General features: G+C 37.6%; 55 protein-coding genes (2 of these 55 only partly in view). 31 read left to right on the forward strand and 24 right to left on the reverse strand.

Annotation, left to right across the window (positions count from 1 at the left end; genetic code table 11):
- The 9 genes from AC04QZ_RS03135 to AC04QZ_RS03175 all read left to right on the forward strand — a co-directional run.
- Positions 1-388 carry the 3' end of a SusD/RagB family nutrient-binding outer membrane lipoprotein gene (locus AC04QZ_RS03135; protein ID WP_478356545.1) on the forward strand. It extends 1,169 nt beyond the left edge of the window, so only the last 388 of its 1,557 coding nucleotides appear in the window; its start codon lies off the left edge, out of view; it ends in the stop codon at positions 386-388.
- Positions 389-535: 147 nt separating this feature from the next.
- Complete coding sequence (locus AC04QZ_RS03140) at positions 536-1,630, forward strand: MBL fold metallo-hydrolase (protein WP_478356546.1); 1,095 nt, start codon at positions 536-538, stop codon at positions 1,628-1,630.
- Positions 1,631-1,681: 51 nt separating this feature from the next.
- Positions 1,682-2,044, forward strand: a complete 363-nt coding sequence (locus AC04QZ_RS03145; RefSeq protein ID WP_478356547.1) for a hypothetical protein — start codon at positions 1,682-1,684, stop codon at positions 2,042-2,044.
- Positions 2,045-2,097: 53 nt separating this feature from the next.
- On the forward strand, positions 2,098-2,880 hold the full coding sequence (locus tag AC04QZ_RS03150) for a hypothetical protein (RefSeq protein WP_478356548.1): 783 nt from the start codon (positions 2,098-2,100) through the stop codon (positions 2,878-2,880).
- Positions 2,880-3,809: a tRNA (adenosine(37)-N6)-dimethylallyltransferase MiaA gene (miaA, locus tag AC04QZ_RS03155; protein WP_478356549.1), complete on the forward strand. Its 930-nt coding sequence runs from the start codon at positions 2,880-2,882 to the stop codon at positions 3,807-3,809. Before AC04QZ_RS03150 ends, miaA begins: the two co-directional genes overlap by 1 nt.
- A gap of 119 nt (positions 3,810-3,928) precedes the next feature.
- Entirely contained in the window at positions 3,929-4,453 is a 525-nt protein-coding gene (locus AC04QZ_RS03160) for a hypothetical protein (RefSeq protein WP_478356550.1), read from the forward strand.
- Between the two features lie 152 nt (positions 4,454-4,605).
- Positions 4,606-5,157: a hypothetical protein gene (locus AC04QZ_RS03165; RefSeq protein WP_086546242.1), complete on the forward strand. Its 552-nt coding sequence runs from the start codon at positions 4,606-4,608 to the stop codon at positions 5,155-5,157.
- A 95-nt stretch (positions 5,158-5,252) separates the two neighbouring features.
- The gene (locus tag AC04QZ_RS03170) at positions 5,253-5,783 is read left to right on the forward strand and encodes a DUF3347 domain-containing protein (RefSeq protein WP_478356551.1); all 531 of its coding nucleotides are present in this window, start codon (positions 5,253-5,255) and stop codon (positions 5,781-5,783) included.
- 133 nt (positions 5,784-5,916) lie between these two features.
- Positions 5,917-7,206: a citrate synthase gene (locus tag AC04QZ_RS03175; RefSeq protein WP_086546246.1), complete on the forward strand. Its 1,290-nt coding sequence runs from the start codon at positions 5,917-5,919 to the stop codon at positions 7,204-7,206.
- A gap of 170 nt (positions 7,207-7,376) precedes the next feature.
- Here the strand turns inward: AC04QZ_RS03175 and AC04QZ_RS03180 are convergent, their stop codons facing one another.
- From AC04QZ_RS03180 to AC04QZ_RS03200, 5 genes are all read right to left on the reverse strand, one after another.
- Positions 7,377-8,498 carry a DUF3667 domain-containing protein gene (locus AC04QZ_RS03180; RefSeq protein ID WP_478356552.1) on the reverse strand — a complete coding sequence of 374 codons (1,122 nt, stop codon included), beginning with the start codon at positions 8,496-8,498 and terminating at the stop codon, positions 7,377-7,379.
- Positions 8,499-8,506: 8 nt separating this feature from the next.
- Positions 8,507-9,886, reverse strand: a complete 1,380-nt coding sequence (locus AC04QZ_RS03185; RefSeq protein WP_478356553.1) for a nucleoside permease — start codon at positions 9,884-9,886, stop codon at positions 8,507-8,509.
- Between the two features lie 187 nt (positions 9,887-10,073).
- The gene (locus AC04QZ_RS03190) at positions 10,074-10,688 is read right to left on the reverse strand and encodes a bifunctional nuclease family protein (RefSeq protein WP_086546252.1); all 615 of its coding nucleotides are present in this window, start codon (positions 10,686-10,688) and stop codon (positions 10,074-10,076) included.
- 70 nt (positions 10,689-10,758) lie between these two features.
- The gene (locus AC04QZ_RS03195) at positions 10,759-11,727 is read right to left on the reverse strand and encodes an electron transfer flavoprotein subunit alpha/FixB family protein (protein WP_478356554.1); all 969 of its coding nucleotides are present in this window, start codon (positions 11,725-11,727) and stop codon (positions 10,759-10,761) included.
- 109 nt (positions 11,728-11,836) lie between these two features.
- A complete protein-coding gene (locus tag AC04QZ_RS03200; protein WP_478356555.1) occupies positions 11,837-12,574 on the reverse strand; it encodes an electron transfer flavoprotein subunit beta/FixA family protein in 738 nt (245 codons plus the stop codon).
- 129 nt (positions 12,575-12,703) lie between these two features.
- On the opposite strand from AC04QZ_RS03200, the gene AC04QZ_RS03205 reads away from it, so the two are divergent.
- Entirely contained in the window at positions 12,704-13,039 is a 336-nt protein-coding gene (locus tag AC04QZ_RS03205) for a tetratricopeptide repeat protein (RefSeq protein ID WP_086546258.1), read from the forward strand.
- 40 nt (positions 13,040-13,079) lie between these two features.
- A complete protein-coding gene (gene chrA, locus AC04QZ_RS03210) occupies positions 13,080-14,297 on the forward strand; it encodes a chromate efflux transporter (protein WP_478356556.1) in 1,218 nt (405 codons plus the stop codon).
- Between the two features lie 325 nt (positions 14,298-14,622).
- Here the strand turns inward: chrA and dnaB are convergent, their stop codons facing one another.
- Positions 14,623-16,185, reverse strand: a complete 1,563-nt coding sequence (dnaB, locus tag AC04QZ_RS03215) for a replicative DNA helicase (protein ID WP_086546262.1) — start codon at positions 16,183-16,185, stop codon at positions 14,623-14,625.
- A gap of 200 nt (positions 16,186-16,385) precedes the next feature.
- Between dnaB and rlmB the strand changes: the two genes are divergently transcribed.
- Positions 16,386-17,153 carry a 23S rRNA (guanosine(2251)-2'-O)-methyltransferase RlmB gene (rlmB, locus tag AC04QZ_RS03220; RefSeq protein WP_086546264.1) on the forward strand — a complete coding sequence of 256 codons (768 nt, stop codon included), beginning with the start codon at positions 16,386-16,388 and terminating at the stop codon, positions 17,151-17,153.
- A gap of 644 nt (positions 17,154-17,797) precedes the next feature.
- Here the strand turns inward: rlmB and AC04QZ_RS03225 are convergent.
- Both AC04QZ_RS03225 and AC04QZ_RS03230 read right to left on the reverse strand, forming a co-directional pair.
- Entirely contained in the window at positions 17,798-18,889 is a 1,092-nt protein-coding gene (locus tag AC04QZ_RS03225; RefSeq protein WP_478356557.1) for a mannose-1-phosphate guanylyltransferase, read from the reverse strand.
- 14 nt (positions 18,890-18,903) lie between these two features.
- Entirely contained in the window at positions 18,904-19,872 is a 969-nt protein-coding gene (locus tag AC04QZ_RS03230; protein WP_086546268.1) for a KpsF/GutQ family sugar-phosphate isomerase, read from the reverse strand.
- A gap of 91 nt (positions 19,873-19,963) precedes the next feature.
- Between AC04QZ_RS03230 and recQ the strand changes: the two genes are divergently transcribed.
- From recQ to AC04QZ_RS03245, 3 genes are all read left to right on the forward strand, one after another.
- Positions 19,964-22,153, forward strand: coding sequence for a DNA helicase RecQ (gene recQ / locus AC04QZ_RS03235; RefSeq protein ID WP_086546270.1), 2,190 nt, complete (start codon positions 19,964-19,966; stop codon positions 22,151-22,153).
- Positions 22,154-22,238: 85 nt separating this feature from the next.
- Positions 22,239-23,051 carry a 3-deoxy-8-phosphooctulonate synthase gene (gene kdsA / locus AC04QZ_RS03240; RefSeq protein WP_029275158.1) on the forward strand — a complete coding sequence of 271 codons (813 nt, stop codon included), beginning with the start codon at positions 22,239-22,241 and terminating at the stop codon, positions 23,049-23,051.
- 2 nt (positions 23,052-23,053) lie between these two features.
- Complete coding sequence (locus AC04QZ_RS03245; RefSeq protein ID WP_478356558.1) at positions 23,054-23,770, forward strand: YqjF family protein; 717 nt, start codon at positions 23,054-23,056, stop codon at positions 23,768-23,770.
- A 17-nt stretch (positions 23,771-23,787) separates the two neighbouring features.
- Here the strand turns inward: AC04QZ_RS03245 and AC04QZ_RS03250 are convergent, their stop codons facing one another.
- From AC04QZ_RS03250 to AC04QZ_RS03260, 3 genes are all read right to left on the reverse strand, one after another.
- On the reverse strand, positions 23,788-24,204 hold the full coding sequence (locus AC04QZ_RS03250) for a DUF6526 family protein (RefSeq protein ID WP_086546272.1): 417 nt from the start codon (positions 24,202-24,204) through the stop codon (positions 23,788-23,790).
- 85 nt (positions 24,205-24,289) lie between these two features.
- The gene (locus AC04QZ_RS03255; protein WP_478356559.1) at positions 24,290-26,176 is read right to left on the reverse strand and encodes an OmpA family protein; all 1,887 of its coding nucleotides are present in this window, start codon (positions 26,174-26,176) and stop codon (positions 24,290-24,292) included.
- A 38-nt stretch (positions 26,177-26,214) separates the two neighbouring features.
- Positions 26,215-26,838, reverse strand: a complete 624-nt coding sequence (locus AC04QZ_RS03260) for a 7-carboxy-7-deazaguanine synthase QueE (RefSeq protein WP_478356560.1) — start codon at positions 26,836-26,838, stop codon at positions 26,215-26,217.
- A gap of 107 nt (positions 26,839-26,945) precedes the next feature.
- On the opposite strand from AC04QZ_RS03260, the gene AC04QZ_RS03265 reads away from it, so the two are divergent.
- Positions 26,946-27,281 (forward strand): Rieske (2Fe-2S) protein, encoded by a 336-nt coding sequence (locus tag AC04QZ_RS03265; RefSeq protein ID WP_086546276.1) that lies wholly within the window; start codon positions 26,946-26,948, stop codon positions 27,279-27,281.
- Between the two features lie 61 nt (positions 27,282-27,342).
- On the opposite strand, the gene AC04QZ_RS03270 is transcribed toward AC04QZ_RS03265, so the two are convergent.
- The 6 genes from AC04QZ_RS03270 to AC04QZ_RS03295 all read right to left on the reverse strand — a co-directional run bounded on the left by AC04QZ_RS03270 (position 27,343) and on the right by AC04QZ_RS03295 (position 33,595).
- Positions 27,343-27,762, reverse strand: a complete 420-nt coding sequence (locus AC04QZ_RS03270; protein ID WP_478356561.1) for a type II toxin-antitoxin system VapC family toxin — start codon at positions 27,760-27,762, stop codon at positions 27,343-27,345.
- Between the two features lie 3 nt (positions 27,763-27,765).
- Positions 27,766-28,026, reverse strand: a complete 261-nt coding sequence (locus AC04QZ_RS03275; RefSeq protein ID WP_086546278.1) for a DUF6364 family protein — start codon at positions 28,024-28,026, stop codon at positions 27,766-27,768.
- A gap of 146 nt (positions 28,027-28,172) precedes the next feature.
- Positions 28,173-29,093 carry a bifunctional 5,10-methylenetetrahydrofolate dehydrogenase/5,10-methenyltetrahydrofolate cyclohydrolase gene (locus AC04QZ_RS03280; RefSeq protein WP_478356562.1) on the reverse strand — a complete coding sequence of 307 codons (921 nt, stop codon included), beginning with the start codon at positions 29,091-29,093 and terminating at the stop codon, positions 28,173-28,175.
- 84 nt (positions 29,094-29,177) lie between these two features.
- Entirely contained in the window at positions 29,178-30,965 is a 1,788-nt protein-coding gene (gene lepA / locus AC04QZ_RS03285; RefSeq protein ID WP_478356563.1) for a translation elongation factor 4, read from the reverse strand.
- Positions 30,966-31,297: 332 nt separating this feature from the next.
- The gene (locus AC04QZ_RS03290) at positions 31,298-32,722 is read right to left on the reverse strand and encodes an MATE family efflux transporter (protein WP_478356564.1); all 1,425 of its coding nucleotides are present in this window, start codon (positions 32,720-32,722) and stop codon (positions 31,298-31,300) included.
- Between the two features lie 453 nt (positions 32,723-33,175).
- Entirely contained in the window at positions 33,176-33,595 is a 420-nt protein-coding gene (locus tag AC04QZ_RS03295; RefSeq protein WP_086546282.1) for an acyl-CoA thioesterase, read from the reverse strand.
- A gap of 265 nt (positions 33,596-33,860) precedes the next feature.
- Between AC04QZ_RS03295 and rpsO the strand changes: the two genes are divergently transcribed.
- From rpsO to AC04QZ_RS03325, 6 genes are all read left to right on the forward strand, one after another.
- On the forward strand, positions 33,861-34,145 hold the full coding sequence (gene rpsO, locus AC04QZ_RS03300) for a 30S ribosomal protein S15 (RefSeq protein WP_029275143.1): 285 nt from the start codon (positions 33,861-33,863) through the stop codon (positions 34,143-34,145).
- 178 nt (positions 34,146-34,323) lie between these two features.
- Positions 34,324-36,459: a polyribonucleotide nucleotidyltransferase gene (pnp, locus tag AC04QZ_RS03305; RefSeq protein ID WP_086546288.1), complete on the forward strand. Its 2,136-nt coding sequence runs from the start codon at positions 34,324-34,326 to the stop codon at positions 36,457-36,459.
- A 351-nt stretch (positions 36,460-36,810) separates the two neighbouring features.
- Complete coding sequence (rpe, locus tag AC04QZ_RS03310; RefSeq protein WP_478356565.1) at positions 36,811-37,482, forward strand: ribulose-phosphate 3-epimerase; 672 nt, start codon at positions 36,811-36,813, stop codon at positions 37,480-37,482.
- A gap of 83 nt (positions 37,483-37,565) precedes the next feature.
- Positions 37,566-39,992: a TonB-dependent receptor gene (locus AC04QZ_RS03315; protein WP_478356566.1), complete on the forward strand. Its 2,427-nt coding sequence runs from the start codon at positions 37,566-37,568 to the stop codon at positions 39,990-39,992.
- Between the two features lie 446 nt (positions 39,993-40,438).
- Positions 40,439-41,512 (forward strand): 3-phosphoserine/phosphohydroxythreonine transaminase, encoded by a 1,074-nt coding sequence (serC, locus tag AC04QZ_RS03320; protein WP_478356567.1) that lies wholly within the window; start codon positions 40,439-40,441, stop codon positions 41,510-41,512.
- A gap of 76 nt (positions 41,513-41,588) precedes the next feature.
- Positions 41,589-42,539 carry a D-2-hydroxyacid dehydrogenase gene (locus tag AC04QZ_RS03325; RefSeq protein ID WP_307528903.1) on the forward strand — a complete coding sequence of 317 codons (951 nt, stop codon included), beginning with the start codon at positions 41,589-41,591 and terminating at the stop codon, positions 42,537-42,539.
- 51 nt (positions 42,540-42,590) lie between these two features.
- On the opposite strand, the gene AC04QZ_RS03330 is transcribed toward AC04QZ_RS03325, so the two are convergent.
- The 3 genes from AC04QZ_RS03330 to AC04QZ_RS03340 all read right to left on the reverse strand — a co-directional run bounded on the left by AC04QZ_RS03330 (position 42,591) and on the right by AC04QZ_RS03340 (position 44,236).
- Positions 42,591-42,737: a hypothetical protein gene (locus AC04QZ_RS03330; protein ID WP_478356568.1), complete on the reverse strand. Its 147-nt coding sequence runs from the start codon at positions 42,735-42,737 to the stop codon at positions 42,591-42,593.
- 26 nt (positions 42,738-42,763) lie between these two features.
- Positions 42,764-43,288: a hypothetical protein gene (locus AC04QZ_RS03335; RefSeq protein ID WP_478356569.1), complete on the reverse strand. Its 525-nt coding sequence runs from the start codon at positions 43,286-43,288 to the stop codon at positions 42,764-42,766.
- Between the two features lie 168 nt (positions 43,289-43,456).
- Positions 43,457-44,236: an SAM hydrolase/SAM-dependent halogenase family protein gene (locus AC04QZ_RS03340; RefSeq protein ID WP_057934213.1), complete on the reverse strand. Its 780-nt coding sequence runs from the start codon at positions 44,234-44,236 to the stop codon at positions 43,457-43,459.
- Positions 44,237-44,339: 103 nt separating this feature from the next.
- Here AC04QZ_RS03340 and AC04QZ_RS03345 point away from each other — a divergent pair, with 103 nt between their 5' ends.
- The 4 genes from AC04QZ_RS03345 to AC04QZ_RS03360 all read left to right on the forward strand — a co-directional run bounded on the left by AC04QZ_RS03345 (position 44,340) and on the right by AC04QZ_RS03360 (position 47,776).
- A complete protein-coding gene (locus AC04QZ_RS03345) occupies positions 44,340-45,299 on the forward strand; it encodes a PhoH family protein (RefSeq protein WP_057934214.1) in 960 nt (319 codons plus the stop codon).
- A 135-nt stretch (positions 45,300-45,434) separates the two neighbouring features.
- Positions 45,435-46,379, forward strand: coding sequence for a phosphoribosylaminoimidazolesuccinocarboxamide synthase (locus tag AC04QZ_RS03350; protein ID WP_478356570.1), 945 nt, complete (start codon positions 45,435-45,437; stop codon positions 46,377-46,379).
- 43 nt (positions 46,380-46,422) lie between these two features.
- Positions 46,423-46,800 (forward strand): STAS domain-containing protein, encoded by a 378-nt coding sequence (locus tag AC04QZ_RS03355; RefSeq protein ID WP_086546302.1) that lies wholly within the window; start codon positions 46,423-46,425, stop codon positions 46,798-46,800.
- Positions 46,801-46,870: 70 nt separating this feature from the next.
- Positions 46,871-47,776: a ribonuclease Z gene (locus AC04QZ_RS03360; RefSeq protein ID WP_478357414.1), complete on the forward strand. Its 906-nt coding sequence runs from the start codon at positions 46,871-46,873 to the stop codon at positions 47,774-47,776.
- Between the two features lie 343 nt (positions 47,777-48,119).
- Here the strand turns inward: AC04QZ_RS03360 and AC04QZ_RS03365 are convergent, their stop codons facing one another.
- The 3 genes from AC04QZ_RS03365 to AC04QZ_RS03375 all read right to left on the reverse strand — a co-directional run bounded on the left by AC04QZ_RS03365 (position 48,120) and on the right by AC04QZ_RS03375 (position 50,895).
- Positions 48,120-49,073, reverse strand: a complete 954-nt coding sequence (locus AC04QZ_RS03365; protein WP_086546307.1) for an MlaD family protein — start codon at positions 49,071-49,073, stop codon at positions 48,120-48,122.
- 169 nt (positions 49,074-49,242) lie between these two features.
- Positions 49,243-50,019 (reverse strand): N-acetylmuramoyl-L-alanine amidase family protein, encoded by a 777-nt coding sequence (locus AC04QZ_RS03370; protein WP_478356571.1) that lies wholly within the window; start codon positions 50,017-50,019, stop codon positions 49,243-49,245.
- A 12-nt stretch (positions 50,020-50,031) separates the two neighbouring features.
- The gene (locus AC04QZ_RS03375) at positions 50,032-50,895 is read right to left on the reverse strand and encodes an N-acetylmuramoyl-L-alanine amidase family protein (protein ID WP_086549322.1); all 864 of its coding nucleotides are present in this window, start codon (positions 50,893-50,895) and stop codon (positions 50,032-50,034) included.
- A 164-nt stretch (positions 50,896-51,059) separates the two neighbouring features.
- Here AC04QZ_RS03375 and AC04QZ_RS03380 point away from each other — a divergent pair, with 164 nt between their 5' ends.
- The 5 genes from AC04QZ_RS03380 (at position 51,060) to trxA (ending at position 57,377) form a co-directional block, all read left to right on the forward strand.
- Entirely contained in the window at positions 51,060-53,630 is a 2,571-nt protein-coding gene (locus AC04QZ_RS03380) for a putative LPS assembly protein LptD (RefSeq protein WP_478356572.1), read from the forward strand.
- Between the two features lie 4 nt (positions 53,631-53,634).
- On the forward strand, positions 53,635-54,879 hold the full coding sequence (locus tag AC04QZ_RS03385; protein WP_478356573.1) for a competence/damage-inducible protein A: 1,245 nt from the start codon (positions 53,635-53,637) through the stop codon (positions 54,877-54,879).
- A gap of 56 nt (positions 54,880-54,935) precedes the next feature.
- The gene (locus tag AC04QZ_RS03390; RefSeq protein WP_478356574.1) at positions 54,936-56,288 is read left to right on the forward strand and encodes a dihydrolipoamide acetyltransferase family protein; all 1,353 of its coding nucleotides are present in this window, start codon (positions 54,936-54,938) and stop codon (positions 56,286-56,288) included.
- 64 nt (positions 56,289-56,352) lie between these two features.
- Positions 56,353-56,967: a hypothetical protein gene (locus tag AC04QZ_RS03395; RefSeq protein ID WP_478356575.1), complete on the forward strand. Its 615-nt coding sequence runs from the start codon at positions 56,353-56,355 to the stop codon at positions 56,965-56,967.
- A gap of 113 nt (positions 56,968-57,080) precedes the next feature.
- The gene (trxA, locus tag AC04QZ_RS03400) at positions 57,081-57,377 is read left to right on the forward strand and encodes a thioredoxin (RefSeq protein ID WP_086546318.1); all 297 of its coding nucleotides are present in this window, start codon (positions 57,081-57,083) and stop codon (positions 57,375-57,377) included.
- Here the strand turns inward: trxA and pdeM are convergent.
- Positions 57,374-57,671 carry the final stretch of a ligase-associated DNA damage response endonuclease PdeM gene (pdeM, locus tag AC04QZ_RS03405; protein WP_086546320.1) on the reverse strand. It continues 341 nt past the right edge of the window, so only the last 298 of its 639 coding nucleotides appear in the window; its start codon lies off the right edge, out of view — the gene reads right to left on this strand; its stop codon occupies positions 57,374-57,376. The two genes, trxA and pdeM, sit on opposite strands and share 4 nt — an antisense overlap.

The raw sequence follows: 57,671 nt of genomic DNA on the forward strand, positions 1-57,671 counted from the left end.
GAAGTTCATTGCACAGTATACACCTGATCTTTCTGATTATCATCATAACATGAAAATGGATGCAGCGTATATTGATGCTTTCCCGGCCACTGTTGCTTTAACAGGTAGTAGCGAACAGCAGATTGCACAAGTTATTACGCAAAAATATTTAGCTGGTTTTTTACAGGGCAATAAATACCAGGCATGGTTTGAGAATAGAAGAACAGGATACCCGGTATTTAAACTTAATTCTTCAACCAACCTAAACTCGCCTTCAACAAACTTTCCTTTAAGATGGTTATATCCATCAAATGAACTGAGTTACAATTCGGCTAATCTATCTCTTGCGGTTGCAAGTCAGTATGGGGGCAGCGACGATGTAAATCAAGCAATGTGGTTACTAAAATAACGCGGTATCATTCTCAATTAAAAGTCCTTCAATTTTAGAAGGACTTTTTTTATTTTTCTTTGTCTGAAGTAATCCATACGTCATATATCCAATTCCGGCTTCATTTTTAAAATCATATTCCTACTTTGGTTATTATTAATTTTATAAATGATAGCTGTATACATTTTACTTTTTATCGTAATCGCCTTTCTGATTATAACAAACCTTCCGGTATTTGGCCGTTTGCCTAAGGGATTACGACTGGAAAAAATCCACCACCTCGCTAATTATCGTGATGGTGCCTTACAAAATCAGTCGATAACCTTAATGCAACCTGAGGGTGTTAGCTTTTTTAAGGTTTTAAACGCATTTCTTTTCGAAAAACATCCTAATAAGGCTCCGGATAAAACTCTTCCTTTTATTTCACCTAACTTAAACGGAAAGGCTAAAAGCGATGTTCCTGAAATTATCTGGTTTGGACACTCATCTTACCTGATCAAAGTAGAAGGATTAAGAATTCTGGTCGATCCTGTTTTTAGCAAAACGCCATCTCCATTTTCATTTATCGGCAGTAAAGCTTTTTTGGGCACAGATGTGGTTAAAGCGGAAGAATTTAAAGATATCGATATCCTGGTTATCACACACGATCATTACGATCACCTGGATTATAATAGTATTTTAAAAATTGCGCCACAGGTGAAATCTATTGTTACTTCACTGGGCGTGGGATCACACCTCGAAAGATGGGGAATCAAAACAGAAAAGATCAATGAACTTGGCTGGAATGAATCGCTAATATTGTTTGACAGCCTGCAGTTAACAGCTGTTCCTGCCAGACATTTTACCGGGAGGAAGTTTAAAAGGAATCAGACCCTTTGGTCGGCATTTGTGCTGAAAACTGCAAATTATAAACTATTTCTGGGAGGCGATTCTGGTTACGATGCACACTTCGCCAAAATAGGTGAGGAGTTTGGTCCTTTCGATTTAGCCCTGCTCGAATGCGGGCAATACAATGCTTATTGGCCGTACATTCATATGTTCCCCGAAGAAACCGTGCAGGCCGCCATCGATTTAAAAGCAAAAGTTTTAATGCCCGTGCATTGGGGCAAATTTAGCCTGGCCATGCACCCCTGGAACGAACCCATTAAAAGAGTGGTTCTAGCTGCAGCAGCAAAGCAGCTTTCTTTGGTTACCCCAAAATTGGGTGAAACCATCATTTTAGATGAATATTTGCCCACAGAAAACTGGTGGCTTGAAGAATAAAACTAAACAATAATGGTATTGTAGTGTTTAATTCTAAAATCGAATACCATTATGAAAACTGATCTTGTTGAAATTTTTCAGACCATTAGAGCTGGAATGCAGCCTTACGCTACTCGTGGATATACGGTACACGAAAATTCGGAGAACGGCTATGATCTTTACAGCGAAAAAAATATAGCATTAAACGGCGAAAAAGTAACTGAGCGCTTTTTTACAGGCGTTTACATTAATGGGGATATCGTAGAAGTTAAAATCAATACTGATGAATTTTCTACAACAAATCATAATTTAAGTGATTTTGGTCAAAATAAGGCAGGCTTGCAAATTTCTGCTCTTGATGATTCTAAATTAAAAGAAGTTGAAACTTTAGTCGAAATTATCCATACTAACTTTAAAGAAAAAGAGTGGATTTAACAATCTGATGGTTAAATTTGCAGTTGATAACTTTTCTAATAACCTTCTGCTGATTGAATAATTTAACTTCTGATGGTAACTGGCATCATCAATTATGTATAGCGCTTGCTCATCACAAAATTGAGTGTTTTTTTTCTTTCGAAGATCAATTTCGATTATTACAGATTGATCATCAATTGGTGATTCACCTGGTAGATTTAAACAATAAATTCAACCCGCAAGATCTCCTGGAGCTTCAGGAAAAATATCTCCACGAAGGCATTAAACTTATTCATCTTTGGGAAGACCTCTGGCAATCAAAACCAAATCAGGTTTTAGCGAGAATAAAATCTTTGCTTGGCAAAAACATCCGTATTCACGGTAGAAAAACCAAAGTATCTAAAATTACCAAACCAGTTTCCGATTCTTTTTTAATTGAAAATCACTTACAGGGATCAGTCAGTAGCCGCTATAAAATTGGTTTATTTGAAAAAAATGAACTTGTGGCAGTTGCTACTTTTTCGGCATTGCGCAAAATGAATCATACCGAAAATTACAGATCGGCAGAATTGATCAGGTTTGCTGTTAAAGCTGGTTATTCTATTACAGGAGGATTAAGTAAACTGATTTCCTTTTTTGCGGAAACCTATAAACCTAATGACCTGATGACTTATGCAGATCGCGATTGGTCGGCAGGAGGAGCTTATATCAAATTAGGTTTTAAGCAAACAGCAATGCTGGAACCTCAGGTTTATGTTCTGGATGAAAATCTAAATCGTCAGCTTAAAAAAGACCATCAGGTTTTAGCAACCGAGGTGTTTAACACAGGAAGTTTAAAGTTTATTCTCAAGTTTTAATGGATCAGCACAATCTCATCATCATTTTAGGCGCAACGGCATCGGGCAAAACGAAACTGGCGGTAAGCGTAGCGGAAGCTTTAAATGGAGAAATTATCAGTGCGGATAGCCGCCAGATATTTAAACGAATGGATATCGGTACCGGCAAAGATTTGCAGGAATACCACATTAACGGCAAAACCATTCCTTATCATTTAATCGATATTTTAGAACCTGGCGAACGTTATCACGTAGACGCTTTTAAAAACGATTTCTACCAGGCCTTTGCATCTATAACAGCAAAAGGCAAAATCCCCATTCTTTGCGGCGGAACTGGAATGTACATCCATAGCCTTTTGCAAAGTCAAACTTTTACGGCTGTTCCCATAAATCAACAACTTAGGGATCAGCTAAATCTATTTTCTAAAGAAGAGTTGATTTCAAAATTACATGATGATAAAAGCCAGAACAGCGATCATGTTGATCTGTCCTCAAAAAAGAGATTAATCCGTGCCTTAGAAATAGCAGATTATTTGAAGCATAATAAGCTGGAAACTGTAGAGCGGCCCAAAATTAAACCCATTATTTTTGGCCTTAAGAATGAAGTAGAAGTAACCAGGGCCAAAATTCTAAGGAGACTGGATGAAAGATTCAAAGCAGGTTTAATCGATGAGGTAGTGCAATTGCTTAAGGATGGTATTAGTAAAGAAATATTGGTTTTCTACGGACTGGAATATAAATTCATCGTTAATTACCTCGATGGCCTATTCATTTTTGAAGAATTAAGGCTAAAGCTCGGCATTGCTATTTGCCAATATGCCAAACGGCAAAATACATTTTTCAGGAAAATGGAAAAGGACAGTGTTGAGATCATCTGGCTTGATGCATCAGCACCGGTAAACCATTTACAACAGCTGATTCTCCAAAAAGTTTCAGTTATCCAAAATTAACTTTTATTGGTCATCAAAACGTTTGATTATAGCCAAAATAGCATCAAAAATGCCCTTTTGGCACAACCTTTGTGTTTGTTGAAACATATTAGTTTAACTCAAAAACAATAACCTTAAAAATGAAAACAATTACTAAAATTATTGCTACTTCAGCAGCTGTCGTGGCACTTTTCTTTTCTACAAATGCTAACGCGCAATCTTCTCAAAAATTAGGAATAGGAATTATTGGTGGTATACCTACTAGTGACGGATACAATGTAGCACTTGGTGCAGATTTACGTTATCAGTTTGATATCGATAAACAATTATCAATTCCAGTAACTGCTGGTTATACTCGTTTCCTGGCTAAAGATATCACTGTAGGTAATGTTACGGTTGATGGAGTAGACTTTGGATATATTCCTGTAAAAGCTGGTGTGAAATACTTTTTTGATGCATCAGGTTCTGGAATTTATGGTTTAGCAGAACTGGGTGCTGGTTTCGGTACAAACGAAGGTAGCAAAACTTCTTTTGTGTATTCACCAGCTGTTGGTTACGCCTGGAGTAATGGTTTAGATTTAGGTCTGAAATATGAAGGTTTAGCTCAGAATGGAACTAGCACAGGATATGTTGGTTTACGTTTAGCATACGGATTTAACCTGTAAGGTTAATCAGAGATGATCTTGAAAGCCCCGACCACTTGGTCGGGGCTTTTTTATTTCACAACATTCTGAAAAAAATGAAAATTTAAAAATCTACCATTGATATTTTAACGTATATAAACTAAACCCTTAATTAATAACTTAAAATATCTAAAATGAAAACAATTACTAAACTTTTTGCAACGACATTAACAGCCCTTGCAATTTTAACCACCTCAAATTTAAAAGCACAAACAATGGGTTCTACCGAACCAATGTCGTCAGGAAGCGGTATGGCATTTAAAATCGGCGTAGGTGTAAACGGTGGAATATTTCCAGACCGTTCGGAAATGGATTATGGATATGGCGCCGATGTAAAACTGCAGTATGATTTAAGTCCATTCGTAGCGGTAACAGCTTCTGGAGGTTATACCCGTTTAAAATGGAAAGGTAGTCCGCTTAAATTCGAATTTATACCTTTATTAGGTGGTGTCCGGGTATTCCCGATTGAAAGGATGTACCTTGCTACTGAACTTGGTTCAGGTTTGGCCATAAAAGAAGGTGCGAATATGAACTTTATCTATACCGGAGGTTTAGGTTATGAATGGAAAAACGGTCTCGATCTTGGTGTAAAATACGAAGGTTATGTAAACAATAGCGCTTCGGATCTTTACTTCATGAAAACCGGACAATTTAACCTGAGGTTAGCTTATAATTTTAAATTATAATTAAAACATCATATAATTTAAAGTCCCGATGAAAATCGGGACTTTTTTATTTATTTACCTTTTTATTTGCTATTTTGAGCCGAAAACCAAATACAATGAAAAGAATATTCGGAATAGCAATTCTCACCGCATTGATGGCCTGCAATCAGGCTGATCAAAAAACATCAGAAGCAAAAGACTCCATCAAAACTGATTCTGCATCGGTTAAAAATGAGATTTCGATAAAAGACGAAAAGAAGCTGGCCATATTTACACAATATGTAGATTTAAAAAATGCGCTGGTCAAATCTGATGCTGGAAGTGCACAAAAATCTGCTACTGTATTAAAAAATAGTTTAGCTGCCTACGAAGGCTGCGAACCTACCGCCGATATTGCCGGAAAAATTGCAGAAAGCAGTAATCTGGTTTCACAAAGAAAAGATTTTACCGTTTTAAGTGCTGATTTAATTGCTTTACTTAAAAATGCAGAAATAGAAAAAGGCACCATCTATGTTCAACATTGCCCAATGGCTAACAAAGGAAACGGAGGTGATTGGTTATCAACTGAAAAGGAAATTAAAAATCCTTATTATGGTAACGAAATGTTAGCATGTGGTAGGGTTGCTGAAGAGATTAAAGCAAAATAGGTTTTCAGACCTGGTTTAATTAAGCATGATTGTTACGTCATTTTGACCAATTATTCATATTAATTTAACAGATTTGTTATGCATGTATATTAATTTTATATAATTTAGAAAGCTATAAACACAATACAATAATATGTCAGATATTGCAGAGATAAAAGTTGATGGTAAGACAGTAGAATTGCCAGTAATTACAGGAACAGAAGATGAAAAGGCCATTGATATTTCGAAATTAAGAGATCTTACGGGCTTCGTAACTTTAGATACTGGTTTTAAAAATACTGGTTCTACAAAAAGTAAAATCACTTTTTTAGATGGTGAAAAAGGCATTTTAAAATACAGGGGATATTCTATTGAAGAGCTTGCCGCAAAATCGAGTTTTTTAGAAGTAATTTATCTGATTATTTATGGTGATCTTCCAACGCAAGCTCAATTAGAAGGATTGCAAGCCGAGATCAGCAAGCATACACTCATTCATGAGGATATGAAGAAATTTTTTGATGGTTACCCATCAAGATCTCATCCAATGGGCCAGTTAGGTTCCCTGATCTTCTCATTGTCTACATTTTACCCTGAGTGCTTAAAACCAAACCAAACCGCAGAAGAACAAGATTTAACCATCATTAAACTTTTGGCTAAATTCCCAACCATTGTTTCTTTCGTTTATAAAAAATCATTAGGCCATCCACTTATTTATCCAAAAAATAAATACGATTACGTAACCAATTTCCTTTGGATGACTTTTGGACAACGTACAGAAGATTACGATGTAAATCCGATTGTTGTTAATGCCATGAATAAATTGCTTATTCTGCATGCAGATCACGAGCAAAACTGTTCAGCATCTACCGTTCGTATTGTAGGTTCGTCTGACTGTAATTTATATGCTTCAATTGCTGCTGGTATCGCTGCACTTTGGGGGCCGCTACATGGCGGTGCTAACCAGGCTGTAATCGATATGCTGGAGCTAATTAAAGCAGATGGTGGTGATACTGAAAAGTGGATTGCAAAAGCGAAAGACAAAAACGATCCATTCCGCATGATGGGCTTTGGTCACCGTGTTTACAAAAACTTCGATCCAAGAGCTAAAATCATTAAAAAAGCATGTGATGATATTTTAGAGAACTTAGGTATTGATGATCCGATTTTAGAAATTGCCAAGAAACTAGAAGAAGCAGCTTTAACTGATCAATATTTCATCGATCGTAAGTTATATCCAAATGTAGATTTCTATTCCGGTATTATTTACCGCGCATTAGGCTTCCCATCTGAAATGTTCACTGTTCTGTTTGCATTAGGCCGTTTACCTGGATGGATTGCACAATGGAAAGAAATGCACGAAAACAAGGAACCGATAGGTCGTCCACGCCAGATTTATGTAGGCGAAACCGATAGAGAATTTGTTGAGCTTAAAGACAGAAAATAATTTCACTAAGCATAAAAAAAACCACCCGATAGTATCGGGTGGTTTTTTTTATGGGGTTAATTTTAACGGGCGTCAGCCTGATGAACTTATTGTATGATCGTCATCCTGAGTTTAGCTCAGGATCTTCCCTTCATGATAGATGCTGAAACAAGTTCAGCATGACGATCTAGTTATGTAGCTACGTAATAAATCAGATTTACCATGACCATTTCTGATACATTAAATGCAATCCAATACATTACAAAGATCCAGAACATTTTAAATATAATACTGGAAGGTTTGCGTTGGTAAAACACTTTTAACGCATTGTACATGTACCAGCATATCCAAACCACAACACCAAATTGAATAATATTGGTAATAATGGCACTGTTGCCAAAAACATGCTTAACTAATGGGTTTGTAAAAATCTGCACAATAAAATAGGCAGTCATACCATGAATGGTAAAAATCAGGTGGTTTAAATAATAAATATGATTTTTCCTGAAATTCCACATGATGAACAGCGCCAATAGCGGCATCAATAAGAAATATTGTTTTGGGCGGTTATGTTCTAAGGTTTCCTGGATGACCTCAGATTTTTCACCTATATTGATCGCCCGCTTTTTGATTAACCGCTCATACCAGCTATCCTGATCGGCTGGTGGCAATTTTTTCTGTCTGTTTAAATAAGCAGCATAAGTACTATCGTTCCTTTCAATATGAATCTCGCTAAAATCTTCGATCAGGTCATTAATAGAATCCGATTTGAGGGTGGTATTTTCCGTTTTAAGTCTATTTAACTCTTTCTCCTGATCAGCAAAACCAAGTTTTACAAATTCTTTTTTCTTGATTGCTTTATTAATCGATGTTGTCGCCTTGTTTGCAATCTCTTTAGATATTCCTGTAAGTTTAAGTGCCCTGTTTACACTATCAGTAACATTTTCACTCCTTTTATTTTCAATCGTGATGCCGTTTTCATGTTTTTCCTTTGTTTTATGTTTTGGCGAATACACCACCAAAAAATATACGATGGAAACAAAGATGTACATGCTCACCGGATTAATATAGCGGGCCCTTTTGCCAGCCAAATAATCGAGCGTAACCTTTCCGGGTTTTGTTAAAAGAGGAGAGAGGGTTTGAAAAAATTTATTGTCGAAATGAAAGTAATGCGCAATACTGTGACTGATAAAAGCCCAGAAACTTTCTTTTAACTCTAGGTTCGGCTGACCGCAATCGCTACAATAATGTTTCTCAACATGAGCACCGCAGTTTAAACAATTGTGTTCTTTTCTATACTTACCAGCTGACATGGAATAAATTATAAATGATTAATGGCTTCTACTTCTGCCCGTGTATGTTTGTGTTTAAATATGACAACAAAAACTATCGCAATAATCAGTACATAAATGGTGAAAGATAGCCAGATGTTGTGCCAGTCTTTTACATCTAAAGCCCTGCTTAAATTTCCGTTCTCTAACACGCTGATTCCTTTATTTTTCAAAAACTGCAGCAAATGTTTATTGTCTGCTTCGCTCTTTACATATTTAGATAACGAATCGATACTGCTATAATAGGTGGTAAAATATTTATTGATCATCCAACCTGATACTAAACTTCCAAACACAGCGCCGAAACCGTTAGTCATCATCATAAATAAACCTTGTGCAGATGAACGTGTTTTTGGTGTAGTTGATGTTTCGACGAACAATGATCCCGAAATATTAAAGAAATCGAATGCCATACCGTATACAACACAAGAGGTGATAATCATCCATAAATTGGTAGATGGATCGCCAAAAGCAAATAAGCCAAAACGTAATACCCAGGCAAACATGGCAATTGCAATTACCCATTTAATCCCAAATCTTTTCAAAAAGAATGGAATAGCCAGAATAAACAATGTTTCTGATATTTGAGAGATGGATAAAATGATCGTAGAATATCGGATGACAAAAGATTCGGCAAAAACCGGAAATAATTTAAATTCATCTAAAAATACATCACCATAAGCATTTGTTAACTGTAATGCGGCTCCTAAAAACATGGAGAAGATAAAAAACAATGCCATTTTGTAATCGGCAAACAGCTTGAAAGATTCTAAGCCCAGTTTCTGTGCGAATGTTTTTTTCTCACTAATGAGGTTCAAAGGTTTACAGGCGGGAAGGGTAAAAGAGTATAACCCCAGCATTAACGCACTAATACCTGCGATGTAGAACTGATTCGCGCTTGCTTTATTCCCCGTTAAATTGGTAAGCCACATGGCAGCAATAAAACCAACCGTTCCCCAAACACGAATGGGTGGGAAGTTTTTCACTACATCGAAATTGCCGTTTTTTAACGTTGTGTAGCTAATGGAATTACTTAATGCAATGGTTGGCATATAAAAACACATGGCCACCAGTATTACCCAAAAGAAAGTGTGTGGATCTTCTACCTGAGGAAGATAGAACATGGTGGCTGCATAAAGAATATGTAAGATTGCATATAATCTTTCTGCATTAATCCATTTATCTGCAAGAATACCTGTTATGGTTGGCATAAATAACGATGCAATGCCCATGGTAGAGAAAATTATCCCAAAATCTGCACCATCCCATTGTTTGGTTCCGAACCAATAATTTGCAATCGTAATTAACCAGGCAGCCCATACAAAGAATTGCATGAAACTCATTATAGTTAAGCGAAACTTAACGTTCATAATAATAGTTTAGTTTGAATGATTGAAAGTAAAAGCTGAATATAGAACTATTTTAAATGATAATCCAAAATGAACCAAAATTATTTTAAACAATTTGGTTCATCTTAGAATTTAGCTTTTATAGAGTGGATTTGAGAAGAAAATTCAGACAAATTTTGACCGAATAAACATTTTATCAGCATCAATGCTATGATGTTCCGCGTTTATTGAGCTCATCTCTTAATCTTGCGGCCTTTTCATAGGCTTCATCGGCAATAGCTTCCTGTAATTTTTGTTGAAGCTCTTCTAGTGTTAAATCACCATAACCTTGTTGCTGCGTTGAGGTTGGCAAGCTATCTGCTTCAGGTTCCTTTGCAATAGAATCCATATTCTCGAGAAAAAGAAAGTCATTGCCTTCGATTACGATTCCGGCGGAAGCTAAAATAAATTCGTAGGTATAAATCATGGCATTAAACCGAACGGCCAAAGCAATAGCATCAGATGTTCTGGCGTCAACTTCATGTGTATTTTTACCATCACTACAAATCAGCTTTGCATAAAAAACACCATCAACCAGGTTATATATGATAATTTCCTGAATATTGATATGAAAAGTATCAGCCATTGATTTAAACAAATCATGTGTTAATGGCCTACTAGGAGTCATTTTCTCAATTTCTATAGCAATGGCCTGCGCTTCAAAAGCACCAATAATAATCGGTAAGCGGCGGCGTCCATTTACTTCTCCTAAAACAAGGGCATAAGCACCAGATTGAGTCTGGCTGTAAGATAAACCTACAATATCTAATTTAACTTTTTTCATATTTGTCGATGTCATGTTGAGCTTGTCGAAACATTAATTTAATCCTTCGACAGGCTCAGGATGACAAAAATTATCCCTTATGTGCTTTTAATGCTTCAATTAATTTTGGTACCACCTCAAAAGCATCGCCAACAATACCATAATCGGCCACTTTAAAGAAAGGTGCTTCCGGATCTTTGTTGATTACGACAATCACTTTTGAAGAACTCACACCAGCTAAGTGCTGGATCGCGCCAGAAATACCGATTGCAATATAAAGGTTAGGACTAATGGCAATACCGGTTTGACCAACGTGCTCTGAGTGTGGTCTCCAGTCGGCATCCGATACGGGTTTAGAGCATGCTGTAGCTGCACCTAACAAACCAGCTAATTCTTCGATCATTCCCCAGTTTTCTGGTCCTTTTAAACCTCTACCGGCTGAAACCACCAATTCTGCATCAGGTAATGACACTTTATCTGTTGCCCTAACAATCTCTTTTATAACAGTTCCTAAATCTGATTGTTTAACATCAGCGGTAAAAACTTCTATAGTGGCATCAGTAGCATTTTCTTTAACACCAAATGCATTTGGGTTTAAAGCGATTACTTTATTGGCTGATGTTAATTCGGTAATGGCAAATGCTTTACCTGAAAAAGCGGTTTTTTTAACCGAAAATTTACCATCAGTACTCGGTAACTCAACTGCACCGTCAGCTAAACCTGCTTTAAGTTTTACTGCAATACGTGGCGCTAAACCTTTACCAGAGAAAGAGTTAGATAAAACCACAATATCGGCACTTTCTTTTTCCGCTGCTGCAGCAATAACACTTGCATAAGCCTGGTTTACGAAAGTTTTTAACTGATCGGCACTCACGTTTAATACTTTGGATGCACCGTATTTACCCAATTCCTTTAATTCGCTATCGGCTACGTCGCCAATAGAAATTGCGGTTAACAGAGTTGATTGTTGATCGGCAATGGCTTTGGCATAAGATACAGCTTCAAATACAGATTTCTTAAATTTTCCCTCAGCTTGTTCTACATATACTAATACTGACATATATTTACCCCTAAATCCCCTGAAGGGGACTTTTTATTTTATAATGAAATTAATTCTATTTATTATCTCTTTATTATTAAACAACTGGAAATTGAAAATTGCCAACTACTTATATCACTTTAGCTTCGCTGTGAAGTAAACTAATTAACGATTCTGTTTGGTCGGCAGGAATTAATTTTACCGTTCCGCGAGGAGCAGGGGTTTCGTATTTGGTTACTTTGGTTACTTCTTCAATAGCAACGGCATCTACTACCACCAATGGTTTTGTTCTGGCGCTCATGATACCACGCATATTCGGGATTTTTGGTTCTGCTACGCCTTCGGCACAACTTGCAACCAACTTACCTGAAACCGTTAAAACTTCTTTACCACCTTCAATTTCTCTTTCAATTGTTGCTGCATCGCCATCAACATCTAATTTTTTAATAATAGATACTGAAGGGATGTCTAAAAATTCGCCAACCATGGCGGCAACCTGATTACCATTATAATCAATAGACTCACGACCAGTTAAAATTAGATTGAAATCTTTATCTTTTGCATATTCTGCAATCTGTTTTGCCACGAAATAGGCATCTCTCGGTGCCGCATTAACCCTAACTGCATCATCTGCACCAATTGCAAGCGCTTTTCTAATGGTGGGATCGTTACCCGCTTCGCCTACATTAATAACGGTTACCGTTCCTTTACCGCCTTCGGTCAACTCAATTGCCCTTGATAAAGCGATTTCATCGTATGGATTAACAATATATTGCACTCCTGACGTATTGAATTCGGTATTATCATTAGTAAAAGTTATTTTTGTCGTTGTGTCTGGCACATTACTGATACAAACTAATATTTTCATATGTTAATAGTGGTTTTTATTGCTATGACGTTATCAAGCTGAATTGATTAGCTCATGATAATTTCATATGTTATATGTTTATTATATAAGGTCTTTCTGCAAATTTAATTAAAAAAGCAAGGAAATAAAATGTCATCAACCCGTTTAAGCAAGTTATTAGAATTTTTAGAAAGTGATCCCAACGATCCTTTTATACTATATGCCTTAGCCACAGAGTATAACGCACAAAATGATAAGGAAAAGGCTTATTCTTTTTACCTTCAGTTAACGGATAAACATCCCGATTATGTTGGCACCTATTACCATTTAGGTAAATTACTCGAAAAAGACGATCAAAAAGAAAAGGCTATCGCCATTTATCAGCAAGGTATGCAGGTAGCACGCAACAAAAGAGACATGCACGCTTTTTCTGAATTACAGGGTGCATATAATACAGCGGCTGGATTAGATTATGAAGACGATTAAACCCCAAACCCCTAAAGGGGCTTTTAGTTTATTATTATAAATGCAAACAAAACCTATTGCTGCAAAAAGACAGTGGTTATTTATTAGAAATGTAATCTTTTTCACCTTTACTTCTTTTGGAGGAGCGCAGGCACACCTGGCGCTATTGCTTAAATACTTTGTTCAGAGCACAAAATTTATCTCAGAAGAAGAGCTTTTAGAGTTAAATGCATTGGCACAGGTACTCCCAGGACCAGCATCTACGCAAACCCTGGTTGGAATAGCCTGGAAGGTTGGAAAACTTAAACTGGCTATTATTACTTTTCTGATCTGGATTTTACCCACAGCAACTATAATGACTTTTGCTGCAATCAGTTATGCCTTGCTCGATCAAAAACAAAAGTTCAATGATATTTTAGAATATATCCAGCCAATTGCACTGGGTATTGTAGCTTACGGCGCCTGGAAACTTGGCAAAAAGGTTTTGTCTTCGCAGGTTTCCATATTTCTGGCCATTGCTTCGGTTATTGCTACGCTAGTTTTAAGAAATGCTTACGTGTTTCCATTGTCAATATTAATAGGAGGAATGATCTCTTCGGCTATAGAAACACCAAAAGAGGAAGCAGAGCTAAGGGTTAAACTTTTTTCAAATATCAACCCTAAAAAACTAGTCTACTTTTTGGGTGCTTTACTTTTGTTTGCCTTAGTAGGCGCAATTATAAACAGAACATCGCCCTTTAGTTTGCCGATCCGTTTGCTCGAAAACTTTTACCGTAACGGAATATTGGTTTTCGGAGGTGGACAGGTGCTTGTTCCGCTGATGTTTACCGAGTTTGTAGAGATGAAACATTATTTGCCTTCATCCGGATTTTTATCTGGTTTTGCATTACAGCAAGCTTTGCCTGGTCCAACATTTTCTTTCACCAGCTACTTGGGTGCATTAAGCATGAAGAATTTTGGATACGGATTATGGGGGCAAATTTTAGGCGGATTAATCGGGGTAATTGGTATCAATTTACCTGGACTAATCCTCGTTTTATTTATTGTACCGTTTTGGGATGACCTGAAAAAGATCTCCCGCATCCGTCATAGCCTTTCCGGAATCAATGCCGTTAGCGTTGGATTTATTATCGCCGCTTTTGTACTGCTGTTAATACCCATGGGCTTTAACTGGATATTTTTGGGAATTATGCTTGCCACATTTCTGCTGCTTAATTTCACAAAAATAAGTCCGCCGGTTATTGTGTTGGCAGGTATCCTGATCGGATATTTATTTTAGTAATAAAGATGAAGGTTTTGAATCTTAACTAAAATTTGAAAAGCAATTGCAGTAAATTATAGCTTAATGCAGTCCCGCTATCACTGCTGCTCCGATGAAACCTGTGAAACAAGCAAGCACACAATAAAAATAAAATATACAGTGCTTAAATCGGGAGCATTCGTTTTATCGGGCTTAGATTGCCTGGTTACCTGCTGCCAGCGCCCATTTTTAGTTCTGATTGTTGAAATCTTTACTTGTCATCCTGAGCGGAGTGGAAGCCCAAAAAGCTAAACCTTGCGCTTAAATGAAATACTTTTTATACAGCATTAGGATTTATCAATGCCTAAAACGGTGGATCATCATCATTATAATCGTCCATTTTTGAAGGACGGATAATCACATTGCTTTGTTTTTCAAAATCCTGAGACGGATACATTCCCGCAGAAGGATCAGCAGCAAATGAATTTGGTGGTGCGTTAAAGTCGTCTTCCAGATCCTGGAATTTCACAAATTTACCTACGAATTTAAGTGGTACGATCCCGGTTTCACCGTTACGGTGTTTTGCAATGATAACCTCACCAATACCCGCCTGCGATCTTCCTTGTTCATCTTCTGTAATACCGTAATATTCAGGACGGTATAAGAACAATACCATATCCGCATCCTGCTCAATAGATCCCGACTCACGTAAATCGGATAACATTGGTCGCTTTCCTTGTAAACCAGGTCTGCTCTCTACCGCACGACTTAACTGCGATAGTGCCAGCACCGGAACGTCAAGTTCTTTTGCAACTGATTTTAGTGCCCTTGAAATACTACCAATTTCCTGCTCACGGTTACCACCACCTTTTCCTTCGCCTTTACCATGCATTAACTGCAAGTAATCGACAATTACCAATTGAATATCGTATTGCGATTTTAATCTTCTACATTTTGCCCTGAACTCGAAAATATTTAGCGCAGGTGTATCATCAATTAACAGGGGAGCTTCAGTTAAACGGCCAATTTTACTGTGTAACTGCTGCCATTCCCATTCCTGTAAATTTCCTTTTCTGATTTTTTCCTGTTCAATTTCTGCTTCTCCAGAAATTAAACGATTCACCAACTGAACTGACGACATCTCTAGTGAGAATACCACTGTTGGCTTCGCAAAATCGACGGTGGCGTTTCTTGCGCAGGTTAGTACGAAAGCCGTTTTTCCCATCGCCGGACGTGCAGCAATAATCACTAAATCCTGCTTTTGCCAGCCACCCGTTATTCTGTCTAATCCTGTAAAACCTGTTGGCACACCCGTTAAACCATCGGTTTTGGTACGAAGTTCTTCTAATGTGGCTAACGATTGTTTAATGATATCGTCCATTTTCTGTGTATCTCTACGCAGGTTATTCTGGGCGATTTCAAAAAGTCCTTTTTCTGCCTGATCTAAGAGATCGAAAATATCAGTTGTATCTTCGTAGGCATTTGTAATGATTTCGGTGGAGATCCTAATTAACTCACGCTGAATATATTTCTGAGAAATAATACGTGCGTGGAACTCGATATTCGCTGCTGAAGCAACTCTATTGGTTAAATTGGTAATGTAATAAGCGCCACCAACTATTTCTAAAGTGCCTAATGTACGCAGTTCGGCCGTTACCGTTAAAATATCAACCGGTCGCGATTTCTGAAATAGGATATGAATGGCTTCAAAAATTTTCTGATGGGCAATGTTATAAAAAACCTCTGGTTTCAAAACATCAATTACAGCAGAAAGCGCATCTTTTTCGAGCATTAATGCCCCAAGAACTGCTTCCTCAAGATCTAACGCCTGAGGGGGGATTTTCCCTTGTGAACTTATGGTATTACTTAACCTGCTTTTTCTAGCAGTCATACTGTTCTTTCCGCCTTGTTCATTATCGATGCTCATTCCACAAAAGTAATCAAATTTTGATGCGGTTGTTCGAATTAGTTACTAGCTGTTTGTTAACAAATTGAAGCATAATCAGATTAAATTTTATTGGATTTATGATGCCCTATAAATTTTTAAACAATTAAATGTTAATAAGGAGCACATTGTTTAGGGCTAAAACATTTTATTTGAATACTTTTGCCTAACAATTTCAAAACATGGATAATTTTAGAAGACCGCAACGCGCAAAAGAGAATAATGAGTTTGTATTCGGCATCAGGGCCGTAATAGAAGCCGTTAAAGCAGGAAGAGATATTGAAACCATTTACCAGCAACGCGGTTTGGGCGGTGATCTTTTTCTAGAATTGAAAGCGCTTCTAAAAGATACTTTGATTCCTTTAAATTCGGTTCCGGTTGAGAAGCTGAACCGCATGTCGCAGAAAAACCATCAAGGTGTAATTGCCGTTATTTCTCCCATTACCTATCAGAATATCGAAGACATTGTTCCAGCTGTTTTTGAAAAAGGCGAAGTTCCATTAATTTTGGTTTTAGATAGCGTGACTGATGTCCGCAATATGGGTGCAATTGCCCGTACGGCTGCTTGTGTAGGCGTTCATGCCATTGTTGTTCCGTTAAAAAATGCAGCACAGATCAATGCAGATGCCATTAAAACATCTGCGGGTGCCTTATTCAGCATTCCAATTTGTCGCCATGCTAACCTGCACAAAACCTGTTTATTCCTACAGGAAAGCGGTCTGCAAATTGTAGCCTGTACCGAAAAAACAAGTGATTTTATTTACGCACCAGATTATACCATGCCTACGGCAATTGTAATGGGCTCTGAAGATGAAGGAATTTCTAACGATCTTTTAAGGGTAGCCGATCATTTAGCTAAAATACCTATGGCTGGAAAAATCGAATCCTTAAATGTTTCGGTTGCCGCCGGGGTAATTTTATACGAAGCAGTCAGACAGAGAACAGTTTAATGTAGATGTAAAAGGGAAGAGGGCTAATGGAATTAATATGATTCATACACCTCATCAGGATTCGTCATCCTGAACTTGTTTCAGGATCTTTCGTTATAGGTTAAAGGGGAAATGTAAGAGGTAAGATGTAAAAGGGATGATGAAATTAGTATGATTCATACACCTCATCGGGGTTCGTCATCCTGAACTTGTTTCAGGATCTTTTATAACAGGCTAAAAGGGAAATGTAAGAGGTAAGATGGAAAAGGGATGATGGAATTAGTATCGACTCATACACCTCATCGGGGTTCGTCATCCTGAACTTGTTTCAGGATCTTTTATAACAGGTTAAAGGGTAAAATGTAAGAGGTAAGATGGAAAAGGGCTGATGGAATTAGTATCGATTCATACATTTCATCGGGGTTCGTCATCCTGAACTTGTTTCAGGATCTTTTATAACAGGTTAAAGGGGAAATGTAAGAGGTAAGATTTAAAATGTATAAGGAAAGAGGGCTGGTGGAATTAGTATCGATTCATACATTTCATCGTGGTTCGTCATCCTGAACTTGTTTCAGGATCTTCCATTATAGGGTTAAAAGGGAAATGTAAGATGGGTAATATAAGCTATTCCCACATCATCCATCTTACATCTCACATCATCCATCCTAAATAAACTTATTTCCGTAGCGCGATTTAACTTCAGCGACAAACTCCTTAACTCTTTGCTCTTCGTTTCTTGGGCAAATCATGAGCATATTATTGTTTTCAACCACAATGTAGTCGTGCAGTCCTTGCAGGATCACCAATTTATCTTTCGGCACATTTACCATACAGTTCGATGAATCGAACATCAATACCTGCTCCGAAGGGATAACCGCATTGCCTACATAGTCTTTCTCGGCCATCTCATAAATAGAGGCCCAGGTGCCTAAATCAGACCAGCCAAAATCGGATGGAAGCACGTAAACATTCTCCGCTTTTTCCATGATCCCAAAATCTATTGAAATATTGGTGCATTGGAAATAAGCATTATTGATGAAAGCTTTTTCTCCTTCCGTATTCAACTCAGACCTGCCGATATTAAATATTTCATACATATCCGGCAGGTGTTTTTCAAAGGCACTTAAAATCGCTTTAGCCGACCAGATAAATATCCCGGCATTCCACAAGAAATCGCCACTTTGCAAAAATGATTTGGCTAACTCCAGATTTGGCTTTTCGGTAAAGGTTTTAACCTTATGCAGGTCGGTATCGGTATTGAGCACATAATCGGTATGCTGAATATAACCATAACCTGTATCCGGACGATTTGGTTTAATACCTAATGTGATTAAACAATCGTTTTTAGAAGCTGCATCTAATGATTGCTGAATAGACTCTGTAAAGCCATCAATATTGGCAATGGTATGATCAGAAGGAGCTACAACAATAGTCGCATTTGGATTTAATTGAGCAATTTTTAAACTTCCGTAAGCAATACATGGCGCTGTATTTCTCATTAAAGGTTCAGCCAAAATTTGGTTATCTGTTAACTGCGGTATTTGCTCTTTAATTAGATCTGAATAAATTTCGTTAGTAACGATAAATATATTTTCAGGAGGACAGATGTTTAGAAATCTTTCGTAAGTACTTTGAATCAGGGTTTTTCCAACACCAAAAAAATCGATAAACTGTTTTGGGTATTCTGTTCGGCTTACAGGCCAAAAGCGACTTCCGACGCCACCGGCCATAATTAATGCATAATAATCTTTATTCATTTTATAAATTAAAATTACACGATACCTTCATTAAGAAGATCGTGTAAATGGATAATGCCAAAGTAAGTATTTTGTTCCAGAACTAATAACTGCGTTATATTATTTTGTTTAATAATATCCAAGGCATCCACCGCTAAAGCATCAAATTGTATGCTCTTTGGGGTTCTGCCCATAATATCTTCGGCTTTTAAATTTGCAATAGAATTGTTATTTTCTAACATCCGCCTAATATCACCATCGGTAATAATGCCCAGCACCTTATCGTCGTTATCAACAACAACAACAGCACCCAAACGGTTTTTACTAATTTCGATCAGTACATCTTTAACTGAAGCCGATGGGTGTATGGCTGGTTTTTCGTTAGACAGGGCAAGGTCACGGGCCCTTAAATATAATTTTTTCCCTAATGATCCTCCCGGGTGATACTTGGCAAAATCTGATTCGTTAAAGTCTCTGCATTCCAATAAACAAATGGCTAGCGCATCGCCTAATGCCAATTGCGCTGTTGTACTGGTGGTGGGTGCCAAATTATGCGGACAAGCTTCTTTTTCGAAAGAAGTGTTTAAAATCAGATCAGCTTGTTCGGCTAAAAAAGAATTCAACTCACCAACCATCCCGATTAAAAGATTGCCAGAAGTTTTTAACAGAGGAGTAAGTACTTTTATTTCTGGTGTATTTCCGCTTTTAGAAAGGCAGATGACAATATCATCCACCTGGATCATGCCCAAATCGCCATGAATGGCATCTGCAGCATGCATAAAAATAGCAGGGGTACCTGTTGAATTAAAAGTAGCCACCATTTTTTGCGCAATAATTGCACTTTTTCCTATACCCGTAACAATTACCCTTCCTTTACCATGTAAAATGCTTGATACGACTTTTTCAAAATCATTATTAATATTCTTGGCAACATTTAATATTGCTGCTGCTTCAAGCTCTAATGTGCTTACAGCTGATTGGATTATTGATTTTTTACTTTTCAAAGAGAAAATAATTGTATGTTAATACTTGAAATTCTTGTAAAATTATGTTATTTTGGATACAAAAATAGCATCGCATATTTTATTACACAAAATGGACGTGAAAAAGTCGTTATTTGATAACCTACAAAATTTCTTCGGGTTTGATAATTTCAAGGGTGATCAGGAGTCGATCATTACAAATATTTTAGAAGGCAATAACACGTTTGTTATTATGCCAACAGGCGGAGGGAAGTCTATTTGCTATCAGTTGCCCGCTTTAATGAGCGAGGGAACGGCAATTGTAATCTCTCCACTAATTGCATTGATGAAAAACCAGGTAGACCAATTAAGGGCCTTTGGTGGAAATGACAGTATTGCTCATTTTCTTAATTCATCCCTAAACAAATCTGAAATTACTCAAGTTAAATCTGATCTTTTAAGCGGTCAGACTAAATTATTATATGTTGCGCCCGAATCTCTGGCGAAACAGGATAATATTGAATTTTTAAATCTGATTAAAATCTCTTTCGTTGCTGTTGATGAAGCGCACTGTATCTCTGAATGGGGGCACGATTTCAGACCAGAATACCGTAAGATTAAACAGGTGATTGCAGGATTAGGAAATAACATTCCAATTATTGCATTAACCGCAACGGCTACACCAAAAGTGCAGCAGGATATTATGAAGAACCTCGGCATGACGGAGGCAACCTTGTTTAAATCTTCATTTAACAGACCGAACCTCTTTTACGAGATCCGTCCGAAAAGAGACATTACTAAAGAAATTATTAAATACATCAAGTCTAATCCGGGCAAATCAGGCATTATTTATTGCCTAAGTCGCAAAAAGGTAGAAGAGGTGGCTGAAGCGCTAAATCTAAATGGAATTAGTGCCTTGCCTTATCATGCTGGTTTAGACCCAAAAGTTAGGGCCGAAACACAGGATAAATTTTTGATGGAAGATGCTGAGGTGATCGTTGCAACCATTGCCTTTGGTATGGGGATCGATAAACCCGATGTTCGTTTTGTCATTCACCATGACGTGCCTAAAAGTATGGAGGGTTATTACCAGGAAACTGGCAGGGCCGGACGTGATGGTGGCGAAGGTGTTTGTATTGCTTTCTACTCTCAAAAAGATGTAGACAAACTGGCCAAGTTTATGAAAGATAAACCGGTTTCTGAAAGAGAAATTGGTACACAAATATTAAAAGAAGTAATCGATTATGCTGAATCTGGCGTTTGCCGTCGGAAGCAGATCCTTCATTATTTTGGCGAAAACTTTAACGAAACAGGCTGTAACTGCATGTGCGACAACTGCAAAAAGCCTAAAAAACAATTTGATGCCGAAAGCCAGTTATCTACCGTATTAAAGTTTATTGAGAAATCGGGAGAAAAATTCGACGATGCACACTTGCTGAACGTTTTCTTAGGTTTAGAAACCGCACAAACCATTGCCTACGAGCATAGTAAGGTTCCTGAATTTGGAATTGGTAAAGAAGAAGGTGAGTTGATGTGGAAATCGATTATCCGCCAGGCTGTTTTAAACAACTACCTTTTTAAAGATATTGATAATTACGGTTTATTAAAGTTAACCAAACAGGGAAGAGATTTTATTGTCAACCCTTACAGCCTCAAATTCATACTAAACGAGCCCATAGAGAACGGTGCTGACGATGACGATGATGATGTAAAACAAGGCACAGGTGCTTTAGATACACATCTTTTATCATTGCTTAAAGAGCTACGCAAAAAAATAGCAAAGCAAAAAAGCGTTCCGCCATTTGTGGTTTTTCAAGACCCATCTTTAGAGGAAATGTGTACACATTACCCGATTACGATGGAAGAGCTTCGCCAGATTTCTGGTGTAGGTTCGGGTAAAGCGATGAAATTCGGAACACCTTTTATCGAACTGATTAAAAAATATGTTGAAGATAACGATATTGAGCGTCCGATTGATCTGATTATTAAAACGCAGGCCAATAAATCGCAGATGAAGGTTTCGATTATTCAAAATATCGACCGGCAGATTGGCTTGGAAGATATTGCCGACTCAAAAGGCATCACTTACGAAGAAATCCTGAAAGAAGTAGAATCGATTGTAAACTCTGGAACCAAACTTAACCTAAACTATTTCATTGATGAAGTGATTGATGATGATAGACAGGATGAAGTATTTGATTATTTCAGGGCAGCCGAAAGCGATTCTATAGACGAAGCACTCAATGAACTAGGCGAAACCGATTACACCCGCGAAGAAATTCAATTGATGCGAATTAAATTCATGTCAGAACTAGGAAACTAGCTTTTGATGTCAGACGTAAAATGGAAGATGGAATTATAGCACTGTGCATAAACCCGTCTTCCATTTTCCATTACACATTTTACATATGTTAAACTACTTAGATAAATTAAAAAATACAGATTCAGGGAATTTCTTTTTAATGGCGGGTCCATGCGCTATTGAGGGTGAGGATATCGCTATGAGAATTGCCGAAAAGATCATTACCATTACAGATAAACTTCAAATCCCATATATTTTCAAAGGTTCGTACCGCAAGGCGAACAGAAGTAAAGGAAGTTCTTTTACCGGCATTGGCGATGAAAAAGCTTTGCGCATTTTAGAACGCATTGGCAGAGAATTTGGCGTGCCAACAGTTACTGATATTCACGAAAGCGGAGAGGCTGCCATGGCTGCTGCTTACGTAGATGTATTGCAGATTCCTGCATTTTTATGCCGCCAAACCGATTTGTTAATTGCTGCTGCAGAAACAGGAAAAGTAGTGAATGTTAAAAAAGGCCAGTTCCTTTCTGCAGGTTCAATGAAATTTGCTGTAGAGAAAGTAAAAGAGGCCGGCAACAATAAAGTAATCCTGACGGATAGAGGTAATACCTTCGGTTATCAGGATTTGATTGTTGATTACCGCGGATTACCTGAAATGCAGGGTTTTGGTGTGCCAGTGGTAATGGATTGTACGCATTCATTGCAACAGCCCAATCAAAGCAGTGGTGTAACCGGAGGCAAACCAGAACTGATCTCAACCATCGCGAAGGCAGCAATTGCGGTAGGAGCAGATGGATTATTTATCGAAACACACCCTGATCCGGCTAATGCAAAATCAGATGGCGCCAATATGTTACATCTAGACCTGCTGGAAGAAACATTAACCAAGCTGATCCGAATCAGACAAGCTATACTATAATCTTGAACAATCCGAAAGTATTTCTTACTGCCGAATGGCGTAAACTGGCGCTGGCACAGTATGCTGTAGACAAGGAAATACTTTCGAAATACCTTCCTCCACACACCGAGTTAGATGACTGGCAAGGTAAATACTATGTCAGTTTAGTGGGCTTTATGTTTGTTGATGTTAAACTTCGGGGCATTAACATTCCTTTCCATACCAATTTTGAGGAAGTTAACCTTAGGTTTTATGTTAAATTTAAAGATGGCACTACCTGGAAGCGCGGCGTAGTTTTTATCAAAGAATTTGTACCCAAACCAGCCATCACCTTTGTAGCGAATACCATTTACAAAGAAAATTACCAAACACTTCCGATGAAACATGTTTGGATTGAACAGGAAAACCAAATTGAGGTAGATTATCTTTGGAAGAATAGAAATTGGCATAACTTTTCAGTAATCGCTGCATCAAAAGCTGAAGAAATCAGTGTTGGAAGCGAAGAGGAGTTTATCACCGAACATTATTGGGGTTATACCAAAATAGGAGCGAATAAAACTTCCGAATATGGGGTAGAGCATCCACGCTGGGAGGCTTATCCTGTAATTGATTATAAAATTAATGTCGATTTTGCAATTAACTATGGAAATGATTTTGCTTTTTTAAATCATGCCAAGCCTGATTCAGTATTCTTAGCCGAAGGCTCTGAAATCAGGGTACTAAAAGGGAAGAAGTTTTAGTATTGACAAAGTTACCATTATATCCTATGGTAATCTCCCCGCCAGTTTTTGATAGCTTTTTTAATCTCGCCGGGAGATAGTTTTTCTGAAAGTGTTTTATCCACTAAAGCCAAATATTCTTCATCACCAGCAAACCGTAAAGCCAAAATCTGCCCCATCCTCAGTTCAACCGGAAGCGCTTTACCAGCCAGAATGTAATAACGTAATTTTTCTTCAGCCCTTGCCGCTCTATCCTGTGCTTTAAGCGCGAACATCCTTGCCATTACCGCTATAATCGCTATCAGGAAAAATGCAAGCACCAGCAAGCCTGTAATGATAGTGGGTATGGCAATGCAAGAGTAAATGGCAAAGCCTAATCCTAATATGGCTAATGGTATAGCGAAAAAATGAAAAGGGGGGTAAAATCTTTTATGATTTCCGTAGTGTTGAGACATTTTTATTTTTTATTAAGTTTATCGACTTAACAGGGCGTTGCATTTAAGGCAAAATCTTCAATTTATATTGCTATAGAAGTTCCCGTTATATCTTAGTAATTACAAACGAGGTTCTCCTATTGTTTTTCCTACCCAAATCAGTTTTATTATCAGCAATAGGTTTACTGGCACCAAAACCTTTAAAAGTAAGCCTTTTGGTATCGATACTATTTTTGATCAGGTATTCGTAAACGGCATTTGCACGGTTAAAAGATAACTTTTCATTTAGTTTATCATCGCCAACATTATCTGTATGCCCCTGAATCTCGATCTGAACGTTTTCATTCTGATGTAAAAAGTCGATCAGCAGATCCAGTTCACGGATAGAAGCGGGCAAAAGATTAAATTTATTGGTATCGAAGAAAATGTTTCTTAAGGTTACATTCCCGCCTTGCTTTATCTTTTCAATATAAACCTCAATCTGGTAAGGTTTATTAATATCTCCGGCCTTGAGCTCGAAGTTTTCGGAGTAAAACATGTAACCTTCGGCATTTACATTGAACAAATAATTACTCCCTACAGGCATTACCGCTAAAAATTGGCCAGTCTCTGGATCCGTATAGTCGTCAAAAACAGTTTTATTGGTTTTCAAATCTACTACCTGGACATTGCTTTCAATCGTTTTTTTAGTATCCCGGTCTCTTACTATTCCTTTTACATATGAAACTTTTAATGGTTTGGCTACTTCAGGGATTCCAAAACTGTAAATATCCTGCATGCCGTAACCACCTTTTAAATTTGATGAAAACAATCCTGAATTACCATCGGCACTTACTACTAAACCACTTTCATCTTCAAAAGAGTTGATCGGATACCCCATATTGATGGGCTTTTGCCATCTACCATCATTTTCCTGCCGGCTGTAATAAATATCTTTGTTCCCGAAACCTGGCCAGCCATCAGAAGAAAAATACAAGGTTTTACCATCTGCATGCAAAAAAGGGGTATTCTCATCAAAGGCAGTATTAATCTCTGGACCAAGATTAACGGCAGGTCCCCATTTGGCATCATCGGTAATGGTGCTTTTCCATATATCGTAACCACCCGATCCGCCAGGTCTGTTGCTGATAAAATATAATGTTCTTCCATCAGGACTGATGGCCGGTTGAGATTCCCAGAATTCAGAATTAACGGGCTGACCAACATTATAAGGCTCGCCCCAATCTTTTCCTTCACGGTGTGAAACGTAAATATCACAGCGACCTAAACCATCGGGTCGGTTGCATCCGGTAAAAAACAGATATTTACCATCAGGAGAAATGGTTTGGGCACCCTCGTTATATCTCGTTGTGTTTATTTTACTTGATAAAGGCGTGGCAATGCCCCACGTATTATTTTTAAACTGTGAGGTCCAAAAGTCTTCATTACCATTCACCTGACGGGTAAAAACCAGGGTTTCGCCATCAGCAGTTATCGCAGGAAAGTACTCTGCATCAGTTGTATTCACACCATCACCTAAATTTGTTGGGCTATATTTTACGGGTTTCTTTATGGTCAATGCAGCAAAATCGCAATCTAAGAGGTATTTTTTTGCTCTTCTCGCCCTGTCAGATGAAGAATCAAGCATCAAAAATTCGCCAAAATGCTGTTTCGCTTTTAAATAATCCTGCGTAGCAAATTCTGTTTCAGCCAAGCCATACATAACTTCCGGGGCAACCGTTTTGTTGATTAGTATCGCTTTCTCGAAAGCCGTTCTGGCATCCGGATATTTCTTTTGTATTTTGTAAAGCCCGGCAAGCATTACATAGGCATTTTGAAATAACGGATCAGCCTCAACTGCACTTTTTAAAGCCTGCTCTGCTGAGGTATAATCTTGCTTTTGAATTAATGGATTTGCTTTTTCGAAAAAGGTTTGCGCTTTTTTATTGCCCGAACTTTGAGCAAATAGACAAAAGCTAAATAAACTAAGGGATAAGAATAGACAAAACCTCATACATTAACATTTGGTTATCAAAGCTAATGTAAACTAATTTAAGGAATATTTAAAAATTTGTGTGTTTGTAAAGAAATCTCCCATTTAGGATTGGCCATTACATACTCAATAATTAATGGTGTAATTTCTTTAGATTTAGACCACTCAGGCTGAAGATATAATTTACAGGTAGGAGATACCATTGCGGCATACTCTTCCGCCCATTTAAAATCACTTTTATTAAAAACAATAACTTTTAATTCGTGTGCAAATGGCGTAATATCTGGTCTTGGGGCTTTAAACTTCTTTGGCGATAAACAGATCCAATCCCAGTTTCCCGAAAGTGGGTAGGCACCAGATGTTTCGATAAAAGTAAGAATACCTCGTTCTTTTAACTTATTGGTTAAATAATTCAGGTTATAAATTAGGGGTTCGCCACCCGTAATTACAACAGCTTTGCCCGGAAATTTATCTGCATTTTCTACAATAACGTCTGATGGGGTAAGTGGATGCATTTCTGCGTCCCAGCTTTCTTTAACATCGCACCAGTGGCAACCTACATCGCAGCCCCCTAAACGGATAAAATAAGCTGCTTTACCAGTATTAAATCCTTCACCCTGTATAGTATAAAATTCTTCCATTAAAGGAAGTAATGTGCCGTCTTCTGGTATTTCTTGTTTCATTTTTGAGGATGCAAATATCCTAAAAAAATATGGTGATGCTGTTCCTCTTTTGAAATTTAATAGAAAGATGAAATAAGAGTGATATTTATTTGCTGTATTTTAGCAGAATGAAGTGGTTTAAGGCACTAAATAATAACCAGATTCCCCGTCCGGATAGCATCAAGACCATCGAGGTTGGTGGAAAACAGATCTGTCTGATCAATAATGATGATAAAATTATTGCAACCCAATCTCATTGTCCACATGCTGGAGGTCATTTTAGTGGCGGCTGGTGCAAAAACGGCAACCTGGTTTGCCCCATCCATCGGTACGAGTATAATTTAACCACAGGGAGAGGCGCAGAGGGGCAGGGCGATTACATCAATATCTACCCAACCGAATTGCGCGAAGACGGCCTGTATATTGGTTTTGAAGAAAGCTGGTGGAGTAAACTTTGGGGGTAAATTAATTTGATGAGGTGAATGTTAATCAGCCTCTTTCAAATACTGATAACATTTGAAAGGTCTAATTGAGCATATACCTTTTAAAGAATTCCTGGCAATTTAAAACCTCTATTTCTGAGAAATAAAAATCTTCTATATCTTCTGTAACGATACACATACTACCTACCGTTTCAGCGGCATAATATTCTAAACCATCCTCAAAATCGTTAATAGATTTATTGGTAAGGGTATTGAAAACTCCTTCAGAAGAATTCTCAGCGATTTTAATATAGCGACAAAGTAAATCTATCTTTTGCTTTGCGAGTTGAGCATTATGTTTTTTTTCTGCAAAATAAAAAGCAATTGCCAAACAAAGAGGAGAGGTGTATACTTCAAACTTTGGATGAGAGGCTAAACTTAAAATTCTGGACGAATACGTGTAAAGTGGATATTCCTTATTCAGTACCGAAACCAAAACGTTTGCATCTAAAAATATCTTCATTTGTTATTTTTTAGAAGAGAAGAACTCATCTTTTGAACCCTTACGTGTTTTTTTTGGAGATTTTTTATATTCTACTTCACCTTCGGCAACCATACTTACCCAATCTGCAATAGGGAAATCTTCTAAAGATTTGTACTCTTTTGCGGTTACCTGTATTAACAGATGCTCTATTAAACGAGATAAACTAATGTTGTTATCGGCAGCATATTTTTTTGCCTTTGCAACAACATCCTGACTGAAGCTTAAGGTTAATTTGGCATCCATTATCTTAATTGTTTTATAAACGAATATACAAAATATACGTATAAATTTAAAAAATAATACGTAAAAAAAGCGATTCATTTTTATTGAATCGCTTTTGATATTTTCCTTGGCAATGAGTTTACCTTCAACCCTCAACCTTTCAACCGCTAAGCGTATATCTCTTTTCTAGCTGATGCCAATGTGTTTTTCAATAAACCAACAATGGTCATTAAACCTACACCACCTGGAACAGGCGTAATGTAAGAGGCTTTAGGCGCCACGTTGTCGAAATCTACATCACCATATAACTTAAAGCCCGATTTCGTTTCAGCAGAAGTTTCACGGTTAATTCCCACGTCAATAATAATTGCACCAGGTTTGACCATATCGGCTGTCACAAAATTCTTTTTACCAATGGCAGCAATTACAATATCGGCCTGAAGAACCTGTTCTTTTAAATCTTTAGTGCGCGAGTGGGTAAGTGTTACCGTACAGTTGCCTGGGTTTGCGTTACGGGCCATTAAAATACTCATTGGGCTACCCACAATGTTACTACGACCAACAACCACACAGTGCATTCCTGTTGTGTCGATACCATACTCTTGCAGCATCAATAAAATACCATAAGGTGTTGCCGGAATAAAGCAAGGTAGATTACGCATCATCCTGCCCAAATTTACCGGGTGGAAACCATCTACATCTTTACGGTGATCGATCTTTTCGGTTACTTTCTCCGGATCGATGTGTTTAGGTAAAGGCAATTGAACAATTAATCCGTCTACCTCATCATCCTGGTTAATTTCTTCAATTTTCGCCAATAATTCAGCTTCAGTTACGGAGTTATCATATCTATGTAGTGATGATTTAAAACCAACTTTTTCGCAGTTTTTCATCTTACTGGCAACATAGGTTTCGCTTCCTCCATCGTTACCCACTAAAATGGCAACCAGGTGTGGCTTACGACCACTTTTATTTAAAAATTCGGCAGCTTCTTCTGCAATTTGAACTTTAACCTTTTCTGATACGTATTTACCGTCTAATAATACTCCTAAATCCCCTGAAGGGGACTTTGAATTTCCATCGCTCATATAACTTGCTCCGTTATAATTTTATAATTTAAGATTTGACTTAATAAAACTCGCTAGTAATTCCCCCTTCAGGGGACTAGGGGGTTAATCTAATTTCAAAACTGCCATAAATGCTGTCTGTGGAATTTCTACGTTACCCACCTGACGCATACGTTTTTTACCTTTTTTCTGTTTTTCCAATAACTTACGTTTACGGGAAATATCACCACCATAACATTTAGCCGTTACATCTTTACGTAAAGCACTCAGTGTTTCGCGGGCAATAACTTTAGCACCAATTGATGCCTGTATTTTAATTTCGAATTGTTGACGAGGGATTAATTCTCTTAATTTCTCGCAAATTTTCTTTCCAAAATCGTAAGCGTTACTTCTATGGATTAATGATGATAAAGCATCTACGGGCTCATCGTTCAATAACATATCTAAACGAACCAGATCCGATTTGCGGTAACCTGTTTGGTGATAATCGAAAGAAGCATAACCTTTAGAAATTGTTTTCAACTTATCATAAAAATCGAATACAATTTCGCCCATTGGCATTTCGAAAACCAGTTCAACACGATCCGAAGTGAGATAAGATTGATTTACAATAATTCCGCGTTTCTGAATACAAAGCGACATTACCGGACCAACAAACTCTGCTTTCGTAATGATATTTGCTTTAATATAAGGCTCTTCAACTGAATCCAACTTACTCGGGTCAGGTAAATCAGAAGGATTGTTAACAATAATTTCGTCACCTTTAGTAGTATACGCAATGTACGATACGTTGGGAACCGTTGTAATCACGGTCATATCGAACTCACGCTCTAAACGCTCCTGAATAATTTCCATGTGTAACATGCCCAGGAAACCGCAACGGAAACCAAAACCAAGTGCAGCAGAACTTTCTGGTTCGAAAACGATAGAAGCATCGTTCAGTTGCAATTTATGCATCGCCTCACGTAATTCTTCAAACTCATCGGTATCTACAGGATAAATACCTGCAAAAACCATTGGTTTAACCTCTTCGAAACCCTGAATGGCATCTAATGATGGCCTGGCCACAGTTGTAATCGTATCACCAACCTTTACCTCTCTGGCTTCTTTAATGCCAGAAATAATATAACCCACGTCGCCGGTTTTAACCACACTACGCGGCGACATATCCAGCTTCAAAATACCAACCTCGTCAGCCAAATATTCTTTGCCAGTATTAATAAATTTAACTTTATCGCCTTTTTTGATTTCGCCGTTTACCACCTTGTAATAAGCGATAATCCCTCTGAATGAGTTAAAAACAGAGTCGAAAATCAATGCTTGTAACGGTGCTTCAGGATCGCCAACCGGTGCCGGAACACGGTCAACAATAGCCTGGATAATATCAGGAATGCCCATTCCGGTTTTACCCGATGCCGGAATAATATCTTCGCGTTTACATCCAATCAGGTCAATAATCTGGTCCTTTACTTCCTCAGGCATAGCCCCGGGTAAATCCATTTTATTTAAAATCGGAATAATTTCCAGATCGTGCTCTAAAGCCAGATATAAATTCGAAATAGTCTGCGCCTGAATCCCTTGCGAAGCATCTACAATAAGTAAAGCGCCCTCGCAGGCTGCAATGGAACGTGAAACCTCGTACGAGAAATCGACGTGGCCTGGTGTATCGATCAGGTTAAAATTGTATCCAATATCACCAACCTTATAGTTCATTTGTATGGCATGACTTTTAATCGTTATGCCTCTCTCACGCTCTAAATCCATGTTATCGAGCAATTGCGCCTGCGCTTCACGCTGCGAAATCGTCGCTGTATATTCTAATAACCTATCAGCCAGGGTGCTCTTGCCATGGTCAATATGTGCAATAATGCAAAAATTACGTATATGCTTCATCTTTGCGCAAAGATATGCTTTTTAATGGAAAATGTAAGAGAGAAAATGGAATGCCGCAAAGGCTGATTTTTTATTGTTTTGAAAAGCAAAAGCAGTAGTTTTTCGGTTACTTCATTCCTGCTTTCCACTTTATCCCGGTGTTGGTTCAATGCTGGTTCTGGTGGTAGAAACCAGGATGTTCGTTCCAATCAGGTTTATTTAACCAATAGCAGTAATGCTTTTGAGCGGTTTCTTACCTGATGCTTAAAATTAACCACAAACAGGCAAGATAACAATCTTCAGTTTATTAATAAAACAGCTGTGTTTATCAGTGCCCATCTGTGGTTAAAAAATTAAACCATTGTTTTCTTCCACTTACCTTTTTTAAATAAGATAAAGGCAGCTACCGCAATACCGGCTTCGGCTGTTGGGATGGCAATAAAAACACCTGTTGGTCCCATTTCTAAAAATTTGGCCAAAAGGTAAGCTAAGGGAATCTGAAACAACCAAAAGGCAAAAATGTTAATTTTGGTAGGCGTCCAGGTATCGCCAGCGCCGTTAAATGCACTACTAAACACCATTGCAGCTCCATAAATCACAAAACCAATGCTTAAAATTTTTAAAGCTTTGCTTGCAACGGCAATCACATTTTCATCTGAGGTGAAAAATGCTGCGAACAAATGTCCACAGGTTAAGAACAATACACTGACCACCGCCATGAAAATAATGATGTATTTCAAAGTTTGGAATACCGATTTTTCAGCACGGTCTATGTGGCCTGCACCTAAATTCTGACCAACCAGCGTAGCTGCCGCATTACTCAAACCCCAGGCGGGTAACATAAAAAACATCATGAGTCGTAGTGCTGTTTGGTAACCTGCCGATCCGGTATCGCCACCGGTAGTGGCAACCAGTTCTGCCAAAAATACCCAGCTACAGCTCGCAATTACAAACTGAAAAATGGCCGGTGCGGCAATCTTAACGATAGCTTTAATCTGGTCAAAATCAGGCAGGAAATGACTAATGCGTATTTTCAATATATTTTTACCACTAAACAGATTATAAACCTGATAGGTAACTCCCAAACCACGACCAATTGTAGTTGCAATTGCAGCACCGGTTAAACCAAATGCAGGTATAGGGCCTAAACCGTTGATAAAAATAGGGCAGAGGATGATGTTGGCAATATTAGCGATCCATAAACTCCGCATGGCGATTGCCGCATTACCTGCTCCCCGAAAAATCCCGTTAATTAGGAATAAAAGTACAATTATGATACTTCCACCCATCATAATACGAACAAATGTAACACCTTGCTCGGCAGTTTCGGCCGAAGCCCCCATGAGTAATAGAATATCTTTGGCATAAATTAGCCCCAGAATACTGATGATAATGTTAACGAAAACAGCTATCACGATGGTCTGCATACCAGCTTTTGATGCTGCTTCCGGATTTTTCTCACCAATCCTTCGTGCAACCACTGCGGTTGCAGCCATGCTTAATCCAATGGCCAATGAGTAAATAATGGTTAATACAGATTCAGTTAAACCAACGGTCTGGATGGCATGACTACTATTTTCCAGGTGGCCAACAAAATATAAATCAACTAAAGCGAAAACCGATTCCATTGCCATTTCCAGCATCATCGGAATGGCCAATAAAATAATTGCGCGTTTAATACTAATTGAAGTGAGATCAACTTCGTGACCTTTTAAAGACTGAACGAGGATATCGAAAAAAGACGAAAGTTTGCCCTGCGTCTTTGTGGACTGTGACATATAATAAAAAGTAAAGTGTAATGTATAAACCAATGATACGCTTTAAGCGTACATACCTAAAATTGAAGCGGAGGGGAATCCTCGGTTATTTAGAACCTCAAACGGATTGCAGATACTATCATGGCTCTGTTCTATTGATAAATCAAAGATAGATAAAATTTTGAATTGTCAAATTTAGATGACTAATTTTTAAGATAGTGATTGATTTTTTTTTTACCACGGAATCACGGAACGCACAGAATGTTATTTCAGGATCTGTTTAAGTTCCTTTTGTACACTTACTTGTCATCCTGAGCTTATTGAAGAATCAGTTTTAAAGGCATTTCGACAGGCTCAACGTAACAACCTGTATAAATTTACTTCGTTTCTTATATAGTTGCGTAGTCACGATTCATTTAGAAAAACGAGAACGAAACTACAACCAGTATAATCCCTTAATCCGTGTATCATCTTCTATATACTATATGCTTTAATCATTTCTTCTGAAACTTTTGTTCCACGCCCAGTAGTTAAATCAATTAGTACATAATCAAAAATACCGTCTGATGCTACTTTACCCGTTTTCTGGTTAATAATTTCGAACTGAACCGCGCAGCCTTTATCGTTCATGGTTAAAATACCTGTTCTAATCAGCATTAGGTCGTTCATTAGTAATGGACGTTTAAAATTAATGTCAACATGGCTTACCACCCAGCCCAGGCCTTGTTTGGTAAAGTGTTCCCAGGGCATACCATAGAATTTCTCCATCTGCTCGTAACGGGCTGCCAGTACATAATCTAAGTATTTACTATTATGTACATGGTTAAACATATCGATATCATCCGGACGAACACGTAGTTCACTTTCGAAAATGCTGTATTGATTTTTTTCCAAGGGTAAATGTTTTGTGCAAAAGTATTAATAATGACTGAATGTAAAGTATTACTTGACAAATGTGAACATGATGTAATGTATTACTTGACAATTTTTCGTATTTTTGATATGCTCCCGACTAGAATCGAACCTTGCTTTCCAAGTCTTAAATTCGTTAGGGAGAATCTTTGAATTTCTCTAGAGAATACACTTGCTTATAAATAAAAATAGCCTTATCTTTGCGCCACAATTAATTAATTTTTTATTGCTTTAATATTATTCAAGAATGTATTTAAGTCCAGAGAAAAAAGCTGTAATCTTTAAAGAACACGGCAAAGTAGAAACCAACACGGGTTCTGCAGAAGGTCAAGTAGCGTTATTTACATACCGTATTGCGCACTTAACAGAACACTTAAAGAAAAATCGTAAAGATTTCTCTACGCAGTTGTCACTTCAAAAATTGGTAGGTAAACGCCGCGGTATTTTGGCTTACCTATACAAAAAAGATATTGAGCGCTATCGTGCTATCATCAAAGCTTTATCGCTTCGTGATATCATCAAACAAAAATAAGCGCAAGTTTATCATTAAAAGCCATTCTTTAGGGAATGGCTTTTTAATTCCCTGTTAATTTTTTTTAACGGGTTTTATTATAGATAGGCTTTTTTAATCCTATCTTCGTTTGCAAAAACAAATACATATATAAACAACGGTGTGTAGAAAGAGGAAAACACACCATAATTCTATTTAAATGAATGTAATAAAAAAATCGTTCGATTTGGGCGATGGCAGAATTGTAGAAATTGAAACTGGTAAATTGGCTAAACAGGCTGATGGTTCGGTTGTGGTAAAAATGGGCGATACGATGTTGTTAGCAACTGTAGTATCAACTGTTGGTGCTAAACCAGGTACTGATTTTTTACCTTTATCGGTTGATTATCAGGAAAAATATGCGGCTACAGGCCGTATCCCAGGAGGCTTTTTACGTCGCGAAGCAAGATTATCTGATTACGAGGTATTAATCTCTCGTTTAGTGGATAGAGCTTTACGCCCAATGTTCCCAAGTGATTATCACTCTGATACACAGGTGATGATTTCATTAATCTCTGCTGATAAAGATATCATGCCAGATTGTTTGGCAGGTTTAGCGGCATCTGCTGCATTATCAGTTTCTGATATCCCTTTCAATGGTCCAATTTCTGAAGTACGTGTTGCAAAAATCGATGGTAAATTAATTATCAATCCGAAAGCTAGCGAACTGGAACGTGCAACTTTAGAGTTTATGGTTGCTGGTTCGGCTAATGATATAGGCATGGTTGAAGGTGAGTGTGATGAAATTCAGGAAGACGAAATGGTTGAGGCTTTAAAATTTGCACACGATGCAATTAAAGTTCAATGTGCTGTTCAGGTTGAATTAACTGAAGCTACCGGCAAAACGGTTAAACGCGAATACAGCCACGAAGACCACGATGCGGATTTAAAAGCTAAAGTTTATGCTGATACTTACGATAAAGTTTATGCTGTAGCAAAAGCTGGTGGCAACAAAGATGTTCGTAAAGAAGGTTTCACCGCCATCATTAACGAATTCTTCGAAGCAATGCCAGAAGATACTGCAGATTTAACTAAAGCAATGGCTAAACATTATTATCATGATGTTCAGTATGATGCCATCAGAAACTTACTGTTGGATGAAGGTATCCGTTTAGATGGTCGTAAGACTACAGAAATCCGTCCAATCTGGAGTGAAGTTGGTTATTTACCTGCTGCACACGGTTCGGCTGTATTTACACGTGGCGAAACCCAATCATTAACTTCAGTTACTTTAGGTAGCAAAGATGATGAGCAAATGATTGACGGCGCTTTCTTTAATGGCTACAACAAATTCTTATTGCACTATAATTTCCCTGGTTTCTCAACTGGTGAGGTTAGACCAAACAGAGGCGCTGGCCGTCGCGAAATTGGTCACGGTGCTTTAGCACAACGTTCATTGAAAAAAGTATTGCCACAAGGTGAAGCAAATCCTTATACCATCCGTGTAGTTTCTGATATCTTAGAATCAAACGGTTCATCATCAATGGCAACTGTTTGTGCTGGTACATTAGCATTAATGGATGCAGGTATTAAAATCAAATCACCAGTATCGGGTATTGCAATGGGTTTAATTACTGATGAGAAAACCGGTAAATATGCAATCCTTTCTGATATTTTAGGTGATGAAGATCACTTAGGTGATATGGACTTTAAAGTAACCGGTACCGAGCATGGTATTGTTGCCTGCCAGATGGACTTAAAAATCAATGGTTTATCTTACGAAGTTTTAACTAAAGCTTTGTTACAGGCTAAAGATGGTCGTTTACACATCTTAAACGAGATGAAGAAAACCATCAGCACACCTAATGAAGATTACAAACCACATGCGCCACGTATTGTTTCTTTAACTATTGATAAAGAATTTATCGGAGCAATTATCGGCCCAGGAGGTAAAATTATCCAGGAAATGCAACGCGAAACCGGTGCTTCAATCTCTATCGAAGAAGTTGATGGTAAAGGTATTGTAGAAGTATTTGCTGATAACAAAGCCGCTATTGATGCAGCAGTTACCCGTATCCGTAACATCGTAGCTAAACCAGAAATTGGCGAAATTTACCAGGGTAAAGTAAAATCAATTATGCCATTCGGTGCATTTGTTGAGGTGATGCCAGGTAAAGATGGTTTATTACACATCTCTGAAATTTCATGGGAACGTTTAGAAACCATGGATGGTGTGTTGAAAGAAGGTGATAAAATCGAGGTTAAATTATTAGACATCGATAAACAAGGTAAAATGAAACTTTCCCGTAAAGTTTTATTGCCAAGACCTGAAAAACCAGCAGCGCCACAAGCTTAATAATCGATACGTCATGCTGAACTTGATTCAGCATCCGTTTGATAGACCCTGAAATAAATTCAGGGTGACGGACACAAATAATATACCCTTTCAGTTTTTACTGGAAGGGTTTGTTGTTTTATGTAAAAATTTAACTTCGGTCTTTCTGACTAAAAACTTTCGGACTTCTTTTGTAACTTGCATCGTAGCGTCATGCTGAATTTATTTCAGCATCTTTCTTGCTATTAAGACCCTGACCTGTAGCGAAGCGGAAAGCCAAGCAGTAAAATGAATTCAGGGTGACGATGCTGATAAATGTTGCCGCAAATAATAATAGCGGAACTCAGAATTAAGAAACTAAGAAATAATTAAATGAAATACATCATTGCCCCATCCATACTTTCTGCCGATTTTGGCAATTTACAGCGCGATATTGAAATGATTAACCACAGTGAAGCCGACTGGTTCCACGTTGATGTGATGGATGGTGTTTTCGTTCCGAATATTTCTTTTGGTTTCCCGATAATGGCTGCTGTAAAAAAACATGCAACGAAACCTTTAGATGTACATTTAATGATTGTTGATCCCGATAAATACATTGAGGATTTTGCTAAGGCAGGAGCGGATCGAATCACGGTACATTACGAAGCCTGCACACACCTACATAGAACGATCCAGTTAATTAAAGCTTCTGGCTGTAAAGCTGGCGTAGCGTTAAATCCGCATACGCCAGTAAATTTATTGCAGGATGTAATTGAGGATCTTGACCTGGTGCTGATTATGTCGGTTAATCCCGGTTTCGGTGGACAGGCTTTTATCCACAATACCTACAAGAAAATAAAGGATTTAAAAGCCTTAATTCAAGGGCTCAACGAAAACTTAATCATCGAGGTTGATGGTGGTGTTGGTTTACAAAATATTGCTACATTAGTATCAGCAGGTGCCAATGCTTTCGTGGCCGGAAATGCAGTTTTCGCAACAGATAACCCAACTGAAACCATTTCTAAAATGAAAAACCTGACGGCCAGCACGATAAATATTTAATTGTTAAATGTTTTATTGCTAAATTGTTTTTAGGTTGAGGCGGATACCGTTTTCATACCTGATACTTTTGTCTGATACTAAAAATGCTCAAATTTCGGCTAATCCTTTTCCTTTTAATTGCTGCTTGCAGTTTTGCTGTTGCACAGCCTTTAGTTAGGGTTTCGGGGATAGTTTATAGCGATGAAAAGTTGCCATTATCGCAGGTGACCGTTATCGTTCTGGGGCAGGCACAATCAACCATTACAGATGAATTTGGCGTATATACCATTTATTCAAAATCGAGAACATTTAGCATTAAATATTCGCTTTTGGGCTACCAGCCTCAAACCATAAAATTTAGCGAGCGGTCTGGCTCAAGGATTACCAAACAGGTAAATTTAATAGCCAATATTAATGAATTAGAGCAGGTTAACATCACCAATAAACAAAATCAGTTAAGCAATACCACTACCATTAATATTGCAGATGTTTCATCCATGCCATTGGTTTCAGGCAATTTTGAAACGATGCTGAAAACCTTACCCGGCGTATCTACAAATAATGAATTAAGTGCCCAGTATAGCGTTCGTGGAGGTAATTTCGATGAAAACCTGATTTATATCAACGATGTAGAAATTAACCGACCTGTGTTGATCCGCAACGGACAGCAGGAGGGACTAAGTTTTATCAATTCAGATCTCGTGAGTAAAGCGAAATTTTCTGCAGGTGGATTTGAAGCGAAATATGGCGATAAACTTTCTTCTATTTTAGATATCAGGTACGATAAACCCGATAGCAATCAAACCATTTTTAGTACCAGCCTTTTAAATACTTCACTGACCACTAAAAGGATATTTAAAAACAGTTTCCTACTGGCTGGTTTACGCTATAAAAACAATTCGAGTGTACTCATTAAACAAGACGAAAAGGGGAGTTATAGTCCCAATTTTGCCGACGCTCAATTGCTGTATCAATATGATTTTTCACCGAAATTTAATATCAGTTTTTTAGGCAGTTTTAATCTCGGGCAGTTTAAATTGGTGCCCACTAACCGGGAAACACAGTTTGGAACTTTAAATACAACGCTAAGGTTAAATGTTGATTATACCGGACAAGAAATTGATGATTACCAAACTGTAGGAAGTGCTGTTACCGCCACTTATTCTCCTAAAGCAAACCTGGTGATCAAATTTATCAACAGTTATTTCAGCACGATAGAAAGAGAACGTTTCGATATTAATGGCAGTTATGTTTTTGATGAGGTAGATAATACTTTTTCGGGTGAAAATTTTGGCGTGATTAATAAAAACAGGGGTATTGGCAGTTATTATAATTACGGAAGAAATAGTTTAAATACACAAATTTTTGCCTCTGAAATAAAAGTAGATCAGAATTTTAATAATCATGTTTTTTCCTGGGGCATAAAATTCGATCAATCTAAGTATGATGACCATTTAAATGAATACAACTACACTGATTCTGCGGGTTTCATTTTACCGAATAATTCGAAAAATATCACCTTGCAAAACGTGATTAACGTGCAGAACAATATCGATATCAAAAACTACAGTGCTTATATTCAGGATAGTTATTCGCTTTCAAATTCGGCAGAACTGCAATTGGGCGCCCGCGCTACCTACAGTTCGTTAAGCAAACAGTTGTTAATCAGTCCGAGGATGTTAATTGCTTACCGGCCCAATTCGAACAATAAAATTTTAAGGTTTTCTGCCGGCGTTTACAAACAACCGCCTTCCTACCGGACCATTCGTGATTTTTCGGGCGTGCTGAATATCGATCAGAAAGCGCAAAGCTCTTACAATACTTCACTGGGTTATGAATATGCTTTTGATGCTTTCGGAACGCGGTTAAAGTTCACTTCGGAGGCTTATTTTAAATATTCTGACCGATTGATCCCCTATAAAATAGATAACCTGAGAATTAAATATCTGGCAAATGAAGTATCACGTGGCTATGCTTATGGTGCCGATTTTAGCATTGGCGGAGAGTTTGTTAAAGATCTGGTTTCTTATTTCAGGATGTCGGTAATGCATGCCAATGAAGATATTATCGGCGATAGTTATGTGCAAAACGGAACGACCATTTACCCTGGCTATTTAAAGCGGCCAACCGATCAACGCTTAAATTTTTCGATCTTTTTTCAGGATAAACTGTTAAATAGTCCTACCTATAAAGTGCATTTAAATGCCCTTTATGGTTCAAGGTTACCGATAGGTCCGTCACAAACACCAAGATATTTGGATAAGTTTTTTATTCCATCGTATAAACGTGTAGATATCGGTTTCTCTAAAGATTTTCTTGATGATGCCGCACTGCATAAACCTAAGTTTTTAGATAAAAATTTCAGTTCAGTTATACTGTTTTTCGAGGTTTTTAATATGCTGAATATCGACAACACCGTTTCATATCTGTGGCTAAAAGATGTAGATAATGTGCAGTATGCCATTCCTAATTATTTAACAGGAAGACAATTTAACCTCAAGTTGATTGTGAAATTGAAGAATAAGCCATAAACCACTAAAAAATAATTTTTTATTTTTTTGTCTTAGCCAGACAGGCTTACTTTGAAAAGGCTTTGTTTTATTTTGAAAGTTTGTACTTCACAATGGGCTAGGTATTTCCCTAAGCATTACAGAAACAGGGTAATTTAAACCCGACAGCAACGAAAATACTTTTTTACTGCAAATCACCTGCAAACTCAGCCTGACATTCATAAAAAAGATAGAAGTGAATGGCGGGGCTGCCGCAACGAAAATGCTGCTTTATCTGCTTTCCGAAACAAAAAAATCAGTGTTTACCTTTTTGCCTTTGTGATTAACAATTTCTTTTACAAAAACTGCAACAAAACGCGTTAATTTATCGAGATTTTTAACAAAATTTAATTTTTTATGATACGATTTTATGGGCATAACTGCTTTAAAAATTTTACATTTACGCCCATAAAACATTATATAATAAGATGAAGCATAATTTTGGCGCAGGCCCTTGTATTTTACCTCAAGAAGTGTTTAAACAAGCAGCTCAGGCTGTTTTAGATTTTAACGATGGATTATCAATTTTAGAAATTTCGCACAGAACAACCGAATTTGAGGCAGTTGTTGCTGAAGCTGATAAGTTGGTAAAGGAATTATTAAATGTGCCGTCGGGTTATTCCGTTTTATTTTTACAAGGTGGTGCAAGTTTACAGTTTGCAATGGTTCCGATGAACTTATTGGGCGATGGACAAACAGCAAGTTATTTAGACACTGGTGTTTGGGCAACCAAAGCATTAAAAGAAGCTAAATTTATCGGAAATGTGAATGTGGTGGCTTCTTCTAAAGATGCCAATTACACTTTTATTCCGAAGGATTTTGAAATCCCAACTGATAGTGCTTATTTCCACTATACGTCGAACAACACCATTTACGGAACTGAGCTTTTCGAAGTACCTAAAACAAACGTTCCGGTTGTTTGTGATATGTCTTCTGATATTATGAGCCGTGTAATCGATGTTTCTAAATTCGATTTAATTTATGCCGGAGCGCAAAAAAACGTAGGTCCTGCTGGTTTAACCATCGCTATTGTTAAAAATGAAGTTTTAGGTAAAATTGACCGTAAAATTCCATCGATGCTGAACTACCAGTCGCATATCGACAATGATTCGATGTACAATACACCTCCTGTTTTCTCTATTTATGTAGCCTTATTAAACCTTCGTTGGTTAAAATCGAAAGGTGGTGTTGCTGAAATTGAAAAAGAAAATAAGCAAAAAGCTGAGGCACTTTACAGAGAGATCGATCGTAATCCGCTGTTTAAAGGAACCTGTGCAGTTGAAGACCGTTCTAGAATGAATGTTTGTTTCGTAATGGAAAATCCTGAATTGGAAAAACCATTCTTGAAATATGCTGAAGAGCAGGGTATTGTGGGTATCAAAGGACATAGAAGTGTTGGTGGTTTCCGTGCTTCGATGTATAATGCATTGCCAATTACGAGTGTACATGCCCTGGTAGATGCCATGCAGGTATTTGAAGAACAACAAGCAAAAGCAAATTAATTTAAATTTTAACCACAGATGATTATGGTGATTATTTATCAGTGTAATCAATTTAATCTGTGCTATCATACATACAATGATTAAGATATTAGCAAACGATGGGATTGATCCGATCGGAAAAGAATTATTAGAAAAAGCAGGTTTTCAGGTTGATACCGAGACCGTTCCTCAGGATCAACTGGCTGAAGCTTTAAAAAACTACGATGCCATTACCGTACGTAGTGCAACAAAAGTTAGAAAAGAATTAATTGATGCCGTTCCAAATATCAAATTAATTGGTAGAGGTGGAGTAGGTATGGATAATATCGACGTAGAATACGCCCGCAGTCAGGGTATTAACGTGGTAAACACACCAGCTGCATCTTCACTATCAGTTGCCGAATTGGTATTCTCTCACTTATTTACCGGTATCAGGTTTTTACAGGATGCAAACCGTAAAATGCCTGTAGAAGGTTCAACCCAATTCAACAACCTTAAAAAAGCTTATGCTAAAGGGACTGAATTAAGTGGTAAAACGATTGGTATTATTGGTTTCGGCCGTATTGGTCGCGCTACTGCAAAAGTGGCTTTAGGTTTAGGTATGAATGTTTTAGCATACGATTTATATCCTTCAGAATCTGAAATCACTTTAGAATTCCAGGGTGGAAAATCAGTAAGTATTCCAATTAAAACGGTTTCTTTAGATGAGGTAATTACAGGAAGTGATTTCTTTAGTTTACATACGCCATTTGCCGATAAACCGATTTTAGGCGCAGAAGAGTTTGCTAAAATGAAAAACGGGGTAGGTATTGTTAACTGTTCACGCGGTGGTACAATTGATGAGCCAGCTTTAATTGAAGCACTAAATTCTGGTAAAGTTTCTTTCGCTGGTTTAGATGTTTTCGATAACGAGCCTACACCATTGGCAGAAATTTTAACCCACCCTAAAATCTCTTTAACACCACATATTGGTGCCTCAACCAACGAAGCGCAAGAACGTATCGGTACAGAATTGGCCACGTTGATTATTGAGCATTTTAAGAAATAATAAATAAATCTAGACCTTATAGGTTTTGAAAACCTATAAGGTCTTTATATTCTAATCTAACGCATTCGTTAGCACCCAGTAGCGATAACCCAATATTGCTTTCTGAAAAGTAGTAAGCTTATTCGGATCTTTTTTATACAGACTTGGTAAAATGGCCTTGTTAATTTTAACCAGGATCTTAAACAGTGACTTTTTCATTTGTTTAATTTTTTAAAACGCTGCTCTTAGGCACTACCCTTAGCATTTTCATACTGCTGTAACTTCTTATTGAAGAAATAAAATCCTCCTGCCATTACTAAAATCAAAAAGACAATGATGTAGGTTGATAAACCTCCCTTGTTCTTTTTCTCTAAATCTTCTTTGAGTTGTGCATTCTGATCCTGCAGTTTTTTAATGGTTTGCATATAACGCTCTATGCGTTCCTGAGAATGATCTGCCACCGCTACTTTCTGCTGGTTCTGCAAATCTTTATAATCCATTAATACCTTCAGCTCTTTGAAAATATTATTATCAGTTAAAACCACCTGACGAAGAATTTCATTGGAATTTTTAATATCCCGTTTGGTTTGCCAGCCAAATATTCCGGTTCGCTGATTTAAACTTTCATCATACTGACCAAACTTGGCACTTCTTTCTGCAAGCAATGAATTTACTTTAGCACGCTGTGCAGCATAAGCCGTGGTATCTTGCTGCGCAAAGGCATGCATATTCATTAATAAAATAACAAACAGATAAAAAAATTTCTTCATGCGGTATAAACGTGAAAAGGGTAGAAGTTGTTTTATTGGTTCATTAGTTCAGTCGTCATTGCTTATTAGTTGCAATATTAAAGAGTTCTTCATGCTGAATTTATTTCAGCATCTATTTTGCTGTAAAATCTTTTTGTATGAAGCTTAATGAACAATTTAACTAAAAAACTAAGGATGAAACTCCACCCGAACAATATCACCTAAATGCAAGCCTAATAAGCCACTCGCTTTTCCCTTGTTAATCGCAATTTCCAAATGGTTACTAATACCGAACAGGCAAAGTTTTTCGCCCTCCTGTACTTCATTATAATGCCAGCTCAACTGGGTAATGGTTTCGCTTTTTCTAAAGTATAAAGTAAAATCCCTGTTCTTCTGGATTTTTGTAAAAAGATCTTTCGTAATGTTGGTAATTACATTGCAAAAAGTATCGATATATACTACGCTTCCGCGAATCACATCCCGCTCTATCACAGGATGTAAAAGCATCTTTTGTTCAATCTCTGCTACAGGTAAACCGATGTCTTTCAGTTTGCCTCCTTTAGCCAGATGTGTTGCTGCTTTAACAAAAATATCTACCAAAGGGAAGTGCAGGTATTTCAAATCCTGCATAATGTTCAGCTCTACCACATCTTCCGGAATATCATCAAAAAGAAGCGAGAAAATACCATTATCAGCCCCTACAAAAAAGTGATCTCGATGCTTTACAGCAATGTACTTAGTGTTTTCGCTATAAACAGAATCAATGCCGATTAGGTGTACCGTGTTCTTCGGAAAGTATGGATAAGCGTTTTTGAGGACGAAGGCAGCGTACGAAATATTGAATGATGGAACCTCGTGGGTAATATCAACTAAATTAACATTAGGCATAAGACTCAACAGACTACCTTTAAGGGCACTCTGGTAAAAATCTTTTGAACCTAAATCTGTTGTTAAAGTAATTATCCCCATTAAAAATTCATTATTATTGCTTATTCTTGTGTACAGGCCTAAGCGTCTGCAAATATTCAAATTTTAATTAATATACCCCGATAACTTTTTAAAATACTACAGTTTGAACGAATTAAAATTAACTCTGGATACCGTAAATCCTGCTCACTTTTGGGGGCCGAATAACGAGAATTACGAAATGATTAAAGGTGCTTTCGCGAAGTTGAAACTGGTAGCGAGAGGTAGTGATGTTAAGGTTCTCGGTGATGAACAGGAACTTAAGACTTTTGAGGATAAGTTTAACCAGCTTATTGCACACCTCGAGAAATATAGCTCACTTACCAATAACGACGTAGAATCTATACTGGGTGCAAAAGCAGCTGGTGTAGTAAAAAAAGATGTAGAACAACCAACCGGAGGTGGAGGAGAAGTAATTGTTTTTGGTACAAACGGTCTTTTGGTTAAGGCACGAACTGCCAATCAGCGCAAAATGGTGAGCAGTATTGCTAAAAATGATATCCTGTTTGCCATTGGCCCTGCCGGAACAGGAAAAACATATACCGCCGTAGCTTTGGCGGTTAGGGCATTAAAGAATAAAGAAATTAAACGCATCATTTTAACCCGCCCGGCAGTTGAAGCAGGGGAGAACCTGGGTTTCTTACCCGGCGATTTAAAGGAAAAAATCGATCCATATTTACGCCCGCTTTACGATGCTTTGGACGATATGATCCCTGCGGAGAAATTGAAATTCTACATCGAAAACCGTACAATAGAAATTGCGCCACTGGCCTTTATGCGCGGACGTACCTTAGATAACTGTTTCGTGATCTTAGATGAGGCCCAAAACGCCACCGATATGCAGTTAAAAATGTTTTTAACCCGTATGGGACCAACGGCTAAATTTATCGTTACAGGTGATGTTACACAGATCGATTTACCTAAAAAACAGATGTCGGGTTTATTTAATGGCTTAAGGATTTTAGAAGATATTAAAGGAATCGATATTATTTACTTAAGCGGGGAAGATGTGGTAAGACATAAATTGGTGAAGGATATCTTGAAAGCTTACGGCGATATTCAGTAAGTCGGAGGTCAGAAAGTCAGGGGTCCGAAGTTTAGGTCTTACAACAGAACTACTTCGGACTTTTGTTTTTTTTACACTTTATCATCCGACTCCGGTCTTCGGACTTTCGGACTTTTTTCCTATTTTTATCCCCTCATGAAAGCACTAAAAGAAACTCATTTCAATTTCCCAAATCAAAGTAATTTTTACAAAGGTAAAGTTCGCGATGTATACACAATAGCCGATCAGTTTATGGTAATGGTGGTATCAGATCGTATTTCTGCTTTTGATGTCGTATTACCTGAAGCTATTCCATTTAAAGGACAGGTATTGAACCAGATTGCAGCTAAATTTTTAGCCGCTACTCAAGATATCGTTCCAAACTGGGTTTTAGACATTCCAGATCCAATGGTTACCATTGGCCGTATCTGCGAGCCCTTTAAAGTAGAAATGGTAATCAGAGGTTACTTAGCTGGTCATGCCTGGCGCGAATACAGTGCTGGTAAACGTTCTGTTTGTGGTGTTTCTTTGCCTGATGGATTGAAAGAAAATGACAAATTGCCTCAGCCAATTATTACCCCTACGACAAAAGCTTCGGTAGGGCATGATGAAGACATTTCGAAAGAGGATATTTTAGCCAAAGGAATTGTTTCTATAACCGATTACGAAAAGTTAGAAGCGTATACTTATGCTTTGTACCAAAGAGGAACTGAGATTGCAGCAAAAAGCGGATTAATTTTAGTAGACACTAAATACGAGTTTGGTGCTGCCGATGGTGTAATCTATTTAATCGATGAAATTCATACACCAGATTCTTCACGTTATTTTTATGCTGAGGGATATCAGGATCGCCAAAATGCAGATGAGCCACAAAAACAGCTTTCGAAAGAGTTTGTCAGAAAATGGTTAATTGAAAATGGTTTTCAGGGAAAAGATGGACAAGTGATTCCGGAAATGACCCCAGAAATTGTAAATTCAATTTCAGAACGTTACATCGAACTTTACGAACAAATTGTAGGAGAGACCTTTATAAAAGCTGATGCTGATGCCATTTCCAGCCGTATTGAAACCAATGTTTTAAAGGCTTTGGAAACACTTTAAATTCGAAAGAAATTTATACATTAGTAAAATAAAGATTAGAGAGATGAAATTTTCAGTTGATAAACACGATAAATATGTAACCTTAAAGTTAGAAGAACTTAAGTTTACAAACGATAATGCTCCAGGTTTGAAATCAGAATTCTATTTGCTCAATGCAGAGGGATTTAAAAATATTATTGTTGATTTAAGTCATGTTACAGAGTGTAGTGATGCACAGGATTTAAGCTGCTTATTGGTTGGCGACAGGCTATGCAAATCGGCAGGTGGATTATTTATTGTAACCGGAATTAATGACGAGCTGGCATCAATTATCGAATTATCAAACATATTTCAATCTGTAACGTTTGTTAATACTATAGACGAAGCGACTGATTTTATCTTTATGGATGAATTGGAAAAAGAGTTTAGAGGCGCTAAATAACAAAGTATTTAAATAACATTCTGGCCTCGTAGTTTTTAAAAATCTACGAGGCTTTTTATATCTGATCATGATGAAATTTGAAGTTACAATTTTAGGAAGCAGTTCTGCAACTCCTGTATTTAACAGGAATCCCTCGGCACAGCTTTTAAATTGTAATGAAAAATATTACCTGATCGATTGCGGTGAAGGTACACAGCAACAACTGGCCAAGTACAATCTTAAAGCTGCCCGCATCGATTATATTTTCATCAGCCACTTACATGGCGATCATTACTTCGGTTTAATCGGTTTGCTATCCAGTTTGCATTTAAACGGCAGGATAAAACCCATGCAGATATTTGGTCCCAAACCTTTATTAGAAATTTTAGAGATTCAGTTCAAATATTCGGATACGGTGCTGAGGTATCCCATCGAGTTTTTCCCAATCGAAGCCGATCAGTCTACACAGATATTCGAAAACAGCGATTTAACAGTTAAAACAATTGTTTTAAATCACCGTATTCCTACTACCGGCTTTATCTTTCAGCAAAAGAAACGCCAGCGCAAACTGATAAAAGAGAAGACTGATGAAGTGCCTATGGCTTATTATACGGCCTTAAAGAAAGGAATTGACGTTACACTTCCAAATGGCGAGATTTTACGCAGTGAAGATTATACAACCGAGGCAGATGCGCCACGTTCTTATGCCTATTGCTCTGATACCTTGTTTGATGAAAGTTACTTTGCGACCATAAAAGATTGTGATACACTGTACCACGAAGCGACCTTTATGCACGACTTACTGGATCGGGCTAAAGAAACACATCACACCACCGCTTTACAGGCAGCAGAAGTAGCAAAAATTAATGGCGCAAAGAAATTACTCATCGGCCATTTTTCTTCCCGTTACAAAACTTTACAAATGCTTTTGGAAGAAGCACAATCTGTTTTTGAAAATACAGAGCTTGCGGTAGAGGGGAGAACTTTTCAGCTTTAGGAATTTTATCTTTTTTTACCACAGAGCGCACGGAAGAATACGCAAAGAATCACAGCGTTGGGCGCAAAATAATTGTTAATACAATCTGCGTCTATCTTCTTAAATCTGCGGGAACCTATAGCAGAAATTTTTCCCGCGGATAACGCAGATTATCGCAGAATTAATTCCATCCATTTTATTTTGTTTAAAGATCCTTCATTGTATTCAGGATGACAAAAAAATAAGCCATTCAATTTTCCGTGCCATCTGTGCTTCCGTGGCAAAAAATAGGCACATAAAACTACAACCATAAAAAAAGCCTTGCAATTTAAAACTGCAAGGCTTTCGAATTTATAAAAATTAATTACTTGTCTTTTTTATTGCCACCACCAAATACTGAGAAGTGTACATAACGCTTAGGATTGGCTTTTAAATCGATCATTAATTCATCCAGGTTCTTTGAAGCATTATTTAAATTCTGATACATTTTATCATCATTTAATAATAATCCTAAACTGCCTTTACCATCTTTAATTCCCGAAATTACACTTTGTAAATCAGCAATGGCATTGTTTGCATTATCTAAGGTTTGTTTAAAGTTAGCGGCTGCAAACTTATCGGTAACCGTATTAATATTGGTTAAAATATCGCTGATTTTTTGATTGTTGTTATTTAAGTTAGCGGTAATGCCTTCAACGTTTTTGAAAATGGCTTCAATACGTGCACTCTCCGAACCAACTAAACCATCAACTTTTTTAGAAGTTGTTTCTAAAGAAGCCAATGTACCGGCAATACTGTTAAAGCTTTTATCAACGTTTTTCTGAAAGTTAGGATTCAGGATAGAATTTACACTACTTAAAATAGAGTCCATTTTACCAATAATTAATTCTGCTTTCTTCTGAACTGGCTGTACTTGCTCCATTAAGCCTTTTTCTACATTCGCATTTAAAGTATAACCATCTTCTGCCATTTTTTTAGAGTTACCCAACGACATGACAATGGCCTTGCTACCTAAAAGGTCGGTGCCTTCAAGGCGGGCAATACTATTTTCAGGAATTTCATATTTGCTGTTTACACTTAAGGTGGCGAGAATGCTACCGTCAGGTTGTAGCTCCAATTTGGCCACCCGGCCAATCTGATAACCATTAATCAGGATAGGTTTCGACACTGATAAACCATCAACCCTGGTATATTTTGCGTATAATGTAGTTTCACTTGAGAAAATTGAATTTCCTTTTAAAAAATTATATCCAATTATTAATAAAGCAATGGCAAATGCAGCTAAAATACCTACTTTGGTTTCGTTCTTAATCTTCATGAGTGTTTTATTTAATGGCTACAAGTACAGAAATATCCTTTCTTCACTTGTTTGAGCGTAATTAATTTTCTTGTGCTAAACCTTATAAATACACAAAGGCTGCACTATTTGTTTGGTATCCGTTTTATATTTTTTCCAAAGTTAAAATAACTATCATTTATAATGCCACTTATTTAACCTCAATATTTTTTTTGTATGTTTTTATTGCTTCCAAAATAGAATTGGCGATCTCGTTTTGTCCATTTTGCGAATTAATATACTTTTCTTCCTCTGTATTCGAGATAAAACCTACTTCAGTTAAAACAGCTGGCATCCCACAGCGCTGCAATACCAAAACCCCTTGCTCTTTAACACCACGACTAAGTCGTTCATCTCTGTTGATATAGCTGTTCTGTATTAATTTGGCAAATTTAATGCTTTTATCTCTGAAGGTATTTTTTAAAAGCGATAAAAGAATAAAACTACTTGGGTTGCTGGGATCATAGCCATCGTACTTGCTTTTGTAGTTCTTTTCCAGTTTAATATCGGCATTCTCACGGATAGCAGCGTCTTGTTCTTTTAAGCGGTGCGACCCTGCAACCAATGTTTCTACTCCTTTAATATGTTTGTTACCAGGCGGCATCGAGTTACAGTGTACGGATATAAAAAGATCTGCATTGGCTTCGTTGGCTATTTCCGCACGCCGGTACAAATCAACATCAATATCAGTTTTACGGGTGAAGATGATTTTAATATCAGGCATTTCCTCTTTTAACAATGCGCCTAATTTTAATGCAACCTTTAACGAAATATCTTTTTCTTTCGAAAAACTGCCAGATGCACCAGGTTTTCTGCCGCCATGACCAGGATCAATAACAATTGTTTTGATCTTATAACCCTGAGCGGGGGCTTTTTCAGCAACTAGCAACGAAAAGAAAAGTATTGTAATCAGAAGTTTAATCTTCATGCACGAGGAATATTAAAATGATGTTTCAGCTATACGTTTATAATTTTTAATTGCTTTAATAATTCCGTTCACAATTTCACTTTGTCCCTCAGGAGAGTTCATGTAATCTTCTTCATCAGGATTACTCACAAAACCAATTTCAGTTAATACTGCAGGCATAGCTGCACGAGCCAGTACCGCAAGGCTTTTCTCCTGTACACCTCTGTTGATCCGGCCAGCGTTAACATATTCCTGTTGAAGCATTGAAGCAAACTTTAAACTCCTTTCTCTATTAGTTTGTTTCATTAAAGATAACATAATGTCGCTTTCAGGTGTGTTCGCAATAAATCCTTCATAGTTTTTCTGATAGTTCTCTTCCAGAAACATGGATGCATTCTCCCTTTTAATCACCTCATCCTGCTCACCTAAACGGCCCGTTCCCGATACAAAGGTTTCTGTTCCCCTTGTTGAGGTACTTTTCGAAGTAACCGTTCTATAAACAGGGACTTTTCGGCCCCGGACTTTTTTATAATAATCAACCACTCTCGATACCCTAACCGGCATATCATTTAAGTGAATGGAAATAAATAAATCGGCTTTTGCATTATTTGCGATATTGATCCGCTCGTATAAAGGAATAAACACATCCGACTCCCGGGTATAAATCACTTTGATATCTTTCAAACTATCCTGAAGTGCCCGGCCAAGGTTCAATGCCGTTTTAAGGGCCACATCTTTTTCCTTTGAATACACGCCATGGGTGGCACCATCTTTACCACCATGACCAGCGTCGATCACAATTGTTTTAATTTTATATTCTTGCGCAAACACCTGATTATCAATTGAATTTGATAACACCAGATAAATAATAATGGTTAAAATGGATTTAAGATACATCAATGGTATATTTTTCACTAATTTTGAACGTTTTTGATTAAACATTTGTGCAAAAATAACATTCAAATACGAATTTGAAACTTCTTAAGAGCTCTATTTTACTAATATCTGTCATTTTATTAACACTTGTTGTTGGTAAAGCTAACGCATTTTCTCATTTTTCATTGCAACAAATCATCCAGCAAGACACAACCAAAAAGGATACGACTAAAAAGACAGGTAAAAATAATAGCAGTATCGACCAGAAAGTAGAATACAAAGCGGAGGATTCGGTAAAAATGAGTGCCGATAAAAGCATTGTCTATTTATATGGAAACGCCAGGGTGGTATATGGTGATTTTGAACTAGATGCGGGTTATATCAAATACGATAAAAAGCAAAATTCTATTTTTGCCCGTGGTGTTAAAGATCCGAAAACGGGTAGGTATACCGGAAAACCAATCTTTAAGTCGGGCGCTGATGGAACAGCCATAGCCGATTCTATTTTTTACAATTCAGAAACAACCCGGGCCAAAGTATATGGCGTTTTCTCTGAACAAGAAGGAGGTTTCTTCTCTGGCGGACAGAGTAAAAAGCAAATAGATGATGAGCTGCACATTAAAAATGTAATGTACAGTACCTGTAATCTTCCACACCCGCACTTTGGATTAATGATTTCTAAAGGGGTGGTAACAGAAAAACAAATCATTACCGGGCCGGTTTACATGATTATTGAAGATATTCCCACATTTCTGGGGCTTCCGTTTGCATTTTTTCCAAAACCCAATAAACGAACATCAGGTGTAATCCTTCCCACACCAGGTGAAGATGCAACCAGAGGTTTTTTCTTGCAAAATGGTGGTTATTACCTGGGATTAAACGATTACTGGGATGCTAAACTTTTAGGATCTATTTATACCAATGGTTCTTATGAAACAAGTTTACTGAGTAATTACACCAAAAGATATAAGTATAACGGTAACATTAATTTAGCGTATTCGAGTTTTAAAGATGGTTTGGAAGGTACTGAGGCCTTTAGAAACCCCACCAAAAACTTTAGCATTAACTGGAGCCATAGTCAAAATGCCAACGCCAATCCGGGTACCACATTTAGTGCCAGTGTAAGATTGGTATCAACAGGAAAAAGGGGATACTATAAAAATACGGCCGCAGGTACTACTTACGACATTAATACGATTGCAACCAACTCCACAAGTAGTAGTATCAGTTATGCGAAAGCCTATTCGAATGGGATGAACTTCTCTTTGGCTGCATCAAGTGATCAGACTTTAAGTACCAGAGCAATATCGTTAAGATTGCCCGAAATGACATTCAACGTACCTACATTTAACCCATTTCGTCCTAAAGATGCGGTTGGCGAACAAAAATGGTATGAAAAACTTACCATAGGTTATAGCTTACAAGGAACAAACCGAATAGATACTTTTGATAGTTTGCTTTTTCAAAATGATGGTTTAAAACGGTTAAGAAGTGGTTTTTCACATAGTATTCCGGTAAACATGTCGTTTACGGCTTTTAAATCTTATTTAAATTTTAGTATTGGCGGTACTTATAATGAGGTTTGGAATTTCCAGAGTGTAAACAGAAGATATACCCAGTTTGCCGATAACACCTATACTTTTAGAGAAGACACCATTAGTGGCTTTAAAAGAGCAGGTAGTTACAGTTTATCAACCAGTATGTCAACTAAAATTTATGGAAGAAGAGATTTTAATCCGGCTGGCAAAATCCAGGCATTAAGGCATGTAATCACGCCAAACGTATCCTTCTCTTACTCTCCAGATTTTACCAAAGCAGGAGCAGGGCCATATAGGGAAGCTTTATACAAAGGCAATCCAATTTTAGTGAATGGAGTACCTTTAAAATATTCTATTTTTGATGGTATGGCACAGCCAGGCTCTTTTGGCGGACCCAATGCATCCATTGGTTTTGGGGTAGATAATACGGTAGAACTAAAGGTGAGGAATAAAAACGATACAACCGGAACGGGTTCAAAAAAGATCCCGATTATTCAGGGTTTGAGTTTTAGCGGCTCTTATAACTTCTTAGCCCCATCTTATAAATTATCTACAATAGGCTTTAGTGGCCGATCGCAGTTTACCGATAAATTAGGGATCAACTACAATGGAACGTTAGATCCATATGCTTTAAAAGATACCACGGTTAATGGTCAAACCATTAAAATAAGAGAAGACCGCTTATTTTTCCAAAAGAATAAATTCCTGCCACGTTTAACCAACTTTGGTTTCTCATTCGATTACAGTTTAAACCCAGAGGCTTTAAAACGTAAAAACGAAGCCAACGATAAGTTAGGTGAAGCTGCGAATAAAAAAGGGATGACTGATATACAGTCGGAGCAATTAGCGGCGATCAGTCGTGATCCGAATGCCTTTGTTGATTTTAACATTCCATGGAATTTCTCGTTCTCTTATAGTTTTCAATATTCTAATGATGGAAACAACAGTACAATTTCGAATACACTAAACTTTAATGGTGATGTTAATTTAACACCAAAGTGGAAAGTTACCTTTAACTCGGGTTACGATTTTAAGAACAATGGTTTAACCCCAATGAATTTAGCGATTTACCGCGATTTACATTGCTGGGATATGAGTGTAAACTGGGTTCCGTATGGTGCTTACAAAAGTTATTCTGTTACCATAAAAGTTAAGGCATCGATATTGCAGGATTTGAAATTGAGCAAAAGACAAGGTTTTTACAGCACATACCAATAAATTTATGCTAGCCGAAATTATTACCATTGGTGATGAGATTCTCATTGGCCAAATCGTTGATACCAATTCTGCCTGGATGGCTAAACAGTTAAATTTAATTGGTGTTTCCGTTAAGCAGATTACTTCAGTTTCTGATGATGAGCAACATATTATTGAAGCGCTCGAACTTGCCGAAAAACGTGCAGACATTATTTTAATTACCGGCGGCTTAGGTCCAACCAAAGATGATATCACCAAAAAAACGTTAGCTAAGTATTTTAATATGGGCTTTCGTAATGATGCCGGTGCATTGGAAATGGTTCGTCAGATTTTCGAAAAATACAATCGCCCTTTATTGGATATCAATATCCAGCAGGCTGATGTTCCCGACGGTTGTGAGGTTATTGTAAACAAAAATGGTACTGCTCCGTGCATGTGGTTTGAACAAAACGACACCATTTTTGTATCGATGCCGGGCGTGCCTTACGAGATGATGTACCTGATGGATGACGAAATTCTGCCCAGAATTACAAGTAGGTTTAAGCTGCCGTTTATTGTTCATAAAACTATTCTTACTGCCAATATAGGCGAATCATTTCTGGCCAAAGAGATTGAAGAAATCGAAGACAGTTTACCGGCGCATATCAAATTGGCTTATCTGCCAAAACTAGGACAAGTACGTTTGCGCTTGTCGGCCAAAGGCGATAACGAAACCGCATTAAACCAGGAGGTTGAACTATACGCCAAACAGATCATTTCCAAAGTAAATAAGTTTGTGGTAACGGATGAAGATATTCCTTTGGAAAAAGCGATTCTAAACCTGATGAAAAGTAAAGGTTTGACTTTATCCACAGCAGAAAGCTGTACCGGTGGTTATATTGCACACTTAATTACACAGCATCCGGGTTCTTCTTCAGTTTATTGGGGCGGGGCAGTAGCTTATGCCTACGAACTTAAAGAATCTATCCTCGGTGTTAAAGAAAGTACATTAACTACTTTTGGTGCTGTAAGCGAACAAACCGTAACAGAAATGGCCCAAGGCGCAATTACACATTTTAAAACTGATTATGCTATTGCGGTTAGTGGCATTGCCGGTCCGGATGGTGGAACAGAAGACAAGCCAGTTGGTACCGTATGGATTGCGATTTCTTCAAAACGCAAAACAGTAGCTAAGGTGTTTAATTTCAGCAACAAACGCATTCAAAACATAGAACGTTCTGCGGCATCGGCTTTAGCCATGCTATTAAATCTCCTTAAAGAAACAGTTTAGAAAGAATAAAAACTGTATTTTTGTGGCGTTACCAATATAAAATACTGTAATTTAATATGGCTCAATACGAACTATTGTTACCAAAAATGGGTGAAAGTGTTGCGGAAGCAACGGTGATTAAATGGGTAAAACAACCAGGCGATTCTATTGAATTAGATGATACCATTCTGGAAATCGCTACTGATAAGGTAGATTCTGAAGTTCCTTCTCCGGTGGCCGGTAAATTGGTAAAACAGTTATTTGCGGCAGATGAAGTTGCACAGGTGGGCGATGTAATAGCCATTATTGAAACTGAAGGTGGAGACAGCCCAACAACTGAAGCTCCGGTTGCAGAAAAACCAATAACTGAGGAAAAAACCGAAACTATTCCTGGAATTGCACAACTACCATCAGAAAATACTATCGTAGCAACTGATTTCAGCTCGTCTGAACGCTTTTATTCTCCTTTGGTTAAAAGTATTGCTGCACAGGAAAACATTTCCCTGGCTGAGCTGGATGCAATTAAAGGCTCTGGTGCGGATGGACGTTTAAATAAAGATGATTTATTAGATTATATTGCTAAGAAAAACGGTGGAGAATCAATATTAACTCAAACCGTTACGATCACAGCACCTGTTCCGCCAGTAAGCCAAATCACTGAAAATAAAGCGACATCATCAGCGCCAGTTGTAAATAAAACATCAACAACCAGTGTTAGTGGCGGCGACGAAATTATTGAGATGGACAGAATGCGTAAACTGATTGCCGATCATATGGTAATGAGTAAAACCACTTCACCGCATGTAACTTCGTTTGTTGAAGCTGATGTAACCAACATGGTTTTATGGCGCAATAAAGTAAAAAACAGTTTCGAGAAACGTGAAAATGAAAAAATAACGTTTACCCCAATATTTGTAGAGGCAGTAGCCAAAGCGATAAAAGATTTCCCGATGATCAATGTATCAGTTAATGGTACGCAGATTATCAAAAAACGCGATATCAATATTGGTATGGCTGCCGCTTTACCAAGTGGAAACCTCATCGTTCCTGTAATTAGAAACGCCGATCAGTTAAATTTAGTTGGCTTAACAAAAGCAGTTAATGATTTAGCGACAAGGGCGAGAAACTCTAAATTAAAGCCTGACGAAACACAAGGCGGAACTTTTACGCTAACCAATGTGGGCAGTTTCGGCAATGTAATGGGTACGCCGATTATTAACCAGCCGCAGGTTGCTATTTTGGCAGTTGGTGCCATTAAAAAGAAACCTGCCGTACTGGAAACCGAACATGGTGATGTGATTGCGATCAGACACATGATGTTTTTATCTTTATCGTACGACCACAGGGTTGTAGATGGTTCCTTAGGGGGAATGTTTGTACGTAGAGTTGCAGATTATTTAGAGGGCTGGGACCTGAACAGGGAGATTTAACCAGTTTACAGTTAAAAGTTTACAGTTGGCTAATACCAACAATTTACCAGTTTAACAATCAAAAATGTTAGCTTCAAATTTAAAATCAATAGTTTCTGATAACGTACTGCATGCCAAATGGTTGAATACGTTATCTTATATGGAGAATGCAGGTGCGAAGAAGATTTCAGCTTCTGAGCATAAAGAACATGTAAACCTGATTATCCTTAAACACGCTGCAGAAGAACATCGTCATGCTTATTATTTGAAAAAGCAGATCTCGAAGATTGACGAGGCACTTTGCAAAACCTATACAAATGCCGAACTATTATCTCCAAATCACACGAAATACTATTTACATGCTTTAGATATCGCGGTTTGCCGTTATTTAAAAGCTGAATTTAATCTTTCCGGTTATGATTTAAAATTCGCGGCTTATTTATTTGTGACTTACGCCATCGAGGTGCGTGCGGATGAGTTGTATCCAATTTATCAAGCCGTTTTAGATGAGGCTAAAAGCAAGGTAAACGTAAAATCGATTATTTTGGAAGAAGAGGGGCATTTGGAAGAAATGATGAACCAATTGGTCAGTTTTTCTGACGATTGGGAAAATCATGCAGCGGAAGTAATCAAAATCGAAAAAGCTTTGTTTGAAGGATGGGTTGCGGCCTTAGCAACAGAACTTCCGATAAGTGCTTAAATAATAGCTGATCGCAATGGCGAAATATATTAAGAAGTCAAGTTTTTAAAACTTGACTTCTTTGGTTAAAAACCAATTTAATTTATTGTTGTTTCTAAATAAAAACAAATATCATGGCTAAATTTTCAGAATTAATTAATGGCGATAAGCCTGTGCTGGTTGATTTTTTTGCCGAGTGGTGTGGTCCTTGTAAAATGATGAAACCCATTTTAGAACAATTAAAATCTCAGGTAGGAGATTCCCTTTCGATTATCAAAGTCGATATTGATAAAAATCAACAAGCTGCTTCTTCATTTAATATCCAGGGTGTACCGACCTTAATTCTCTTCAAAAATGGAAAACAGGTTTGGAGACAAAGTGGTGTTTTACAGGCATCGCAACTGAAGCAGGTAATTGATGCCCACGCTTAAACTTCTACCACACTTTTAGGTGTTACTGCAAAAATACGCTCATTCATTTTCGGATAAATGGTATAAAGCCCTGTAAATAAACTAAAAGCGGGCAGCACAGCGTAATCTTTACCGAAATAGAAACAAGGAAATTTTAATCGTTGTTTGGCTTTGCCCACAATGGTTACACCTGGATGAACATGGCCACTAATTGGGTATAACTCTTCTTCCGTACAATTGGGCGCGTCGTGGATAAAACAAAAAGGTCCTAAACAAAAACTCGGTTCATGTATTTCGATATCCATTGCAGCATAA

The sequence above is a fragment of the Pedobacter folensis genome (assembly GCF_056490665.1).

Coding starts and splice junctions, on each gene's coding strand:
- AC04QZ_RS03140 (WP_478356546.1), top strand. CDS start 536: ATGATAGCTGTATACATTTTACTTTTTATCGTAATCGCCTTTCTGATT.
- AC04QZ_RS03145 (WP_478356547.1), top strand. CDS start 1,682: ATGAAAACTGATCTTGTTGAAATTTTTCAGACCATTAGAGCTGGAATG.
- miaA (WP_478356549.1), top strand. CDS start 2,880: ATGGATCAGCACAATCTCATCATCATTTTAGGCGCAACGGCATCGGGC.
- AC04QZ_RS03160 (WP_478356550.1), top strand. CDS start 3,929: ATGAAAACAATTACTAAAATTATTGCTACTTCAGCAGCTGTCGTGGCA.
- AC04QZ_RS03165 (WP_086546242.1), top strand. CDS start 4,606: ATGAAAACAATTACTAAACTTTTTGCAACGACATTAACAGCCCTTGCA.
- AC04QZ_RS03170 (WP_478356551.1), top strand. CDS start 5,253: ATGAAAAGAATATTCGGAATAGCAATTCTCACCGCATTGATGGCCTGC.
- AC04QZ_RS03175 (WP_086546246.1), top strand. CDS start 5,917: ATGTCAGATATTGCAGAGATAAAAGTTGATGGTAAGACAGTAGAATTG.
- AC04QZ_RS03180 (WP_478356552.1), bottom strand. CDS start 8,498: ATGTCAGCTGGTAAGTATAGAAAAGAACACAATTGTTTAAACTGCGGT.
- AC04QZ_RS03185 (WP_478356553.1), bottom strand. CDS start 9,886: ATGAACGTTAAGTTTCGCTTAACTATAATGAGTTTCATGCAATTCTTT.
- AC04QZ_RS03190 (WP_086546252.1), bottom strand. CDS start 10,688: ATGAAAAAAGTTAAATTAGATATTGTAGGTTTATCTTACAGCCAGACT.
- AC04QZ_RS03195 (WP_478356554.1), bottom strand. CDS start 11,727: ATGTCAGTATTAGTATATGTAGAACAAGCTGAGGGAAAATTTAAGAAA.
- AC04QZ_RS03200 (WP_478356555.1), bottom strand. CDS start 12,574: ATGAAAATATTAGTTTGTATCAGTAATGTGCCAGACACAACGACAAAA.
- AC04QZ_RS03205 (WP_086546258.1), top strand. CDS start 12,704: ATGTCATCAACCCGTTTAAGCAAGTTATTAGAATTTTTAGAAAGTGAT.
- chrA (WP_478356556.1), top strand. CDS start 13,080: ATGCAAACAAAACCTATTGCTGCAAAAAGACAGTGGTTATTTATTAGA.
- dnaB (WP_086546262.1), bottom strand. CDS start 16,185: ATGAGCATCGATAATGAACAAGGCGGAAAGAACAGTATGACTGCTAGA.
- rlmB (WP_086546264.1), top strand. CDS start 16,386: ATGGATAATTTTAGAAGACCGCAACGCGCAAAAGAGAATAATGAGTTT.
- AC04QZ_RS03225 (WP_478356557.1), bottom strand. CDS start 18,889: ATGAATAAAGATTATTATGCATTAATTATGGCCGGTGGCGTCGGAAGT.
- recQ (WP_086546270.1), top strand. CDS start 19,964: ATGGACGTGAAAAAGTCGTTATTTGATAACCTACAAAATTTCTTCGGG.
- kdsA (WP_029275158.1), top strand. CDS start 22,239: ATGTTAAACTACTTAGATAAATTAAAAAATACAGATTCAGGGAATTTC.
- AC04QZ_RS03250 (WP_086546272.1), bottom strand. CDS start 24,204: ATGTCTCAACACTACGGAAATCATAAAAGATTTTACCCCCCTTTTCAT.
- AC04QZ_RS03255 (WP_478356559.1), bottom strand. CDS start 26,176: ATGAGGTTTTGTCTATTCTTATCCCTTAGTTTATTTAGCTTTTGTCTA.
- AC04QZ_RS03260 (WP_478356560.1), bottom strand. CDS start 26,838: ATGAAACAAGAAATACCAGAAGACGGCACATTACTTCCTTTAATGGAA.
- AC04QZ_RS03265 (WP_086546276.1), top strand. CDS start 26,946: ATGAAGTGGTTTAAGGCACTAAATAATAACCAGATTCCCCGTCCGGAT.
- AC04QZ_RS03270 (WP_478356561.1), bottom strand. CDS start 27,762: ATGAAGATATTTTTAGATGCAAACGTTTTGGTTTCGGTACTGAATAAG.
- AC04QZ_RS03275 (WP_086546278.1), bottom strand. CDS start 28,026: ATGGATGCCAAATTAACCTTAAGCTTCAGTCAGGATGTTGTTGCAAAG.
- AC04QZ_RS03280 (WP_478356562.1), bottom strand. CDS start 29,093: ATGAGCGATGGAAATTCAAAGTCCCCTTCAGGGGATTTAGGAGTATTA.
- lepA (WP_478356563.1), bottom strand. CDS start 30,965: ATGAAGCATATACGTAATTTTTGCATTATTGCACATATTGACCATGGC.
- AC04QZ_RS03290 (WP_478356564.1), bottom strand. CDS start 32,722: ATGTCACAGTCCACAAAGACGCAGGGCAAACTTTCGTCTTTTTTCGAT.
- rpsO (WP_029275143.1), top strand. CDS start 33,861: ATGTATTTAAGTCCAGAGAAAAAAGCTGTAATCTTTAAAGAACACGGC.
- pnp (WP_086546288.1), top strand. CDS start 34,324: ATGAATGTAATAAAAAAATCGTTCGATTTGGGCGATGGCAGAATTGTA.
- rpe (WP_478356565.1), top strand. CDS start 36,811: ATGAAATACATCATTGCCCCATCCATACTTTCTGCCGATTTTGGCAAT.
- AC04QZ_RS03315 (WP_478356566.1), top strand. CDS start 37,566: ATGCTCAAATTTCGGCTAATCCTTTTCCTTTTAATTGCTGCTTGCAGT.
- serC (WP_478356567.1), top strand. CDS start 40,439: ATGAAGCATAATTTTGGCGCAGGCCCTTGTATTTTACCTCAAGAAGTG.
- AC04QZ_RS03325 (WP_307528903.1), top strand. CDS start 41,589: ATGATTAAGATATTAGCAAACGATGGGATTGATCCGATCGGAAAAGAA.
- AC04QZ_RS03330 (WP_478356568.1), bottom strand. CDS start 42,737: ATGAAAAAGTCACTGTTTAAGATCCTGGTTAAAATTAACAAGGCCATT.
- AC04QZ_RS03335 (WP_478356569.1), bottom strand. CDS start 43,288: ATGAAGAAATTTTTTTATCTGTTTGTTATTTTATTAATGAATATGCAT.
- AC04QZ_RS03340 (WP_057934213.1), bottom strand. CDS start 44,236: ATGGGGATAATTACTTTAACAACAGATTTAGGTTCAAAAGATTTTTAC.
- AC04QZ_RS03350 (WP_478356570.1), top strand. CDS start 45,435: ATGAAAGCACTAAAAGAAACTCATTTCAATTTCCCAAATCAAAGTAAT.
- AC04QZ_RS03355 (WP_086546302.1), top strand. CDS start 46,423: ATGAAATTTTCAGTTGATAAACACGATAAATATGTAACCTTAAAGTTA.
- AC04QZ_RS03360 (WP_478357414.1), top strand. CDS start 46,871: ATGAAATTTGAAGTTACAATTTTAGGAAGCAGTTCTGCAACTCCTGTA.
- AC04QZ_RS03365 (WP_086546307.1), bottom strand. CDS start 49,073: ATGAAGATTAAGAACGAAACCAAAGTAGGTATTTTAGCTGCATTTGCC.
- AC04QZ_RS03370 (WP_478356571.1), bottom strand. CDS start 50,019: ATGAAGATTAAACTTCTGATTACAATACTTTTCTTTTCGTTGCTAGTT.
- AC04QZ_RS03375 (WP_086549322.1), bottom strand. CDS start 50,895: ATGTATCTTAAATCCATTTTAACCATTATTATTTATCTGGTGTTATCA.
- AC04QZ_RS03385 (WP_478356573.1), top strand. CDS start 53,635: ATGCTAGCCGAAATTATTACCATTGGTGATGAGATTCTCATTGGCCAA.
- AC04QZ_RS03390 (WP_478356574.1), top strand. CDS start 54,936: ATGGCTCAATACGAACTATTGTTACCAAAAATGGGTGAAAGTGTTGCG.
- AC04QZ_RS03395 (WP_478356575.1), top strand. CDS start 56,353: ATGTTAGCTTCAAATTTAAAATCAATAGTTTCTGATAACGTACTGCAT.
- trxA (WP_086546318.1), top strand. CDS start 57,081: ATGGCTAAATTTTCAGAATTAATTAATGGCGATAAGCCTGTGCTGGTT.